This window comes from Allosphingosinicella sp., assembly GCF_036402135.1.
Classification (GTDB): domain Bacteria; phylum Pseudomonadota; class Alphaproteobacteria; order Sphingomonadales; family Sphingomonadaceae; genus Allosphingosinicella.
This window is the reverse complement of sequence record NZ_DASWTN010000010.1, coordinates 111583-168661: the sequence shown is the minus strand read 5'-3', so window position 1 is coordinate 168661 and position 57079 is coordinate 111583. Positions and strand designations below refer to the sequence as shown.

At 61.7% G+C, this 57079-nt stretch carries 53 protein-coding genes and 1 pseudogene (2 of these 54 running past the window's edge); 18 read left to right on the top strand and 36 right to left on the bottom strand.

The window, feature by feature from the left end:
• On the bottom strand, positions 1 to 930 hold the 5' end (the start) of the coding sequence (gene glf / locus VGD10_RS03585; protein ID WP_331039418.1) for a UDP-galactopyranose mutase. The gene continues 1308 nt to the left of window position 1, outside the view; 930 of the gene's 2238 nt are visible here — the first part of the coding sequence; its start codon is at positions 928 to 930; the stop codon falls past the left edge of the window.
• A gap of 331 nt (positions 931 to 1261) precedes the next feature.
• On the opposite strand from glf, the gene VGD10_RS03580 reads away from it, so the two are divergent.
• The gene (locus VGD10_RS03580) at positions 1262 to 3091 is read left to right on the top strand and encodes an alkaline phosphatase family protein (protein ID WP_331039417.1); all 1830 of its coding nucleotides are present in this window, start codon (positions 1262 to 1264) and stop codon (positions 3089 to 3091) included.
• Here VGD10_RS03580 and VGD10_RS03575 read toward each other — a convergent pair.
• Together VGD10_RS03575 and VGD10_RS03570 are read right to left on the bottom strand one after the other, a co-directional pair.
• The gene (locus tag VGD10_RS03575; RefSeq protein ID WP_331039416.1) at positions 3086 to 5143 is read right to left on the bottom strand and encodes an NAD(+) synthase; all 2058 of its coding nucleotides are present in this window, start codon (positions 5141 to 5143) and stop codon (positions 3086 to 3088) included. The two genes, VGD10_RS03580 and VGD10_RS03575, sit on opposite strands and share 6 nt — an antisense overlap.
• Positions 5143 to 5643, bottom strand: coding sequence for a CinA family protein (locus VGD10_RS03570; RefSeq protein WP_331039415.1), 501 nt, complete (start codon positions 5641 to 5643; stop codon positions 5143 to 5145). The genes VGD10_RS03575 and VGD10_RS03570 overlap by 1 nt, the downstream gene beginning before the upstream one ends.
• A gap of 79 nt (positions 5644 to 5722) precedes the next feature.
• Between VGD10_RS03570 and VGD10_RS03565 the strand changes: the two genes are divergently transcribed.
• Positions 5723 to 6229: a hemerythrin domain-containing protein gene (locus VGD10_RS03565; RefSeq protein WP_331039414.1), complete on the top strand. Its 507-nt coding sequence runs from the start codon at positions 5723 to 5725 to the stop codon at positions 6227 to 6229.
• Positions 6230 to 6232: 3 nt separating this feature from the next.
• Positions 6233 to 6529: a hypothetical protein gene (locus VGD10_RS03560; protein WP_331039413.1), complete on the top strand. Its 297-nt coding sequence runs from the start codon at positions 6233 to 6235 to the stop codon at positions 6527 to 6529.
• Here the strand turns inward: VGD10_RS03560 and VGD10_RS03555 are convergent.
• The 7 genes from VGD10_RS03555 to VGD10_RS03525 form a co-directional block, all read right to left on the bottom strand.
• On the bottom strand, positions 6526 to 7026 hold the full coding sequence (locus tag VGD10_RS03555; RefSeq protein ID WP_331039412.1) for a hypothetical protein: 501 nt from the start codon (positions 7024 to 7026) through the stop codon (positions 6526 to 6528). The genes VGD10_RS03560 and VGD10_RS03555 overlap by 4 nt on opposite strands.
• Positions 7023 to 8360, bottom strand: a complete 1338-nt coding sequence (locus tag VGD10_RS03550) for an FAD/NAD(P)-binding protein (RefSeq protein ID WP_331039411.1) — start codon at positions 8358 to 8360, stop codon at positions 7023 to 7025. Before VGD10_RS03550 ends, VGD10_RS03555 begins: the two co-directional genes overlap by 4 nt.
• The gene (locus VGD10_RS03545; protein WP_331039410.1) at positions 8357 to 8794 is read right to left on the bottom strand and encodes an Rrf2 family transcriptional regulator; all 438 of its coding nucleotides are present in this window, start codon (positions 8792 to 8794) and stop codon (positions 8357 to 8359) included. The genes VGD10_RS03550 and VGD10_RS03545 overlap by 4 nt, the downstream gene beginning before the upstream one ends.
• 282 nt (positions 8795 to 9076) lie before the next feature.
• Positions 9077 to 10090 (bottom strand): glucokinase, encoded by a 1014-nt coding sequence (gene glk, locus VGD10_RS03540; RefSeq protein WP_331039409.1) that lies wholly within the window; start codon positions 10088 to 10090, stop codon positions 9077 to 9079.
• Positions 10091 to 10166: 76 nt separating this feature from the next.
• Positions 10167 to 10628: a D-Ala-D-Ala carboxypeptidase family metallohydrolase gene (locus VGD10_RS03535; RefSeq protein ID WP_331039408.1), complete on the bottom strand. Its 462-nt coding sequence runs from the start codon at positions 10626 to 10628 to the stop codon at positions 10167 to 10169.
• A gap of 108 nt (positions 10629 to 10736) precedes the next feature.
• Positions 10737 to 11393 carry a PilZ domain-containing protein gene (locus VGD10_RS03530; protein WP_331039407.1) on the bottom strand — a complete coding sequence of 219 codons (657 nt, stop codon included), beginning with the start codon at positions 11391 to 11393 and terminating at the stop codon, positions 10737 to 10739.
• A complete protein-coding gene (locus VGD10_RS03525) occupies positions 11390 to 11737 on the bottom strand; it encodes a PilZ domain-containing protein (protein ID WP_331039406.1) in 348 nt (115 codons plus the stop codon). The genes VGD10_RS03530 and VGD10_RS03525 overlap by 4 nt, the downstream gene beginning before the upstream one ends.
• 225 nt (positions 11738 to 11962) lie before the next feature.
• Here VGD10_RS03525 and VGD10_RS03520 point away from each other — a divergent pair, with 225 nt between their 5' ends.
• Positions 11963 to 13585: a histidine kinase gene (locus tag VGD10_RS03520; RefSeq protein ID WP_331039405.1), complete on the top strand. Its 1623-nt coding sequence runs from the start codon at positions 11963 to 11965 to the stop codon at positions 13583 to 13585.
• A complete protein-coding gene (locus VGD10_RS03515; RefSeq protein WP_331039404.1) occupies positions 13585 to 14211 on the top strand; it encodes a response regulator transcription factor in 627 nt (208 codons plus the stop codon). Before VGD10_RS03520 ends, VGD10_RS03515 begins: the two co-directional genes overlap by 1 nt.
• Before the next feature lie 28 nt (positions 14212 to 14239).
• On the opposite strand, the gene VGD10_RS03510 is transcribed toward VGD10_RS03515, so the two are convergent.
• Positions 14240 to 14845, bottom strand: a complete 606-nt coding sequence (locus VGD10_RS03510; protein ID WP_331039447.1) for a response regulator transcription factor — start codon at positions 14843 to 14845, stop codon at positions 14240 to 14242.
• 174 nt (positions 14846 to 15019) lie between these two features.
• Between VGD10_RS03510 and VGD10_RS03505 the strand changes: the two genes are divergently transcribed.
• The gene (locus VGD10_RS03505) at positions 15020 to 16912 is read left to right on the top strand and encodes a PAS domain S-box protein (RefSeq protein ID WP_331039403.1); all 1893 of its coding nucleotides are present in this window, start codon (positions 15020 to 15022) and stop codon (positions 16910 to 16912) included.
• 29 nt (positions 16913 to 16941) lie between these two features.
• On the opposite strand, the gene VGD10_RS13335 is transcribed toward VGD10_RS03505, so the two are convergent.
• The 18 genes and pseudogenes from VGD10_RS13335 to VGD10_RS03420 form a co-directional block, all read right to left on the bottom strand.
• Positions 16942 to 17124, bottom strand: coding sequence for a DUF5818 domain-containing protein (locus tag VGD10_RS13335; protein WP_414639497.1), 183 nt, complete (start codon positions 17122 to 17124; stop codon positions 16942 to 16944).
• Positions 17125 to 17149: 25 nt separating this feature from the next.
• Positions 17150 to 17665, bottom strand: coding sequence for an A24 family peptidase (locus VGD10_RS03500; protein WP_331039402.1), 516 nt, complete (start codon positions 17663 to 17665; stop codon positions 17150 to 17152).
• Positions 17665 to 18336, bottom strand: coding sequence for a tetratricopeptide repeat protein (locus VGD10_RS03495; protein WP_331039401.1), 672 nt, complete (start codon positions 18334 to 18336; stop codon positions 17665 to 17667). The genes VGD10_RS03500 and VGD10_RS03495 overlap by 1 nt, the downstream gene beginning before the upstream one ends.
• Positions 18337 to 18467: 131 nt before the next feature.
• Positions 18468 to 19412, bottom strand: coding sequence for a LytR C-terminal domain-containing protein (locus tag VGD10_RS03490; protein ID WP_331039400.1), 945 nt, complete (start codon positions 19410 to 19412; stop codon positions 18468 to 18470).
• On the bottom strand, positions 19412 to 20383 hold the full coding sequence (locus VGD10_RS03485; RefSeq protein WP_331039399.1) for a type II secretion system F family protein: 972 nt from the start codon (positions 20381 to 20383) through the stop codon (positions 19412 to 19414). The genes VGD10_RS03490 and VGD10_RS03485 overlap by 1 nt, the downstream gene beginning before the upstream one ends.
• Position 20384: 1 nt before the next feature.
• Positions 20385 to 21386, bottom strand: a complete 1002-nt coding sequence (locus VGD10_RS03480) for a type II secretion system F family protein (protein ID WP_331039398.1) — start codon at positions 21384 to 21386, stop codon at positions 20385 to 20387.
• The gene (locus tag VGD10_RS03475) at positions 21386 to 22765 is read right to left on the bottom strand and encodes a CpaF family protein (protein WP_414639495.1); all 1380 of its coding nucleotides are present in this window, start codon (positions 22763 to 22765) and stop codon (positions 21386 to 21388) included. Before VGD10_RS03475 ends, VGD10_RS03480 begins: the two co-directional genes overlap by 1 nt.
• Positions 22765 to 23961, bottom strand: a complete 1197-nt coding sequence (locus VGD10_RS03470; RefSeq protein WP_331039397.1) for a pilus assembly protein CpaE — start codon at positions 23959 to 23961, stop codon at positions 22765 to 22767. The genes VGD10_RS03475 and VGD10_RS03470 overlap by 1 nt, the downstream gene beginning before the upstream one ends.
• Positions 23962 to 23977: 16 nt before the next feature.
• Positions 23978 to 24424 (bottom strand): pilus assembly protein, encoded by a 447-nt coding sequence (locus VGD10_RS03465; RefSeq protein ID WP_331039450.1) that lies wholly within the window; start codon positions 24422 to 24424, stop codon positions 23978 to 23980.
• Positions 24425 to 24577, bottom strand: a pseudogene (locus VGD10_RS03460) (TadE/TadG family type IV pilus assembly protein); the annotation flags it as partial. It lies immediately after the preceding gene.
• Positions 24574 to 25089, bottom strand: a complete 516-nt coding sequence (locus tag VGD10_RS03455) for a TadE/TadG family type IV pilus assembly protein (protein WP_331039396.1) — start codon at positions 25087 to 25089, stop codon at positions 24574 to 24576. The pseudogene VGD10_RS03460 and the gene VGD10_RS03455, both read right to left, overlap by 4 nt.
• Before the next feature lie 5 nt (positions 25090 to 25094).
• Positions 25095 to 26645, bottom strand: a complete 1551-nt coding sequence (locus VGD10_RS03450) for a Tad domain-containing protein (RefSeq protein ID WP_331039395.1) — start codon at positions 26643 to 26645, stop codon at positions 25095 to 25097.
• Between the two features lie 10 nt (positions 26646 to 26655).
• Positions 26656 to 26919, bottom strand: coding sequence for a hypothetical protein (locus tag VGD10_RS03445; protein WP_331039394.1), 264 nt, complete (start codon positions 26917 to 26919; stop codon positions 26656 to 26658).
• A gap of 5 nt (positions 26920 to 26924) precedes the next feature.
• On the bottom strand, positions 26925 to 28469 hold the full coding sequence (locus VGD10_RS03440) for a type II and III secretion system protein family protein (protein ID WP_331039393.1): 1545 nt from the start codon (positions 28467 to 28469) through the stop codon (positions 26925 to 26927).
• Positions 28441 to 29343 carry a Flp pilus assembly protein CpaB gene (cpaB, locus tag VGD10_RS03435; protein WP_331039392.1) on the bottom strand — a complete coding sequence of 301 codons (903 nt, stop codon included), beginning with the start codon at positions 29341 to 29343 and terminating at the stop codon, positions 28441 to 28443. Before cpaB ends, VGD10_RS03440 begins: the two co-directional genes overlap by 29 nt.
• 184 nt (positions 29344 to 29527) lie before the next feature.
• Entirely contained in the window at positions 29528 to 30613 is a 1086-nt protein-coding gene (locus VGD10_RS03430) for a phosphatase PAP2 family protein (RefSeq protein WP_331039391.1), read from the bottom strand.
• Positions 30614 to 30719: 106 nt separating this feature from the next.
• Complete coding sequence (locus tag VGD10_RS03425) at positions 30720 to 30926, bottom strand: Flp family type IVb pilin (protein WP_331039390.1); 207 nt, start codon at positions 30924 to 30926, stop codon at positions 30720 to 30722.
• A 265-nt stretch (positions 30927 to 31191) separates the two neighbouring features.
• A complete protein-coding gene (locus tag VGD10_RS03420; RefSeq protein ID WP_331039389.1) occupies positions 31192 to 31965 on the bottom strand; it encodes a DUF2569 domain-containing protein in 774 nt (257 codons plus the stop codon).
• Positions 31966 to 32326: 361 nt separating this feature from the next.
• Here VGD10_RS03420 and VGD10_RS03415 point away from each other — a divergent pair, with 361 nt between their 5' ends.
• A complete protein-coding gene (locus VGD10_RS03415) occupies positions 32327 to 33070 on the top strand; it encodes a transglutaminase-like cysteine peptidase (protein ID WP_331039388.1) in 744 nt (247 codons plus the stop codon).
• Positions 33071 to 33073: 3 nt separating this feature from the next.
• Here the strand turns inward: VGD10_RS03415 and VGD10_RS03410 are convergent, their stop codons facing one another.
• From VGD10_RS03410 to VGD10_RS03390, 5 genes are all read right to left on the bottom strand, one after another.
• Positions 33074 to 34408: an HlyD family type I secretion periplasmic adaptor subunit gene (locus VGD10_RS03410; RefSeq protein ID WP_331039387.1), complete on the bottom strand. Its 1335-nt coding sequence runs from the start codon at positions 34406 to 34408 to the stop codon at positions 33074 to 33076.
• 4 nt (positions 34409 to 34412) lie between these two features.
• Positions 34413 to 35423: a cell wall hydrolase gene (locus VGD10_RS03405; protein WP_331039386.1), complete on the bottom strand. Its 1011-nt coding sequence runs from the start codon at positions 35421 to 35423 to the stop codon at positions 34413 to 34415.
• Entirely contained in the window at positions 35420 to 37618 is a 2199-nt protein-coding gene (locus VGD10_RS03400) for a type I secretion system permease/ATPase (RefSeq protein ID WP_331039385.1), read from the bottom strand. Before VGD10_RS03400 ends, VGD10_RS03405 begins: the two co-directional genes overlap by 4 nt.
• Positions 37619 to 37626: 8 nt before the next feature.
• Positions 37627 to 38973 carry a TolC family protein gene (locus tag VGD10_RS03395; protein ID WP_331039384.1) on the bottom strand — a complete coding sequence of 449 codons (1347 nt, stop codon included), beginning with the start codon at positions 38971 to 38973 and terminating at the stop codon, positions 37627 to 37629.
• A 144-nt stretch (positions 38974 to 39117) separates the two neighbouring features.
• Positions 39118 to 46530, bottom strand: a complete 7413-nt coding sequence (locus VGD10_RS03390; protein WP_331039383.1) for an Ig-like domain-containing protein — start codon at positions 46528 to 46530, stop codon at positions 39118 to 39120.
• A gap of 647 nt (positions 46531 to 47177) precedes the next feature.
• Here VGD10_RS03390 and VGD10_RS03385 point away from each other — a divergent pair.
• Positions 47178 to 47900, top strand: coding sequence for a response regulator transcription factor (locus tag VGD10_RS03385; protein ID WP_331039382.1), 723 nt, complete (start codon positions 47178 to 47180; stop codon positions 47898 to 47900).
• A gap of 24 nt (positions 47901 to 47924) precedes the next feature.
• Positions 47925 to 48611 carry a response regulator transcription factor gene (locus VGD10_RS03380; protein ID WP_331039381.1) on the top strand — a complete coding sequence of 229 codons (687 nt, stop codon included), beginning with the start codon at positions 47925 to 47927 and terminating at the stop codon, positions 48609 to 48611.
• Positions 48612 to 48879: 268 nt separating this feature from the next.
• Here VGD10_RS03380 and VGD10_RS03375 read toward each other — a convergent pair whose 3' ends face one another.
• Positions 48880 to 51090, bottom strand: coding sequence for a xanthine dehydrogenase family protein molybdopterin-binding subunit (locus VGD10_RS03375; protein WP_331039380.1), 2211 nt, complete (start codon positions 51088 to 51090; stop codon positions 48880 to 48882).
• The gene (locus VGD10_RS03370) at positions 51083 to 51526 is read right to left on the bottom strand and encodes a (2Fe-2S)-binding protein (RefSeq protein ID WP_331039379.1); all 444 of its coding nucleotides are present in this window, start codon (positions 51524 to 51526) and stop codon (positions 51083 to 51085) included. The genes VGD10_RS03375 and VGD10_RS03370 overlap by 8 nt, the downstream gene beginning before the upstream one ends.
• 298 nt (positions 51527 to 51824) lie before the next feature.
• On the opposite strand from VGD10_RS03370, the gene VGD10_RS03365 reads away from it, so the two are divergent.
• The 9 genes in view from VGD10_RS03365 to glp are tightly spaced (each overlapping or abutting the next) and all read left to right on the top strand, a layout consistent with a single transcriptional unit that may run on beyond the window.
• Positions 51825 to 52775 carry an XdhC family protein gene (locus VGD10_RS03365; RefSeq protein ID WP_331039378.1) on the top strand — a complete coding sequence of 317 codons (951 nt, stop codon included), beginning with the start codon at positions 51825 to 51827 and terminating at the stop codon, positions 52773 to 52775.
• On the top strand, positions 52772 to 53362 hold the full coding sequence (locus VGD10_RS03360; RefSeq protein WP_331039377.1) for an NTP transferase domain-containing protein: 591 nt from the start codon (positions 52772 to 52774) through the stop codon (positions 53360 to 53362). Before VGD10_RS03365 ends, VGD10_RS03360 begins: the two co-directional genes overlap by 4 nt.
• Positions 53359 to 54123 carry a sulfite exporter TauE/SafE family protein gene (locus VGD10_RS03355; RefSeq protein ID WP_331039376.1) on the top strand — a complete coding sequence of 255 codons (765 nt, stop codon included), beginning with the start codon at positions 53359 to 53361 and terminating at the stop codon, positions 54121 to 54123. Before VGD10_RS03360 ends, VGD10_RS03355 begins: the two co-directional genes overlap by 4 nt.
• Positions 54120 to 55103, top strand: a complete 984-nt coding sequence (gene moaA, locus VGD10_RS03350) for a GTP 3',8-cyclase MoaA (protein WP_331039375.1) — start codon at positions 54120 to 54122, stop codon at positions 55101 to 55103. The genes VGD10_RS03355 and moaA overlap by 4 nt, the downstream gene beginning before the upstream one ends.
• A complete protein-coding gene (locus VGD10_RS03345; RefSeq protein ID WP_331039374.1) occupies positions 55103 to 55351 on the top strand; it encodes a MoaD/ThiS family protein in 249 nt (82 codons plus the stop codon). Before moaA ends, VGD10_RS03345 begins: the two co-directional genes overlap by 1 nt.
• Positions 55348 to 55821: a molybdenum cofactor biosynthesis protein MoaE gene (locus tag VGD10_RS03340; RefSeq protein WP_331039373.1), complete on the top strand. Its 474-nt coding sequence runs from the start codon at positions 55348 to 55350 to the stop codon at positions 55819 to 55821. Before VGD10_RS03345 ends, VGD10_RS03340 begins: the two co-directional genes overlap by 4 nt.
• The gene (gene moaB, locus VGD10_RS03335; RefSeq protein WP_331039372.1) at positions 55808 to 56344 is read left to right on the top strand and encodes a molybdenum cofactor biosynthesis protein B; all 537 of its coding nucleotides are present in this window, start codon (positions 55808 to 55810) and stop codon (positions 56342 to 56344) included. The genes VGD10_RS03340 and moaB overlap by 14 nt, the downstream gene beginning before the upstream one ends.
• A complete protein-coding gene (gene moaC, locus VGD10_RS03330) occupies positions 56341 to 56823 on the top strand; it encodes a cyclic pyranopterin monophosphate synthase MoaC (RefSeq protein WP_331039371.1) in 483 nt (160 codons plus the stop codon). Before moaB ends, moaC begins: the two co-directional genes overlap by 4 nt.
• A protein-coding gene (glp, locus tag VGD10_RS03325; protein ID WP_331039370.1) for a gephyrin-like molybdotransferase Glp crosses the window boundary here: on the top strand, positions 56823 to 57079 show its 5' portion. 952 nt of this gene lie beyond the right edge of the window; 257 of the gene's 1209 nt are visible here — the first part of the coding sequence; the start codon lies at positions 56823 to 56825; the stop codon falls past the right edge of the window. The genes moaC and glp overlap by 1 nt, the downstream gene beginning before the upstream one ends.

Here is a 57079-nt window from a genome sequence, read left to right as displayed (position 1 = left end):
CGCGAGCGCAAGCGCATCTTCGCAGGCGCGGGTGAAGGCGTCGGCGCCGTCGGCGATGAACACCCCGTCGAGATCGCTATAGTGGCGAATGACGTCGGTGATCGGCGTCGACACGACCGGGCGGCCGCCCGCCAGATATTCCGGCGTCTTCGTCGGCGAGATGAATTTCGTCGATTCATTGATCGCGAAGGGCATCAAAGCCACGTCCCAGCCGCCGAGATAGACGGGCAGTTCCTCATAGGATTTGCCGCCGAGGTAATGGATGTTCCGGCGCTGCGGCAGGTCGGCTGGATCGATCTTCACCACCGGCCCGACCATGACGATCGCCCATTCCGGATGCGCGTCCGCAACCTCGGCGATCATCTCAAGGTCCATGCGTTCGTCTATCACGCCGTAGAAGCCAAGCCGCGGGCGGGCGAGATAGGCCTGGTCGTCGGGCGCCGCGTCCATGGCGCGGGCCTGCGCGAAATGCGCGCGATCGACGCTCGACGGGAACGGGTGGATGTTGGGGTGCCGGTCCTTCTTCGCCTCGTAGAGACTGTAGCCGCCGGTGAAGACGACGTCGGCCGAGGCGAGCAGCTCGCGCTCGAGATCGAGCAACTGCGGCGGCGCGAAACGGAAATTGGCGAGTTCGTCCATGCAGTCATAGACGGTGCAGGCAGCGTCGAGATGCCGCGAGAAAGGCAGCATCATCGGCGTATAATACCAGCGGATGAACGGCCCCTTCTCGCCCGCCACGAAGGAGTCGAGCAGGCCGCGGAGCGTCTCGTCGCGCTGCTCCTCGCTGAGGCCTTCAGGAAGCGACGGGGTTACGACGGTGACGCCAGTTTCGGCGCAGACGCGAACGCCGAGCGCTGGCTCGCACTCCGGAAGCGCCGCTTCGGGCTCTTCCCAATAGACGACCCGCGTGTCCTTCGCGAAGCGGCTCATCAGGTGTTGAGGCCGCTGAAAAACGAAATTCCAGCGCAAATGGGAGAAGCAGATCAGAGTTTGATCCAGAGAAGATTGCGCAGACGCATTCGGCCCCTGCGAAGGGGCGGTGGAGAAGCTGATCAATGTAAACCCCTGATGAACGAAGGACTTAGAGTGCAACGTCAAAGAGGCGTAACGAGTTCCCTTACGCTTCTTCTTGAACACTGATGCAGATTAGATTCGTGCTGAATCTGCGACGAACCGAGGTTTGAACCGGGCAATTGCGGGAACGAAACTACATTGACCCGCGCGCGGGTCCGATGCTCTTCTCATTTACAGAGGAGAGTTCATGCGTCCTGCCTTTTTGCTGCCGCTGGCTGCCGCAGCCGCGTTTCTTGACGCCCCCGGTCATTCCGAGCCCATAATCGTCGTGACCCTCCACGGCGCCGATTTGAGGGAAATGGAGACGCTGAGGGCGCGCTCGATCCTTCCCGCAGACGGACCGTTGGCCGAAACCATTGCAAAGGGGCGACGCGCGCTCGTCGTTCCCATCGATCCGGCGCTCACCTCGACGGCACGGGTCACGATGCTGACGGGCACTTACCCTTCAAAGCACGGCATCGTCGGCAATTCTTTTCTGAAGGACGACCGGCCGGGCAGCGGTTTCGGAACGCCTTTTGCCGCCGAGACCTTGTGGGAGGCTGGACGCCGGCAGGGGCGGCGAATTGTGCGGATCGGCACCTTGTTCCCGCACGGGAGCGGGGAGCCGCAGGCCGGCGATTATGTGGTCGCCAGCGGACGCTGGCTGGGGGCCTCGCAGGTGCTCGAGCTTGCACCAAGGAGTCCCGCCGACGCGGCTCCGCAGAGCCAGAAGATAGAGTTTGCGGCTCGCATTGCGCCGGAAGGCGACGAGGCCATCCAGGTCGCCGGAAGAACAGGCGAAGCGCCGATCCGCCTGCGGGCGGTTGCCGTGGACACCCGCAAGGACGGACGCCGCGTCTTCGACGGCATCGTTCTGGATGATGACGACGATCGGGCGAATGGCTGGAAGGCCTTGCTGCGGCCGGGCGAATGGGCTCCCGTTGAGTTCACGGCGGGAGCGAGCCGCGCAGGACGGTGGCTGAAACTGTTGGCGGTAAACGCGGATAGCGGGCAGGCGCGCCTCTATGTGGGCGCCGCGCATGAGGGGCGCGGCTATCCGGCCGATTTCCTTGCCGCCGTCGAGCAGAAGGCCGGCTTCTTCCCCGGCTCTCCCGACTACGACCGGCTGCGCGACGGCAGCATCGACGAGCGCACATGGATTGAGCAGATGGAGCGCGAAAATCGCTATTTTGCGGACGCGGCCGTCGCGGCGTCCGGCATCGGCCGCTTCGATGCGATGATCCTGGAGCAGCCGGCGATCGACAATGCGGTGCACCAGTTTCTGCGGGTCGATCCGCGCCAGACCGCCTTCGACGATGCGGCGCGCCGGACCCGCTTCCAGAGCTATATCGCGCATGCCTATCGCCTGGTGGACGCGAATCTAAAGCGCGTGATCGAGGCGCAGCCGCGGCAGCCCAAGGTCGCGCTCGTTTCGGACTATTCGCTTCTGCCGGCGCACAGGCGCTACGACCTCAATGCCATTCTTCGTGGTGCCGGTTTCAGTGTCGAAGGCGACGCACCAGTAGTCCGTGTTCGGGTGAGCTCCACCTCCGCGCATCTTTACTTCGACAAGAGCAAAACCGCCGACGCAGCCGCTTCTATTGCGAAAGCGGCTGCCCTGCTCCGCTCCTTCCGCGACGTCGGTGGCGAGCCCGTCTTCGAAGATGTGCTGACGCCGGAGCAGCAAGTCTCACAAAACATCTTCTTCCCCGGCGCCTCAGGCGACCTTTGGGTGAGGGCGCGGCCCGGCTATACCCTCTCTGCGCGGCAGGACAGGCTCGACGTTCTATCGGACGAGCCGCTGCTGAGGGGCGAACATGGCTATAGAGCGTCCGGTAGGGCCGGGATGGGCATGGTGCTGCTTCGTGGCGGCAATGCCCGATCCACGAACGCGGGCTATGTCTGTGCGGTCGATGTGACGGCCCTGCTGTCCGATTTCATCGGGATGGATCCGCCCAGGGATTGGAAGGCGCCGCGATCGTCGGCTGAGACACTGACCGTGCAGGAAGCGGACGATTGCGCCCGGCGCGGCTTATGAATCGAACGCGCTCTTCAACTCCTCCAGCCAGGGCGCGGCGGTGCCGTCGGACGGGGCGCGCCAGTCCCCGCGGGGGCTGAGGCTTCCGCCGGCGGAGACCTTGGGCGAATTGGGCAGGGCCGAGCGCTTGAACTGGCTCGTCTGGAAGAAACGCCAGAGGAATTCCTCCAGCCACTTCCGTATCGTCGGCAGGTCGTAGGAGCGTTTTAGATGCTCCGGGAAGCCGATCGGCCAGAGCCCCTGCTCCTTATCCTTCCATGCCTGCCAGGCCATGAACGCGACCTTCGATGGCGGCTGGCCGGAGCGGAGGATGTGGAACAGGAAGAAGTCGTGCAGTTCGTAAGGGCCGATCTTGTCTTCGGTCGACTGCATGCCGGCTTCGTCCGCGGGCACTAGCTCCGGCGAGATTTTGGTGTCGAGAATGGCGGTGAGGATGCGGTCGGTCTCGGGGTCGAACTGGTCGGTCTTCACGGCCCAGCGGACCAGGTATTGGATCAGAGTTTTCGGAACGCCCGCATTGACGCCGTAATGGCTCATATGGTCGCCGACGCCGTAAGTGCACCAGCCGAGCGCCAGTTCGGACAGGTCGCCGGTGCCGACGACGAAGCCGGCCCTCTGGTTGGCGAGGCGGAAGAGATAGTCGGTGCGGAGCCCTGCCTGCACATTCTCGAACGTGATGTCGTAGACCGGCTCTCCGTTCGCGAACGGGTGGCCCATATCCTTCAGCATCTGCATGGCGGCAGGCTTGATGTCGATCTCCTCGCCGACGACGCCAAGCGCCTTCATCAGCGCCCAGGCATTGGACTTGGTGGTGTCCGATGTCGCGAAGCCCGGCATGGTGAAGCCGAGGATGGTCGAGCGCGGCAGCCCCAGATAATCGCACGCCTTGGCGGCGACGATCAGGGCGTGGGTGGAATCGAGCCCACCCGACACGCCGATGACGAGGTGCGTGCCCTTGGTGGAGGTGAAGCGCTTGGCGAGGCCCTGCACCTGAATGTTGAAGGCTTCGTAGCAATCCTGATCGAGCTGCTCGACGCGGTTCGGCACGTAGGGGAAGCGGCGATAGCGCCGCTCGAAGCCGATGGCGGCGAGCGCGGGCGCATGATCGAAATGGATGCGGCGCGCGCTCTTTTCCGGATGCCCGGCCGCGACCGCATTGTCGTTGAACGTCGGCATCCGCATCCGCTCGAGCCGGAGCCGCTGGACGTCGACGTCGGCGACGGCAAGCTCGGGCTCACGCGAGAAGCGGCCATTTTCGGCGACGAGCTCGCCCAGCTCGTAGATGGAGCCCTGCCCGTCCCAGGCAAGGTCGGTCGTGCTCTCGCCGGGACCTGAGGCAGCATAGATATAGGCGGCGCAGCAGCGCGAGCTTTGGCTGGCGCAGAGGAGCGCCCGTTCAGACGCTTTGCCGATCGTTATGTTGGAGGCCGAGAGGTTGCAGAGGATCAGCGCTCCCGCGAGTGCACCCACGGTCGAGGGCGGCTGCGGCGCCCAATAATCCTCGCAAATCTCGACATGGAAGATGAAGTCGTCGAGCCCTTCGCCGGCAAAGATGAGGTCGGTGCCGAACGGAACCGTCTGCCCCGCGACGGCAATGTCGATGCCGTTGAGGCCGAGGCCCGACACGAACCAGCGCTTCTCATAATATTCGCGGTAGTTGGGGAGGAAGCTCTTCGGCACCACGCCCAAAATGCGGCCGCGGGAAATCACGAGGGCGCAATTGTAGAGGCGGCCGTTCCGCCGAAGCGGCGCGCCGACGCACAACACCGGGTGAAGTTCGGCGGTGGCGGCGCAAAGATCGGCGATCCCCTGCTCCACCCGGTCGAGAAACGCCTCCTGAAGATGAAGATCGTCCACGGCGTAGGAGGAGATGTTGAGTTCCGGATAGACGACGAGATCGACACCCCGCTCGTGCGCCTCGTGGGCCAGGAGCAAAGTCTGTTCGACGTTGAAGGCAATGTCGCCGGACGAGGCGAGCGGCGTCGCCGCCGCGGTGCGGACATAACCGTGCCGATGGATGGCCTCGAAAGGCGGACGCTTTCCCTTTGCCATCACAGCATCTCGTTCATCATCTCAACCGCGACCCGCATGCATTCGATGCGTGTAGCACCTCTTCCGATGGCACCAAAATGTTCCTCCCTGTGGGCGGTGGTGCGACCGGCGCGGGCGCAGCCAAAATGGACGAGCCCGGGCTCGTCGCCCTTGTCGGCAAAGCCGGTGATGGACAGCGCGATATTGGCGCGCGAGCGCTGCAGCGCGCCTTCCGCCATGGCGACGGCCACTTCCTTCGACACCGCGCCTTTCTCGTCGATCAGCTTTAACGGGACGCCAAGCATCTCGTTCTTCGCCTCGTTCGTATAGGTGACGAAGCCGCGCTCGAAGGCATGGGCGACGCCCTGCACGTCGGTGAGGAGGGAGGCGAGCATTCCGCCCGTGCAGCTTTCCGCCGTCGCCAGCATCAGCTCTCGTTCGGACGCTTTCGACAGAAGCCGCCGCGTCGCCTCCTCGGTTTCATTGGAGAGCACCGGCGAAAGGGTTTCGGTATCGTTCAAATCGCGTCCTCGAACTGCATGTCGGCCACGGAACCGCGCCTTAGGGCCAATGGTTCCAGAGCCAGAACAGGAGGCATTCATGGCAAGCCAAGGCAAGCAGGACGCGACCAAGCTTCTCGCGGAGGATCACCGCAAGGTGGAGGAGCTTTTCGAGCAATTCGAGAAAGCGAGCGGCGACGGACGCAAGGAAAAGATCGCGAAGCAGATCTGCACCGAGCTCAAGATCCACGCGATGATCGAGGAGGAGATTTTCTATCCGGCGCTCCGCGGCAAGATTGAGGACGAGGACCTCAACGAAGCCTATGTGGAGCATGACGGGGCCAAGGTGCTGATCAACGAGATCGAGGCCGGCGGCCCGGATGAGCAATTCTACGAGGCCAAGGTGAAGGTGCTGCAGGAGCAGATCGAGCACCACGTGAAGGAAGAGGAAAAGCAGCAGGGCAATATGTTTACCCAGGCGCGGAAGGCAGATGTCGACCTCGAGGCGCTTGGTGAGCAGATGGCCGCGCGCAAGGCGGAGCTGATGCAGCAGGCGGAAAGCGAAGGTCTGCCGCCGGCGATGCCAGCGACTTTGGAGACGATGTAAGGCATGGAAAGAAAGACTGCGATCATCACCGGTATCGGCGCGGCCTGCGCGGCCGTTGCGGGTTATTTCCTCAGCCGCCGGTTCACGGGCGGGCGAAGCGGAAGCGGCAGGGATTCCCGTTTCGCTCCGGCGCTCTCCGGACGGCGTCCGCTGGGCCCCGTCGGCGATAGCGGCAATGCCCGGCCGGCCGGCCCCGAAGCAATGCGCGACCCGCCGAAGAATTGGAGCAAGGTAGACGAAGCGTCGGACGAGAGCTTCCCGGCGAGCGATCCGCCCGCCGTCAATTCGCGGGTGGACTAGCCGCCGGCGCATCCTTGTCGGGACCGTCCCATCGTTTCGCGCGCCTGCCGAAGCTCGCGCATCGACAGCGCCGTCGCCGCGCCCCAAACGAGGTGCGCGCCGATCATCAGCAGGTTGCGGCGGCGGGGGTGCTCGGTTGCGGGCTTCAGGATGCGCGCCGCGGGTATCCAGCCCATATAGCTGGCGAGCCAGATACCGACGCCCGCGAGTGCCCCTCCTGCGGGGCCGGTGCGCGGGCTGATCGCGCCCAGCAACGATCCGGAAGCGGCGCCGTAGGCGAAGTGGGCTGCTGTGGTGACGTCCTTCGTCGCCTCATCTGGCAAGGCTTCGCCGCCCGCTGAGTCGATGATTTCGCGCGGCGTCAGCGGATAACGCTCTTCCGCCGGCAGCTTCTGATGCATGCGCCGCATCGCCGCCGTCATGGCTAAGGTGCCGACGAAACCGGCGATGCCTCCGATCACGAGACGACTGCCGAGACCGAGTTTCGGTTTGCTCAAGCCGTTGCCCCCAATTTTTGCGAGGACAAGAAGCGGGCGAGCACGTCCGTCTGCACGCGCAGGTCCGGCACCGCGACGATCTCCCAAAGCGCGCCGCGCGTCATGGGGCCGATCGCGTAGAAACTAGCGGACGGCGTTCCATCGCGACTGATCACACGGCAGCCTTCATCCACGTCGATGCCGATGCGGCACGGATCGGGACGAACGCGGCCTTCGCTGACGAGACGGTCCAGCAGCGTCTCGCCCGACCGCTGGATGTTGGCTCGCGGGCCGGTACAATTAACGATGCGGGCGGCAGTGAAGGTCTCTTCCTCCTCCGCCCCTCGCGGACGCCAGCTTACGCGCGCGCCATCGTCGCTCCGCTCAATGGAAGAAAGCTTGCCCGCTGCGAAACGGAGCCGCCCTTCCCTCTCCATCCCAGCAATCCGGTTCGCGATTTCCGGGGCGATGCGGTGACGGTGCACGTCCCACCACGGCCGGAGATGACGAAGGAAGCGCCGCCGCTCCTCAACGGTCGCGCCTGCCCAAAGCGGCTGGGTGTGCGGCCGAAGCTGATCCACCGCCACCTGCCACCCAATTGCTTCTCCCGTTCTCCGGACCTGACCGAGCAGCTTACTGAGGTCGGCGGCGAGCGGCTCCTGCAAGTCCGGAACGGCATGAGGCGCACGGTCGTGCGAGCGGGGGGCAAGCCCGCGCCGTGACATGGCGAGAATGATCCCTTGGAAACCTGCAGCATCCAGCATCAGCGCGGCATCGACCGCGGTTAGGCCGGTGCCGATTAGCAGCACCTGATCGTCCCCCGTCAGGTCAGCCGCGATGTCGGCGCTCCATGGATCTTCGACATAGACGCTCGGAGGAAGGTCGGCCGGTATGGCACGCGGCCGTTCCGGCGGCAGATTGCCGATAGAGAGGATGACCGTATCTGCTTCAATCTCGTCGCCGCTCCTGAGCTTCACGCGCTCCGCGCCATCTGTGGCGACCACACCGACCGCTTCATCGCGGACGATCCGAAGCCGGTCGCCGGGCGCACTGGCAAGCAGCTCCTCCAGATAGGTGCCGTAGATGCGGCGCTCGGCGAAGCTCGCGCCATCGCCCTCGCCGCGCGCTTCCAGCCAGGCGGCGAAATGATCCGGCTGGTCGGGAAAGGCGCTCATCCGTCCGGCGCGGACGTTGAGAAGATGGTCGGCATGCGGCGTGCTGTAGGCGACGCCCCGCCCCGGCCGGTGCGCCCGCTCGATCAGAGTTACGCGGGCATCGCCATGGCGGAGGAGGTTCAGCGCCTGAAGCGCTCCGGAATAGCCGCCGCCGATGATGGCGACCTGGCGCGGCCTCACTCTTCAGGCCCCTGATGCATCTCCTGCGGCACGGGATCGGCGAGGCTGAGATTGTCCAGAATGCGCGCCGTTTCGTCCCGCACCATCAGCATTACGCGATGCAGCCGGCACTTGTCCTCGCTGATGCAATGCTTGCAGCTTTCATAGGCGTAGCGGCTTGCGCAGGGCAGAAGGCCGAGCGAGCCGCGCGTCAGGCGGACGATCTCGCCATAGCTGATCTGCTTCGGATGCTTGGCGAGCCAATAGCCGCCTTCCCGGCCCCGCATCGATTCCACCACGCCCGCGCGCCGCATCTGCGAGAGCATCACGGTGAGAAATTTCGGGGGGATGTTTTGCGCAGCGGCAATCTCGCTCAGCTGCACAGGGCCTTCGCCGTAGCGGTCGGCCAGGTGGAGGAGCGCCCGCATTGTGTACCGCGTGCGTTGAGAAAGCATAAGGCCTCATAAGCCGGGCGCCTTCAGAAGGCCAGAGGAGGAAGTCTGCGTAGGGTGCGTCGGCCAGTGGGGCGCGGCTGGTCCGCCAGCAGATCGACAGGACACCCTTAGTCTGGTCATTGGCGACAGCGCGATCTGTGTCGTCGACGGCACCGGCGTCAGTCATTCGAAGGTTGCCGAAGCCAAGTCCGACAACACCCTGTCCATGTATGACGTGAAGGTGCATGTGCTCGCTGAGGGCGACAGCTTCGACTTCAAAGAGAGGCGCCTCGTCCCGGCCGACTAGGCGATACACTTCGCGAAGGCAGCAGCCGCGCCGAACAGGCCGGGCTGCTCGTGCGTGAGGATCTTGACCGGCATCGTTTCCATCATGCTTTGGAAACGCCCTTTGGCGACAAAGCACCCGGCAAAGCCAGAGGAGCCCAGCCGGTCCGCCAGCCGCAGGCCAAGCCCGCCCGCAATTACCACCGCCTTCGCTCCCTGTACTAGCGCTACGTCGCCCGCGACCGAGCCGAGCGTAAAGAAGAATCTTTCTAAGGCCACCGATGCAAGCCTGTCGGAACTATTGAGCGCGGCAGCCCAGAGCGCTTTATCGTCAACAATGGCCGTACTCTGCCCCTCACGCTCTGCTAGAGCGTCGTGGATGTTGCGGAGCCCAGAGCCTGACGCCAGCCGCTCCACCGACACCCGCCCGAACCGCTTCCGAAGAAAGGCGAGTATCTCGTCGTCGATGCTGTCAATGGGCGCGAAATCGATGTGCCCGCCTTCCGTTTCGATGACCTCATAGCCCCGCGGGTGCCGACGGAGCATCGCCACCCCAAGCCCTGTGCCAGGGCCAACGATGCTGATGACGCCTTCATCCGGAAGCAGCGCTTCAGGCCCGCAGAGATGCCTGAAATGCTCTTCTCCAAGCTGCGCGACGGCATGCCCGACGGCGCCGAAGTCGTTGATCAGAAGAAGGCGCTCGACGCCGATTTCTTCTTTCAATCGATCGGGGCGAACGATCCAGCCGTTGTTAGTAAGCTTCAGCATCTCCCCCTGCACAGGCCCGGCAAAGGCAATCGCCGCCGCGCGCAGCAACGGCCGTCCCGCTTCGCGTGCAAAGACCCGCCAAGCGACTTCCAGGCTTTCATGCTCCGCCGTCTTCAGCGTGCAAGCAGCACCAAGCTGAAGAACCCGCCCTTCCCTCACCTCGGCGAGAGCAAATCGCGCATGGGTACCGCCGATATCGACGGCGACGACTTCCCCATGGGCCGATGCGCCGGCGACATGGCTTCTGATCACGAGGTCGGACATAACCGCATATAGAATGCGCCGTTCTGCCCGCGGTTCACCTGCTCATCAAGCCACGCTACACTCCACAAAGGGACTATTAGCGGCTGCCGGGAGCTCGAATGACCTTCCAGATGGTGGACTGCTCAGACTTCCCCTCGTCACGGCGTCGTGGCGTGCCGAAGGCGAAGTGGCTGTGGTCTCCTTCATCGAGAGATTCTACGAGGTGGTAGCCTGCCTGTCGGAATGCGGCTTCGATTTGCGAATGCCTGATGCCGCCGCGGCGCGCGATGTCGATTGCGCGGCCTGAGAGGTGGAAGCTGTTGGCAACGCCGCCGACAGCGCGGTTGCGCGCCGGTGTCCGTCTGGTGCTTGTGACGGTTCCCCACTTCCTGCCCAACGCAGCCGCGGAGGTGAGATCGAATGCAGCTTTGACAAAAGGCTCCTGTGCCAGTTGCTTTGACGGCTGCGGCGACACCCAGCCTGGGGCCGTGCGCACTCCGAAGTCGGTACCTTGGCCGGCAACGGCAAGCAGTAGTGCCATCAGAGCCGGATCGATCACGCTTATTGTTCCTCGAAATGGCTCGCGACCCCATGACGAGCTCAAGCCCTAAATAGTATCGAATTGCGGCGGGTTTTGAAAGACGAAGCGGAGTATGTTCTGCCCTGATTACTTCCCGACGACTCCCCGGAGCCGTCCTTCGAGAGCGGCCATGTCTATTTGGGTGATTGCCGCCTTTTTGTCGGCGGACGACATTATAAGAGATATATTTCGAAGCAGCCTCACGACGAAGTCCGCGTCTCGAATATAATTTTCCACCTTAGGTAGGAGGGGGAAGTCCTTCGAGAGCGGCTCAATGCTTCGTCCAAGAAGCGCCGATGCCAGAAGCAGTTCCTTCGAAAGCTCCATCTCAAGCATGCTGAGGGTGGGCTTGAGCCTTCGAACGGGTGCGTACCTGTCTTTCCCAGCGTCACCATCCTCCGGGCTGTAATTTACTTCCGAGGATCGGAGTTGGGCCCTGCCCAGCTTGAGCAAGCGCAGTTTCGCATGGCAAAGCGGTTCATCGAAGCGAAGACCAACCCTATGTTCCTCCACTCTGGCGACCGTCGCTTGAACTGCAACTTGCATCCGCCTCAAAGTGACAGCCGCACCCACTTGGATGGAACACGGCACATCCACCAGCGCACCGGTGGTGGATATATTTCTCAAGCGTATCGGGACTGCCGTGCCCTCCACATCGAGACAGGCGGATAGCAGGGCGTGAGAGCGGTTGCTGCGACGAAGGTCGAGGGTGTCGGCTCCCGAGTGCAGCCTTTCGTGCTTCATCGGGTTCGGCCCTCCTCTTGAGGGGCAAAATGCTTGGCCAAGTAGCAGGATGAGATCTGATGGAAGAATCTTGCTCCCAGCCGTCCCTGCAGGGCCCAAACCACCAGGGCTTCGACCGAACCGATCACCGGCAAGTGGATGCTTATGCAGCTGCCGATGCGGACGAAATTCGGGCACTCGCCCATGAAACCGCCGGAGGAAATATCCTTCAGGAGGACCGGCATGGGCAGTGAGTCTTCGGAGAAGATCGTCGTGCGAAGGTGTGTGTAGAAGCGATCAGACTCGTGCTCAGTCTCGCCGCCAACTGCGTCGACCTGCCTGCTTGCCCAGTTATAAGCGTTCATTCTGCACCTCGACCCGTAAGGTCTAGCGAAGACGGGTTTAGGAATTGTTAAGCTATAAATATAGGTCAACAATAGATTTATTATTAGATATTTATATAGTTCGAGCTACTTGTAGCTTGATTAAAAACCAACGTACTATGTAAAAGAAAACATAGAAAACTTGAACTGGGGCGTATAATCCTCCCGCAAATGGGGGCAGGGTTATTTCATAATCAATCAGGTCGAGTGCTGGCAGCGGGAAGAGGCCTGCTGGCGGGCTGCTTTTTGTTGGCGTTCTGGTTTGATGCCACCGAATTCACGAGCGGGCCGGCCGTCGCCTATGCGCTGTTAGGATGGTATGCGGCCTTGTCGGCAGCCTACCTTATCGCGACGTGGAACGACTGGTGGCTCGAGCGGCGGCTGGGAGGTCCAGCCCACGCCATGGACCTCATTGCCTTCGCTTCCCTTGTGGCTTTGACGAACGGCTATACCAGCCCCTTTTTCCCGTTCTCGATCTTCCTGATCCTGTCAGCGGCATTGCGCTGGGGTTGGCGAGAGGCCGCCCTCACCACGATACTCGTCGCTCTCCTTTATCTTCTGGCGAGCCTCTGGACCTGGATTTGGGCAGGTCAGAATTTCAGCCTTCCGCACTTCATCATCGGCGGTGCCTATCTCACCGTCTTCTCGGCGCTTATCCTGTGGTCGGACAGGCGTCAGAGGCAGCGGGAAACAGCACCTGCTCTTGCACCAGATAAGCTTTCCAACGCCGCGCTTGCCGAGCAGGCTGCAGCTTATGCGGCCGAGCAGTTAAATGCGCGTCGATGCATCTTCGCCTGGTGGGAGAGTGAAGAGCCCTGGATCAATGTTTCCGAATATGACGAAGGTCTATCTTCGCGCCGTCGTTTCAGCCCGAGAGAGATGCCTTGCATTCTTCATGCTTCCGCGCCTTCCAGGATATTCCTTTTCGACTGTCGTCGAGGGCGTTTGCTCGCTGCTTCGGGAGGCGTCAAAACGCTGCTGAGTCGGCAGACACCTTTCCACCAAGCCTTCGTCCAGCAATTTGCGATCGCTGAAGGACTGCGCATCCCGATAAATGCAAGCCAAGTTCAGGGCGAGCTGCTGGTCATGGGAGCGGCCACCTTATCATCGGACGCCCTGGAACTGGGCGAAAGCCTGGCCAGTTCGATCTCGGCTGCGTTCGAGCGCGGAGCCACGCTTATGCGGTCTAGCGAGGCGGCGGTCACCAGCGAGCGCCTCTTCCTTGCCCGCGACCTCCACGATAGCGTGACGCAATTCCTCGCAGGCGTTTCCATGCGCCTTGAAGGCATCCGGAAATCGGTACCGAACAATCCTGGGGTCGAAGAGGAACTCGACTCACTGCAGGAGGAGTTGAAGCGGGAGCAGAAAGACCTCCGAAACTTTATCATTGTCCTCCGCGGCGGCAGAGGCATCGCGCAGATGGGCAACCTGTCCCAGCATCTTGAGAGCCTTACGGCCCGTCTCGCCCATCAGTGGCATATCAACTGCATTTTTCGCGCCGAGCACCCAACCATCCAGGCCCCGGCTGCTCTCCGGAGAGCTGTGGATCTGCTTATACGCGAGGCGCTGTCGAATGCGGTGAGACACGGAAAGGCGAAGAACCTCTCCGTGAGGGCACAATTGTTGGACGAGCGCCTGCAGCTAGAGATTGCAGACGATGGACATGGTTTTCCAGTTCACGGCGATTTCAAGGACGCGGAACTTCGGGCGCAGCGGATAGGCCCGTGGTCGCTTCATGAGCGTGTACAGGAGAGCGGCGGTAATCTTCATCTCAAGTCAGGCGGAAAGGGATCCTGTCTTACGATCAGCCTACCCCTGAAAGCCGCCTGATGGTCCGCCTTCTCCTTGCCGACGACCATCCGATCATCCTTTCAGGTGTGCAGGCAGTACTGCGCGGCACCAACTATGAAGTCGTAGCGGCATTGCACGATGGAGCTGCGGTTCTCGATTTTTTGGAAACGGAAACTGCCGACCTGCTGCTGCTCGATGTGCGAATGCCCAAGCGGAGCGGCCTCGACATTCTTCGCATCTTGCGAAGCCGGAGGGTTCCCGCGCCCGTGGTGCTGTTGACGGCGAACGTGGAGGATAGCGACCTAATAGAAGCGATCCAGACGGGAGTGAACGGCATCGTCCTTAAAGAAAGCGCGCAAGAGTTGCTTCTGGAATGTCTTGAGAGGGTACTCGCCGGAGGCCGCTGGATCGACAAAAACCTTTTAGAGAGGGCACTTGATGCCGCTGTCACCGAACCTCCGAGGCCGAAAGGGGCAAGGCTATCAGCGAGAGAACAGCTAGTCATGAAGCTTGTCGCTGCGGGCCGCCGCAATCGCGAAATCGCAGACGAACTCAAGATCACTGAGGGAACGGTGAAGGTCTATCTTCACCGCCTTTATCAGCGCATGGGGGTGAGTAACCGGACAGAGCTTGCAATGCACGCACGTGATTTGGGAGTGAGCTGACGAGCTCGGCAGACCTCCTTGTACGACATCATTCCAAATGCAGTCCGGCGTGGAATGCGATCTGCAACGCCTCGGATGAATTTTTGACGTCGAGCTTCGCCATTAGATTAGCCCGGTGGATCTCGACTGTTCTCGGGCTGATGTTGAGACCATTGGCGATATTCTTGTTCGATTGTCCCTTGGACATCCCGATCAGGACCTGACGCTCCCGCGGAGTGAGAGCCATCAGCGCGGACTTTGCCCGGGCGGAAGAGTCAGGCTGCTCCAGAGACGATTTTTCTAGGTCGGAGAAAGCCTCCTCAAGTGCGCTGAGCAGTTTTGCTGCCTTGAACGGTTTCTCGATGAACTGAACGGCCCCCGCCTTCACCGCCGATACCGCTTGGCCAATGTCGCCGTGACCGCTGATGATGACGACCGGAAGATTGATGCCGTCGTCCCGCAGAGCTTTCTGCAATTCCAGTCCGCTCATTTCAGGCATGCGGATGTCGAGGAGCAAGCAGCCCGGCTGCAGGTCGGCACCCTTCTTCAGAAGTTCTGTGCCAAGTTTATATGTTAACACCTCATAACCCGCTGACGACAGCAGGGCAGAAACGGCATTACGAACAGCCTCGTCGTCATCGACGAGGTGAACCAGCTTCCCCGCGCACGCTCCGGCAGGGGACTGACTTGAACGTGATCGCGACGTCCTCAAAGTGAGTGTGTCGTATCATGAAAAGGCATTCAAGCCTAAATCAGTTTTAGTTCGCCACGACGACATAGTGTAAGTATCGAGTTTCGCATGAGTTAGAGCGCAAAGGAGCCTCGGCTGATGGACAGGAGGTGGCCTGTTGGGTCCGTTCTGGACAGGGTTCTGCCATTTGTCGCGGCGATTTCGCTGGTGGTGCTCGGCTATGTGCTTCGAAGCCTTTTGCAACCCGCACTGGGCGATCGCTCACAATTCATCCTGTTCGTTCCAGCGGTGCTCCTCAGCGCCATTTATCTTGGCCGTCAGCCGGCACTTCTAAGCGCCATTCTGTCGTTGTTCGCCGGTGTCAGCCTTTTCCCCGCAGCCGTCGTCAACACCACTCCCGCACAGGTCCAGGCGCTTCTGTTCATCATAGAAGCCTTCGGCGTCGTATGGTTGGCGGAGCATGTGGCAACGGCGCGACGAACCTCGGACCAACATAAGCAGGAGGCCGAAGAAGAGGCGCGTATTTCCCGTCAAGCGAGTGAGAGCTTTGACCTGCTGCTCCAGGGCGCGAGGGAATACGCGATCTTCATGGTGGATGAAGCGGGCAAGGTATCGCTTTGGAACAGCGGCGCGCAGCGCATGTACGGTTGGGAGGAAAAGCAGATTTTAGGGAAGCCCAGCACCACCTTCTATCCTGCGGAAGAAGCTGCAGCGGGAAAAGCCCATCAGGATCTCTTCTTGGCTCTGCAGCAGGGTTCTTATTCGACCGAACATCTCCAGGTGAGAGGAGACGGATCCCGGTTCCTCGGCGAAGTGACGATTACGCCGTTAAAAACCGGTAGCGGCCAATTGCGCGGTTTTGCAAAGCTCGTACGAGACATAACCGAACGGCGTGCCTTGGCGAGCGCGCTTGAGCGGCGGGAGCAGCATCTGCGCTCCATATTGTCGACTATTCCTGACGCAATGGTAGTGGTGGACAAGACAGGCTCGATCAGCTCCTTCAGCGCGGTTGCCGAACGTCTCTTCGGCTATGCGGAGGCCGATGTCGTCGGATCCAATGTGTCCATACTCTCGCCTCCGGAATATAGGGATTACAACCAAGCTCTCGTTTCGCACTATATCCAGACGGCCAACGAGGCCATCACCGCCGCTCCTCATTATCTAAGAGGCTGTCGAGCCGACGGTACGACCTTTCCGATGAAGCTTACGATTTGCGAGGTAGCGACGGAGGAGGAGCTCTTATTCACGGGCTTCGTAGAAGATCTCACCGAGAAAAGACGCTTCGAGAAAGAGGTCGAACGCCTCCAATCCGAATTGACGCACGCCGCTCGCCTGACGGCGATGGGCACCATGGCGTCGACGCTTGCCCACGAGCTGAACCAACCGCTGACCGCGATAGCGAGCTTTGCGGAGGCGGCGGAGTTGATGCTGGACAAGCCTGACGTCGATAAGAAGGCGGTGAAGCATCTTCTCCGCGATCTTTCCGCTCAATCATTTCGCGCGGGTCAGATCGTCAGGCGGTTGAGAGACTTCGTTAAGCGGGGGCATGTGAGGCGGTCGGACGTCAATTTGACATCTCTTATCGACGAGGCGGCTACCCTTGCCCTGATTGGAACACGAGAAAGAGGGATCGAAACGAGCTTCAGCTACGAACAAAAGCCGGTTCACGTTCTAGCGGACAAGGTCCAGATACAGCAGGTGCTGATCAACCTTATTCGAAACGCCATCGAAGCGATGGAGAACTCTGCCGTTCGAAAGCTCACAATCAATACCGCCAGCGCTGGGCGGGATATGGTTTGCGTGAGCGTGTCGGACACGGGGCGGGGTCTCGACAGCGAAGCCGCCGCACATCTCTTCACAGCCTTCGAAAGTTCTAAGCCGGATGGAATGGGGCTAGGTCTCTCGATCTGCCGCACGATCGTGGAAGCCCACGGGGGGCGGATCAACGTCTCCCCTGCGGATAGTCAAGGCACGAAGTTCGAGTTCACGCTGCCATTGTCGAAACGGTCACGGGACGCAGCTAAAATTTAGAAGCTTCGTTCTGACCGATATCCATACGGCTAATGCGCGGGTTCTTCTCTCACCGAAATCCTGAGAACTTCAAGCAGGTCTTGCTCGATGCGCAGGCCCTCCACAGATACGATCTTGCCGATAAGGTGATCCACGTCATCATGCAGCTGAAGCCGCCAGAGAGCGCCCTCCGCCACCTGCAAAATGGCTCCGCCCCTTTGGCGGAGCAGCATTCCGGATTGACGCTGAACTGCCCCTTCAGTCACTTCGGACCTCTGCCTCGATTGTTGGTATCGCGGTTGGAGAAGCGTAGCTCGTCGCTGCAAGCCAAATGGCGGCTGCGGCGATGGCGACGCCGTAAGGTACCGACGTTCGGCGAAGGGCGCGAAGGCTGGTCTCCTCGGTCGCCGTAGCCAACAGCCGTATCGTGACAGCAGCCATTGTCACCCCTGCACCAACGAGAGCTACCCCAAGGATAAAGGTTAGGAGCTGCCAAAGATCGAACCACAACGCCGCGGCCGCCAACAGCTTCACGTCCCCTCCGCCCAAAAGGCCTCTGGTGAAGAGCCATGTTCCCACGGCAAGCGTGAGCACGAATGACAAGATGTGCTGCCACCAATCCCCCACAGACATGTTCAGCAAGACGAAGAGGAGGGCAGCCAAAAAGGTACCTGCCGAGACAAAGTTCGATATTCGGAGCGTGAAAACGTCCTGTAGCGCACCGAGAAATAGGAGGGCGCAAAAGGCATAAAGCGGAAGGATAGACGCGTTCATTAGCGGTTTTCCACCAGCCGGAGATTGGCTTCAGCTTTGGCAAAGTGAACGTCACTGACCTTCAATGCCTCTACGAGCAGCGTCTTTGCCGCCGCAGGGTCGCCGTGCAGCCAGGCCGCATAGCCCGCATTGTTGAGGCGGCGCGCCCAATCGGCGGAACGTTCGCCTTGCCTTCGCTTGGGGGTAGCGCCTTTCAAGGCTTCCGCAATCTCAAGGTTGAGCGCAGCCTTCGATCTGACGCGCGCATCCGCAGATGCTCTTCCGAACGCGTCTGCGGCCTCCTCGTAACGCTGCTGGAGCAGGAGCGAATAACCATAATTGTTCCAGATCGCCCCAGAAGCTGAGATATGCAGGGCCCGCTTGTAGGCAGCCTCGCTCGCCGCCCAATCCTTCTTATGATCGAGACATATGCCAAGACCGTTCCAGGCTTTTGAGCCCGCATTCGCAAGCGATGTCGCGTGGCCAAGCCAGTGGCACGCATCCTCAAGCTTCGATAATTTCAAAGCGGCGAGACCGGCTCCGGTAGCGGTCCTCGCGTTTGACGGATCGTGCGCGGCAAGGGCGGTGTATCTAGCGAGAGCCTCTTGATAGGCGCCCTCTTGATAGAAGAGTTCCGCCCAAAGTAGCGGCAACCCAAGGGCTTCCCAGCCTTGTTCCGCCTTCTCCAACATTTTTCTGGCTTGTAGCAGCCGTCCCCCGGCGAGCGCCGCCTCAACCTGACGGAGATAGGTGCTGTTGTCGGCTGAGGCATGTGAAGGCGACGCCGGCACTAAAAGCGCTGCCATTAGGATGATGAGCCACCTCATCCCTTCTTTCCGGCTCCTAGCCGATCATCGAAAGCGGTCGAATTGCCGCCGAGAAGAAGGACGACCCGGCTTGCGAGCGGCGATGCCGATACTGTTGTTCGGAAAGGAAGCTGGCGTGCTAGCGCTTGGGCTGCTGCGCTGCTTCCCGCAGGATAAAGGATTATGCTTTGACTGCGCTGCCTGTCCGCATCGCCAATGGCGCTATTCCTCCATCCTTTGCCCGCCAGATAGGTTTGCATGCGGCGCGCCTGCCCGCGGCGGCCGACGGCGTTCATGATACGGATCGAAGCGGCATGCGCCCTCTGCTTTTGAGGGCTCGTCGCAGGACGCCGCACGGTCGGCGGCGCAGATTTCGTGTCGCTTACGATCATTTCTGGAGCCTCAACTGAAGATGCCGAGCGGCTATCATCAACTTGCGCGGTAGCTAGCTTGAGCGGAGGGGCAGGGGGCAGGCTGACCGTTACCGACTGCCCCTTCGGGCTGACGAACGTAGGCTTGGCTTCTGCATGAGCGAGACTTTGCTCCGCCCCGTCGAAGGCTCGCTCTTCCTGCTCGAAGGCCAGTGCTTGGTCGTGAAGACCCTGCATCCGCAGAGATACAGCGAAATTGTGACGGGTTTTCGGGTCGCCGGGTCCAAGTGCAAGCGCTTCTTCGTAATAGCGGCGGCTAAGATCGAAGCGACCCATGCGATCATATGAGGCCGCTATCCCGTTCAGCGCATCTATACTCTCAGGGGACTGGCGTGCTGCCTTTCTGAAATTTTCTAGCGCAAGCGCGATATTCCCCAATCTGAATTGCGCCTTGGCTTGGGCAAGGAAGCGGCTGGTTTCCTGCGGCTGCACGAAGGAAGTTCCGACTGGCCGTGGTTCGAATTTAGCCGTCGTGCAGGATGTCGCCAACAAGCCGAGACAGAGAGTCTTCGCCCAGAAGTTCGCGCGCATTATCCGCCCCCCATAGCCGGCATAAGCTGTCGGATGACCCGGATGATGGCAGGCAGCATCAGCACGCCAATCATCACTGGAAGCATACAGGCGACGAGCGGGATCGAAATTAGAACTGGCAAGCGGTGTGCCTTTTCCTCCGCCCGTAGTCGCCTTTGTTCCCGCATTTCTGAAGCGTAGATCCGCAGCGTTTGAGCAATGCTGGAGCCAAGCTTGCTCGACTGGATGAGGAGCGTAGTGAAGGCTCTGATCTCGTCCATCCCGGCGCGTTCGCTCATTCGGCGTAGCGCATCTTCGCGCGAACGACCTGCGCGCATCTCAAGAACTGCTGTGCCGAGTATCTCCGCAAGAAGCGGATGGGACCGCGTCATTTCGAGCCCAACGCGGCCGAAGGCTGCTTCCAGCCCCAGACCTGCCTCGACGCATACTAACATAAGGTCGAGCGCATCGGGAAAGCCGTTGAGGATTTCGCGCCGCCGCCGGTCGGCTTTGGCGGAGATGAAGAGGTTGGGGAGATAAAGTCCCAGAAGTGCGAGGCCGCTGCCGATAAGATACAGCTTCATCATCCCGGGCGTTTTGGCGCTCATATAACTCAAGACGACGAAGAAGGCTGGCAGCGCAACGGTCAGCACGAGCCTGATGAGGGTGAATATCCGCGGCGCGGAAGGAGCTGTATAGCCAGCCGCGATAAGCTTGGCGCGGAGCTGGTCGTCCTTCGTGTCGGCGAGAGAAAGTCCTTGCTTCTCAATCAGATTTACGAGCCTGGTCCAGGCGCTCTCAATCTCCTTGTTGCGGAGTGAGCCAGCCTGCACGACATGGCCCCTGCCAAGCTGCTCCTCTAGGCGACGGCGTACGGCAACACGCCCGCTTGCGATGGTCAAGGTCGCCAGAGCCCCCAACGCGACAAGCAGAAATACGGCGAGGAGCAGGAGAGGTTTCGTCACCCAAGGCAGAGAAGTCAAAACCGTCATGTCACACCTTCAGGTCCACCATGCGGCGGATGATGTAGAAGCCGATGCCGTAGAGAAGGAGAAGGCCTACAAAGCCCGGCATGAAGGCGGGATCGTCGGCGACATCCAGGTAGAAGCGCGGATTGAGGATGAAGAGGCCGGTGAAAGACAGAACTGGCAGGACAGTGAGCATGACGGCGGTCATTCGTCCTTCCGAGCTCAAGGCTCGAACCTTCATCATCATGCTCGCCCGCTCGCGAATAACCTTCGAAAGGTTTTCGAGGATTTCGGCCAGGTTACCGCCGGTCTCACCCTGAACTGAAAGCGACACGACGAACATCTGCATGTCATCGACGCCGCAGCGATCTGCCATGTTCTGGAGAGCGTCGCGAAGGTCCGCACCGTAGGTCATTTCGTCGACGACAAGACCGAATTCGCTGCCGATAGGGTCAGTCATTTCCTGCGTCAGCAGTTCGAGTGCCGCGGCGATCGGGTGCCCCGCCCGAAGACCGCGCACGAAGACATCTAGGGCGATCGGGAATTGCTCCGTCAGCTTCTTGCGGCGCCGGTCGGCTTTCCTCCCGAAGTAAATGAGGGGGAGGCCGAAGCCGATCGCCACGGCGAAGGTGCCGATCAGCAGAACTTTGCCGCTATTGAGCAGGATGCCGCTAAAATAGGCGACCACAAGAAGGAGAGCGAATAGCACCAAAGCCGACAGCATCAGCATCAGCAGAAGCTGCGATGCCGAAATAGTGAGCCCGGCACCGGCGAGGGTCTTTTCCAGCTTTCTCGCCATGCCGGCGAGCGGTGGCGGAAGGGAGATCGCCTGCTGAGGCTTCTCCCTCAGCAACTTTGATAGCACCTTTTCCCGGCTCATGCCGCGGGCGATCAGCTGCAGCCGCTCGTTTACCGCGCGGACCTGCTGTCTGTTGCGGACGAAGAAGCGGACCCCGAGCTCCGCGAGCAGGATCACGGATCCGAACATCGCGGCGAGGATGATGAGGCGGATCGCGGACGGGTCCATCAGCCGATCTTCCTGTCGGGCCGGAAGAGATCGGCGCCCAATTCCTGGCCGTGCCGCTGCAGCTCTTCAAGAAATTTCGGACGGATGCCGGTCGCTTCGAAGTGGCCGAGCACCATTCCATCATCGGTGCGGCCGGTTTGCCGAAAGCGGAAGATTTCCTGCATGGTAATGACCTCGCCTTCCATGCCGGTGATTTCCGCCACGCTGAGGAGGCGCCGACGCCCGTCGAAAAGCCGCCCCACCTGAATAATCACGTTGAGAGCCGACGCGATCTGCGCTCGCGCCGAACGCGGCGCGATGTCGATACCGCTCATGCCGATCATCTGTTCAACACGGGACAGGGCATCGCGGGGCGTGTTCGCGTGCACCGTGGTCATGGAGCCGTCATGGCCGGTGTTCATGGCCTGGAGCATATCAAATGCCTCGCCGGCCCGGACTTCGCCGACAATGATCCGGTCCGGCCGCATGCGAAGCGCGTTCTTGACCAGGTCTCGCTGCGTGACTTCGCCACTGCCTTCAATATTGGAGGGACGGGTTTCAAGCCGCACGACATGGTCTTGCTGAAGCTGGAGCTCGGCGGAATCTTCAATCGTGACGATACGCTCCCGACCGTCGATGAACGCCGACATCGCGTTGAGCAGCGTCGTCTTGCCGGAGCCGGTGCCGCCTGAGATAAGAACGTTGCGACGGGCAGCGACAATCGCGCGCAGCACTTCCGCGATTTCTGCAGGAACGCTTCCGATCTCGGTCAGGCGAGCCATGTCAATCGGCACGCGGGCGAATTTGCGGATCGAGAGCAACGAACCATCGACCGCAAGCGGCGGCACTACGGCGTTTACGCGAGAACCATCAGCGAGCCTTGCATCGACGAGTGGCGAAGACTCGTCCACCCGCCGGCCGACGGCGCTCACTATCTTCTGGATGATCCGTAGCAGGTGCTTCTCATCCTTGAAGCGGGCGGGGCTCTTTACCAGCACGCCATAACGCTCGACGTAGATGCGATTGTAGCCGTTCACGAGGATGTCGGTGATGGTTGCATCCTTGAGGAGCGGCTCTAATGGGCCCAGGCCGAGCAATTCGTCGAGGATGTCTTTAGTGAGTTGCTTGCGCTCACTCAGGTTCAGGGCGTGTTTGTGGAGCGCCAGTTGTTCGGCGATGATATCGCCAAGCTCGTCCTCGATCTGCTGACGGGACATATCCTCCAGCGCCGACAGATTGATGAGGTCAAGGAGACTTTGATGCAGCTCGACCTTAAGGTCTGTGTTGCGATCGAGGTCCTGGAACGCAGCCGCGTCTCCAATGGTCATCAACCTTGCGGTTTCGCGCTCTGCCCCCGTAGGCAGATCTTCAGGCGCGGGGCTTTTCTTGATCTGCCACATCACCCCGCCCTCCTCGTCGCGGTCTGAGACAAGGCGCCCGCAATCGCTCCGAGATCCTTGGCGATCCTGCTCCGCTTATTGATTGACGAGACGGTCACACCCCGGTCGAGCGCAGTGCTCATCGTCTCGAAGTCGTTCGTCACGGTGAACGCCACATCGCGGCCGAGCGCGCGCGCCGCATCGTTGAAGTCGATGGTGCGGAAGAGCCTCTTTTCGACGCGGTTCATGACGACGTGCAGCGGGATGTTTGAAAGTCCCTGTTGCTCGATCAGCTCGATCTGCCTGCGCGCCTGCCGGAGGCTCGCAATCGACAATTCGGACACCAGCAGGATCGCATCCGAACGAGCAAGCGCCGAGAAGGACCAGTTGGTCCAATTCGTCGGAAGATCGATGAAGACCGTATCGAATTCCCGCGTCGCGAGGTCGAGCAAAGCGATCATCTGATCGGACCCGACCGCCTCCATCGGCATCATTTCCTGCGGCGCGGCCACGAAATGAAGACCTGAGGAATGTTTCGCCGTCACTGAACGAAGAAGAGCGCCATCGGCGCGGCTGCCGGCGTCGAGAAGATCTTTCATACCAAGCGGCGGCAGCGCGCCAAGATAGAGAGAGGCGCTGCCGAGCTGGATGTCGAGATCGATGAGGCAGGTCTCGCGTCCGTCGCCCGCACCCGCTGCATGAATGGCGGCGATCTGCGTCAGGAGGGCAGTAGCACCGACGCCGCCGACGCTTTTCACGATCGATACCAGGCGGCCTCTGCTTCCCCCAGCCTCGCCACGCGCCTCGATGTCGGTTCTGAGCCGTTCGAGGGCTTCGACGAGATCGGTAGCGTTGAGAGGGAGGGGAACAACGTCCGTCACGCCAAGTCGCATGAGGTTTCGCATGTCGGCGAGCGATGGGCTGTGAACAGCCGCAATCACCGGAAGACCTGGTGCGTCCGCAATCAACTTGTTGAGCGCAGCCGATGATGCGCGGCTTTCCTTCTTGACCTCGACGATCACTGCCTGCGCCCCGGGCATAAGCTGCGATGCGATCGGCGCATTGTCGTCGAGAAGACTTGGACGGAGATCGAAGCCGTTCAGCTCCGGATCCGGCTGGTCGGAGGCGGCCATCCCATCGGCCGAGAGCAGGACGTCGACGAGCAGCCCCTTCTTGTGCGGGCGCCATATGGGCAGGCTCACGGGTGACGGGTTCATGTGTGTTTCCTGCGGCTCAATTTGCAAACGACCCATCGCCGTCTTCCAGCGTGAGAGCCGATCTGAAGTCGGGAAGGATGATTGTTCGTTGAAAAGCGATCAGCGTCAGCGGCTGAAAAGACAGATCCGTTAGGCTAACCGTCACGAGCGGCGCTACGTCCGGTCCATTCGGATCGCCGGCATAGCCAAGGCCGGAATAATCGTAATCCACCTGCACGTTTTCAGCTCCGATTTCGGGCATGAAGAGCTGCATGCGCGCAACGATATTGTTGAAGACCACCAGATTTTCATCCAAGGCCGGGCAGGTCGCCTTACACGTGCATCCTGCTGAGGTGCATGTGGCGCCGCCGAAGGCACTTTCAGGCACCGGCTCCCCTTGAACAAGGCCGCCGTCTGTGGCGAAGCTGTAGGTCGCAAGGCCGGCAGGAATCATATCGGTGGCGACGGCATAGCGGACGCCCATTTGTGTTGCCTTTTCGGCACGGTTAAACGTCCACATCGCCCGGCCGACATCGATAATGCCGAACAGAAAGATGAGCAGAAGCGGGAGGACCAGCGCGAACTCCGCACCCCCCCCTCCGGACCGGCACCGGAGCAGAAGGACCGCGATTTTCATATACCAGTTACCGCCGCCTGCGACTGTGCATTGAGCACCATGCCGCCTGTGTCGAGGCCGATGCTGCCCAGCAGAGGCATATAAGGCACTGATGCTGAAACCGTAACGACCGGCGCTCCGGCTGCATTGCCGGTGTAGATGCCGGTATAGCTGCCGCTAGTATCGCAAGCGACGCTCACAGCTATTGTTGCTGGATCGGTCCAATATCCGAGCCGAGCCGTGCCTCCATCGGCAATCTGTCCTGTCCGCGCAATGTTGCGGGCTTTTGTTTGGACATCGTTATCTACGGCGCAATTTCCGCCGCCATCAACGAAATCGCTGAATGATCTGCGTGCCGCATAGCGCGCACTGTCTCGAACTGCCTTGGCGACGACATGCTCGTCCATGAAGTATTTGCCCAACTCGAAAGCGCTTAGCATCAGGCCGAGGAGCAGAGGCGTCACCAGCGCCATTTCGGCAGCCGCGGCCCCGCGGCTGTCCCGAGCGAAAGCGAGAAGAGGTTTTAGCCCCATGACCATCACTCGATCAGATACGGCACGTCGCGCAGCGTGACTTGACCTACCGTACTGCCGGCCGCGCCGCTGGAAGTTTCACCTATGACTTCGACGTAGACGTCTTTATCCTCGGTAACCGTCGTGGTGCCGCGTTTGCGTGGGAATGAGGGCTCCACCAGAAAAAGATCGATCCACTTAAGAACGGGAACGCCTGGATCAGACCCGTTCAACCCTTCGGCTTCGCAATTCAAGACAGCAGCCGAGATTCTCCGTCGGTCTACGTTGACGCCGCCGGGCGTGATACCAGGGGGCGCGCAGACCGGAGCGCCATGTGCAGTCCGCGCACTTCCGCCCGATCCGATGGTCTTTGGAGTGTCAATATTGGTCGTGTTTTCAAGCTCCCACTCATATACCTCATAGCGTGTAGCATTGGCGGAAAGACCGGTATTTGACTGCCAGGTAGCAGCATTGTTCCAACCGTAGTTGGATCGGAAATAGGCGTCTCTATCCCAAACGCCGTCACCTATTTGCTTGCCTCCACAAACCCCGTCATTGCTTACCGAATGGCAGATATCTCTCGGATGGCCCATGACATCTGGTGTGATGGTGGAGGGGAGCGGTGCGTTCACGGTGGGCCGATACGGATTGGCCGACTCCTGCCATCCCTGTCCCCCAGTTGTGCCGCAGCTATTGCCTTTGACTAGGTCCTTCCGGACATTTCTTGACGGCGAACAGGTGCCACCGGCAGGACACGTATTTGCACCATTCGTGTAGAGATCGAAGCGGGTATTAAGGGCGTTCATCACCACCGCGTTCATCCCAGGCTTCGTCGTGACGCCGTCTACAGCCATGCAGTCGCCTGACGGCGTATTGTAGCCCAGAGCCGCGGCAAGATTGCTGGCGCCGCTGCCAAAGCCAGTCTCTAGAAATCCAAAATTTCCCGGCGCGGACGCGCTCCCAGTGATGAGCTTTAGGCCAACCCCCCGCAGAGCGTTACCATCGAACGGAAACGCCTTGTTCGTATTTCCTATAGGTTCAGCCGGGTTGCACAGCATCACGGGAGGAACCTTACAGATAGCAGAACCAAGTCCCGCATAAGCTGTCGCGCGGAGATCGCCCGAGCTAAGCAAAGAAACGATGGGCGTCAGCGCGAACTCTGCCGTGCGGCTATTAACCGTCACCTCAACGAAATTGGCGTTGCTGTCGTCATCGGCCGGTGTGGTCTTCGCCTTGTCTTGATAGAATCGGATCATCCCCTCCGCGTCGCAGTCAGGCTCCGACTCCACCGTGATGGCTACCCCGCCACCATCATTTGCTAAGAGTGTCTGATTAGCGACGAAGGACACTGCGGCCGCGCTTGCGCGGGCGCAGGCCCCTGCCTTGCCGTCTAGCTGGGTGGCCGCGGCAAGCGCGGACTGATCGGCTCCGTTCTGCAGCTCCGTGTCTAGGCCCGCCATCCGCGCATAATCGAACGCAATGCCGCCAGCTGCGATAAGCGCGACAAGGGATAGAGCAACAGTGGGCGCTACCGCCCCTCCATCATTTTCCCGAAGGCTGCCGAGAGTCCGCCGCACGCCATCACTCCTAATTTTGCTTTGGCTGTCCGCCGGAGGAGCTTGTGCCAAGGGTAGCCGGCTGCTTGACGGTGCCTTTATAATAACGGTCGACGGCATCGGCGGCATGTTCGCCGGAGCCACCCTCCATCTCCTCTCCTTCGTAGGAAGGGTCGGGATCGATCACCTGCTGGGCTAGGTCCCAACGGAGGGCCTCGCCGAAACCCCGATCGATCGGAGCGCAACCGGATAGCGTGACGAGCGCTGCCAATAGTGCTGAGCGGGTGTGCTGCATCTTCTTCACTCCACGATGTGGCCGTAATCGCCCTCGAACCCGGTTTTCTGCCGCTCCGCTCCGGTCAGCGGACGGGGCACTTCCCCGATCGGCGCGACTGTGCTGGAGCGAGGGACAGGGGCAGGAACCGAGATGGGATCAACGGCGCTATCCGTCCTGCCCATGAGGAACAGGTCCAGTTCCTCGGGGGGCTGCACACGGTCGGTCGGCAGCTTCATCGCGGCGGCCCTGACCGGCTTCACCAGCCGCGGCGTCACTATAATGACGAGCTCTGTGTCCTCCTTTCGAAAACCTGTTGAACGAAACAAACTGCCGATGATTGGGATAGAGCCGAGGATCGGGAACTGCTGTACGGTATCCTCAAAGTCCTTGCGCAGAAGTCCCGCCAAGGCGAAGGACTCCCCATCACGAAGCTCAACCGTAGTCTTTGCACGGCGGGTCTGGAGTCCAGGGATAACAAGGCCATTGATCTCGATTGAAGCCGAAGGATCGATCGAACTCACTTCCGGCGCCACGACCAGATTAATGATGCCATCTTCAAGGACGGTCGGGGTGAAGGCGAGGCTTACACCAAAGGGCTTGAACTGGACGGTGATATTGCGGCCACCGATGCCGTCATCATCGTCATCGTCATCGTCATCGCCTCCGCTGCCGCCGCCTCCGCGCAGGATGGGAACCGGGAACTCGCCTCCCGCGAGGAAAGACGCGGTCTCTCCCGACAAAGCGACCAACGTCGGCTCAGCAAGGGTTGTGACAACACCCTTTCTTTCCAACGCGTCCAGGATCCCCTGAACATTCAGGCCGCCGAGGGTAAAGGTTTTAGCAAGAATGCCGAAGCTATCGACAATTGCACCGAGGTCGAGCTGGCCCGACACAAGACTTGCCTCGTTGCCAGTTACGCCTTGAAAACTGCCGCTGTCATTCGAGAAGATGCTTCCGACGCCTATCTCCTTTCCAGTCTGCCGCTTTATCTCGGAAAAGCGAACCTCCAGCATCACTTGCTGCGAGGCGCCAACGGATAGCATGTTGACGACTTTACCAGGCGCATAAGTCTCGGCGATCTGGACTGCGCGCTGAACGATGGGAGCACTCGAGACCACACCCGTCAGCACCACCGCGTCGTTCGACATGCGGGCGCCGATCTCGTCCTTGGGCAGCAGCTCCGCAAGCTGGCGCTTCAGCGTGACCACGTCCGGGCCTACCGCGATGTCGACCACTGCAATCAGCGTCTTGTTACGATCGTAGAAGGTGAGGCTCGTCGTACCCACCTTCTTTCCGAGCACGTAAACGGACTCGTTGGTCAGCGGCAGGACGTCGGCCACCTCGGCATTGCCGATCAGCGCCTGCGAATAAGGCCGCTCCACCCGGACCACCTGACTCTTGTTGAGCGGTACGTCGAGCTGCCCGGCATGAATGCCGCCCTCTTGGCCTACGGCATAAACCGATTGGCCCAACGCCGGCACGGAAGGAATGGCGAGCGCAAGCGCTGCCGCTCCTGTCATCATCCCCAATCGCATGACCTTAATTCCCCCCATAACGGCCAACTTCATAATTGCTGCCGGCCGTTCCCCTGATGACTTCGACGTTGGAAGTGACAGGCCGCGGTGGGGCCATCGGCTGCGGCGCAGCCTGGCGGCGGATGATTGGCCTATTATATTGCGGTACGTATCCAGACGCCCGGCGATAGGCTCCGGCATAGGCGCCGTGCCGTAGATCCCCCGAATCTACGGTCTGGACGAGCCCGCCTCCCGGCTCCATCATCGCGGATCGGAGGGCGAGGCTCAGCTGACCCACCGTTTGGGCGAGCGCCAGCTTCTGCGCATCTACCTGCGTCACCTCAAGTGTTGCGGTCTTCGCGAGCATCGGCTTTTGCGCGGAATCGTTGGCGCTCTGATCGATCGCGATTACGCGCACATCCTGAAGCAGGATGTCCGTCACCTGCCGGCCGTTGTCGCCGCCGGCGGTCCGCGTCACAAGTACGTCGACCCGGTCACCGGGCAGCACGAAGCCGGCTACGCCTGCCACGTCAGTGATGCGGATAGCGGCGGCGCGCATTTCTGGTGGCAGCAGCGCCGACAGCGTGGCGCGCCCGCCTTCGCCAGACAATTTCGTCCGGAGGATCGGCTCGCCCACCTCAATGGGCCGGAGCGCCGTGTGGACCTTCCCCGCCGGAACGATCTGCCGAAGGGAGCTGAACGTGCCCGGCGGCATGCTGCTGCGCGGCCAATCGACGAACCGGATCTTGTCTGCGGTCACCGGCATTCCGAATTCGAGCGGCACGCGGGCAACGGCGACCTGGGCCGTCGGCACTTCCCGGGCCTTCTGCTGGTTTTCGGCACCCGTCAGATAGACGTTCGTCAGGTAGACGGCGATAAGGCCCAACAAAACGGCGACACCGAGGATGACCAGCGATTGTCTACGCATGACGGTTCCACTCCCCAAAACCCGACGATCTCTAGTTATTAACAAAAAGTACAGCATGCCTTTGGGTAACGTCAAATATTCATGCCACTTTGTGTCTAATAAAGAGAATGATAGTGACAAATAAGCTTTACGTCATATTTTGCGTATTACTTTGTTATGTTCTTTTTATTTTAAGAAGGCGTCGTCATCGCGCCAGTGCCGGTCCGAGCGGCGCGCCCGTCCGCCGCCCGTGCCGCTCACTACGACGCTCCGAGAAGCGAAGACACCAGCCGACCCCCTGCCAGATTGCGGCGGTGGCGATGATCGCTGCATAGCCGTCGACCGCATAATGATAGCCGAGATGCACCGACCCCAGCAGGATGAGGATCATGAAGGCGGTCAGTCCTACGCCCCAGCCCACCGAGATCCGCCAGCCCAGAACGGCGAACAGGCAGGCGATGCTGAGATGCATCGAGGGCATGGCCGTGATGCCGCGGCCCAGACCGTGGCTGCCGAGCGCCGCCCATTCGAGGAGTTGCTGCTGAACATCGAGCGCGGCGAGCGGATAGACCCTGTCGGCGTCCGCCAGATAGTTCATCAGCGGGCTGAAATAGTCGCTCCCGTAGAAGTCGTCGTAAAAGCATGGCCCAACGGAAGAAAAGCCGATGGCCGCAAGGCTGCCCACCAACGCCCAGCACAGCACGTAGCTGATTAGGAACTGCAGCCGGACTTCCGGTCGCTCAACCCAGCCTGCAACCAACAAGGCGCCTATGTAGAGCAGCAGGATCCAGAGGTGATAGGCGCCGTTCAGAAGAAAGCTGACGAAAGGATAGCCCACCAGCGGATGGATCAGGCGCCAGGGATCGGTACCGTGTATGGCGCGGTCCAGCGCAATGAACTGCGGATCGAAGCTGAAAGGCGAAAAGGCCGGAATCGCACTCTTCAGCGCGGAGAAGGCCGGCAGGAAGACGATCAGAGTAAGGACGGCGGGAGCAGCCAGAATGAGGCGCTCCCTGACCTTCCATGCCGTCACGCAATGACGGACAAAGGCAAAGGGGCTTTCCGGCCGCTCCTTAAGGAGGCGGTAAACGAAAGCCGGGCCGGCAACTCCGATGAAGGCGGCGATATAAAGGAAAACGTTGGACAGATAGGCCGAGGGCCTGAAGAAAGGCAGCCCCTTCCATAAAAAGACCGCCAATATGGTCAGCCAATAAAGCGCCGCGACTGTGACGAACGGGCGATTTGCCGTAATGGAGGCGGCGATATCCTGCCGCAGACTTTCCAATTTCATATCGCCGCTCCCCCAGGGACGATAATCGCAGGAGGGCAGAAGCCCGCCTCACCGGAAGAACGATGAGGCGGGCTCAAGCCGAAGCAGCCAGGCTGCTCTTTGGGAATTAACCGCCGGTGGAAGCGGTGGCGCAGGAGCCTTCTTGACCACCGGTCTCGATGCACGTCGTCGCATCGCTGAGAGCACCCGCAATAGCGTCACCCAGGCCGATCGCCGCCAAGGCGATTGCCGAGCCGACAATGGCAAGGATCAAAGCATATTCGGCGGCAGACGCGCCACACTCGTCCGCCCAAAGGCGCTTGAATACGTTCATGTGTTCTCTCCCCAATTCGAGTCGAGCCCCGTGACTCAACAGAAAGAGAGTTGCGCCAATAGTTACCAGGGAGTCAACCAAAGTGATATATACTTTGGTAATAGTGCCTATTAGAGCCACAATTACTAAGACGCTTATTATAGAATACTAATAGACTTTTTATACGTCAGCTCTTCGACACGCTCTTATCGAGGACGCGACGCCAGAAAGAGATGGCCGCGTCTCTCAAGGAGGCGAGGCTGAATGCTACAGACAGGTAAGAGGTTCAGGCGGGTATGCGGTGCCTGAAGGTGACGTTCACCCGCTTCGACAGCAGGAGATACGGCGTCCACAGCGCCATGCTGATCAGCACTTTTTTCACGTTACCCTCAAGGAGGTCGTGGAGGCCTGTGCCTACCACCGGCGGAAGGTCTGGAGCGCCGGCCATGATCTTGGCAACACCGACTTGCATGAGGAGATCGATGCCCCAGATCGCGGCCAGCAGGCGCGGAAACAATGGCACGCGCCGAAGTGCCGCCACGAAAGCGATCGCATAGAGGCTGGATAGCAGGACCACGTCGGCGAGCATCAGCGTGAAGAGCAGGCTGAACCAAGATGGAGCAGCGCCGCTGAACGCGGGGATGGCCGTCAGAAATTCGAGGGTCCGCACCGGAACGTTGAGCAGCATACCCACCAGAAGGGAGGCCATCAAACCGCTGACACCGTAAAACGGAAGGCGCCTCGCCGCCGTCGGGTCGAGCTGCTTCCAGCGCCCGATACGAGCCAGCCGGTGCGTCGGCTGGGGAAGCCGGTCACCGCGGCGAAACCACCGAAGTGCAAGGATCAGCGACGCGATCGGCGCTCCCACTACCAATATATACGGAAGCAGCCCGGTAAGTTGCCGATCTAACGGCAAACCCCAAACCGCAAGCGAAAGCCTCAATGCGCAGGCAAGACCGGCCGCGATCGCCCAACAGACGAGAATCTTTGGAATGCCGTTCTGCAGCTGATCCACGAGAACGATGCTGCGGGCGTGAAGGTTCGACGCAACTCGGTTCATGACTTTCCTTCCCCGCAGGGCCGCTCGTTTAACTGGAGCGATCCTGCACCGGGGGTGGTTACCAATCCCCTAAACCGACGAGCCTCAGCCGTCGTTCCGCGGCGGATTTCCGCCATGTATTAAGCTTTATAACAAGAGTATTTGAATTTTCCTAAAGCCGCGATAACCATGGTTCGACAACAAACCTTATTCATCGGGGGTCCAGACTGCCTCTCTTGCAACAAGGGATGGCGACATGGGTGCATCGGTTCGTCGGAGAATCTTGGCAGCGTTACTGCTCGGGGCCGCGACATCTGTGGGTGCAGCGGCGGCGGAAGTGCCGTCCCCCATTTCCAGCAAGAACGAAGCAATTTTGGGCGGAATGTCCGCGCTCGAAAGGATCGCGGCTGAGCAGGCAGGGCTTGCCGCTGCTCCAGTCATTGCGGATGCTTTGCCCACGGCGTTGCCGGTGCCGGGAGCACGCTCCTTCCTGCCGCAGCCCCAACAGGGGACCGCCTTTATTCCGCCTGCAGATCCCGTGGCTGAGGATCGCCCGAACATCTTTGGCTCGGTAGCCCTGGCTGTTTCGCGGACCCCGCTCGACGCGCAGTGGCGACGGGCAGGTTCGGCGGCTCTGACGGGAGCGGGGCCTTGGAAGACATTAGTGGCTTCGCTGCGCACGCTTGCGCCGGAGAAGCGGCTCGAGGCAGCGAATATTTGGGTCAACCGCAACATCAATTTTGTTGAAGACCGCGATCAATATGGACGCAACGACCTTTGGGTCGAAGGCGCCCAGTCCTTGCGCCGCGGCCGCGGCGACTGTGAGGATTATGCGCTCGCCAAGATGCAGCTGCTGCGCGCCGCGGGTATTCCCGCCCATGACATGTATCTCGCGATCGTGAAGGACCTCGTCCGCCGTGCCGATCATGCGGTGCTGATTGTCCGCACTAACGGACGTTTCCTGGTGCTGGACAACAACACCGACCGCCTCGTCGATGCGAACGCTACCCAGGATTACCGGCCCATCTTCACTTATGGAGCCGCCGGATCCTGGACGCATGGCTATACGAGAACCGCAGACGCACCAAGAAACGGCGGCGGCCCCAGTCTGGCCGCAGCCCGCTAGACCTCAGCGTTCGCGCAAGGCTTCGCTGCGGGCCTTCAGCACCGGCTTCAGCAGATAGCTGAGGACGCTTTTGCGGCCGGTGATGATCTCGACATCGCATATCATGCCGGGGGTGATCGGCAATTGCCGGCCACCCGAGGCGAGGTGGGACCGATCGGTTTCCACGACGACGGTGAAATAGGCTTCACGGGCCTGTTCGTCATAGATGCTGTCCGCCGAGACCTGGACCACGCGGCCCTGCAGCCCTCCGTAGACGGAGAAGTCGTAGGCGGTCACTTTGACCAAAGCCTTGTCGCCGACCTTAATGAAGGCGATGTCGCTCGGTTTCACGCGGGTCTCTACGAGCAGCTTTTCGCCCATCGGCACTACTTCCATGATCTTCTGTCCCGCGTTGAGGAAGCCGCCGACGGTAGTGACCTGGACGTCGTTGACGACCCCCTGCACCGGTGAGCGGATTTCCATGCGTTGAAGCCGCCCGGCGGCGCCGCGGAGAGATTCCTGATTCACGGCCATTTTCGTCGTGATCTGGGCGCGTTCGGTGAGCGCTTCCTGCCGGAACTGAAAATTGGCTTCCGTTGCCTGCGCCTGCGCCTCCCGAACACCCGCGCTGGCGCGGGACACGCCCTGCTGCGCGGCGGCGAGCCTGCCCTGAAGGTCGACCAGTTCGCGGCGCGCGCTCAGCAGCTCCGTTTGAGGGACGATGTTCTTTGCCGCAAGCGGCTCCAGCATTTCGACCTGGCGTTGGGCAAGGCTGATGCTGCCTCGGAGGCTGTCCACGGTTGCCTGTGCTTCGCCTAACTCACGGCGGCGCTGCTCGATGGCCGCGCCCATTCCAGTAAGACGGCTCCGAAGAGCAGAGGCGCGTACCGATTGAAGAGCGAATTCATCCGCGCAGGCTGCCGGCACGCGGCCGTCGGGGCCCGGGGGGCAGCCGCCACCTTGTCCTTGACCTTCACGCGCAAGCCGCGCGGCGCGTGCCGCGAGAGAGTCATTCTCCGCTGCGATTTGGCCAAGCGCCGCCGACGATTCCGTATCGTCTAGCCTGACAAGGATCTGCCCCCTGCTGACCTGCTGGCCGGAGCGGACGAGGATTTCATCGATGCTGGCGGGCTCGGAACTCTGGATCACCTGCACCTTGCTCGAAGGAATGACCTGTCCCTGTCCGCGCGTGACCTCATCAACCTCAGCAAGCGAAGCCCAGATCAGAAAAAGGAGGAAGCCGATCGCGCTCACGGCGATAATCAGGCGCGGACCGTCCAAATCGTGGACGCGCCGCCCCCCCCCCCGCCGCGACTTCGCGCGCCGCACCTGCTCCGCCTGATCGGTATAATGAAACATACGCTTACTGCCCCCCCTCGGGCCGTTCCGCTGCCGCCAGTCGCACTGACGCCGTACTTTCTTGCGCCGACGAGATGCTGGCGAGGCTGCCTCTGGTCTCGGTCGGCATGGGTATGCTCAGGGTCCAGCCCTTCGAGACGTCGAGCCTGCCGCCGACATCGTTTTCGGCACGCCGCTCGTCCAGCGCGAGCGGGAGGCTCGCCGGCGGCGCGCCTCCCGCGTCGGCCCCCGCGACCGCCGTGGGGGTGGCCACCGCAGAGCCAGTCATCATGGGCTCGCTTCCAGCATAACGATCGGAAAAGGCGCGCCGCAGGCCCCAGCTGCCAGGCCAGCGATAAAAAATGTGTGTGCCGATCTGCGCTATCTTGCTGAGCCGCGGCGCCCAATAAGGTGCAACATAATCGGCGTGATAATGGGTGGCGTGGCCCACGGCCGAGGCCACCTGGCCGCTGAGCGCGGCCCGTGCAACCGCCGCGGCGGCTTCCCATGCGCCCTTGGCCGGCTGACGGTACAGAGAGCCGTCGCAGGTGAAGCTGAATTGACAACCGGGCCTCGTGGAACCCTGATAGACGACGCCGCAGACTGAATTGGGATAAGCAGGATGACGGACCCTGTTGAGGATCACCTGGGCGACTGCCCGGCGACCTTCCATGGGCTCGAAGCCGGCCTCATAATATACGGCCTGTGTGAGGCAATGAAGCGCACGCGCGCCGTCCGACGGCGAAGCGGCCTGCAGAAGAAAGGGATGCGCCGCTTCTGCGGGAAGGCCGAGGAAAGGCAGAGCAGCATTAACGCGCCGCGCCTCCTCCGGATCTTCTTCTCCAGCGACAATCGCCTGCGAGGCCAGGGCCGCGAGCTCCAACGGCATCGCATCAGGCAGGCGAATGCTTTTGACGGACGCATTGGCATGGGCCTCCAATGCGGGCCGGTCCCAGGTTAGGCCGACCAACGCCAAGCCGCAGGCGATGAGAAGTAGGGCGCCGAACAGGCGGCTGAAAGGCAATGTGCGGATCACTTCCTGTCTCCGGCAGGAGCATTGGTGAGCGCTCGCATGACGTCGTCCTTCAGACCGTCAGCGATGATCCGCCCCTGATCGATCACGATAAGGCGGTCGACAATGTCGAGCATGGCATTGCGGTGCGTCGAAACAACGAGCGTCTGGTCTGCTGCAAGACCCGTTTTAAGATGATCAATGAACCAGCGCTCCGACTGCGTGTCCATCGCCCCGGTTGGCTCGTCGAGGAAAAGGAGCTTGCAAGGTTCAACGAGGGCGCGGGCGAGCACAAGGAAGCTCCTTTGGCCGCCGGAGAGTCGCGAGCCCTTTTCACCGACTAGAAGATCAAAGCCCGCAGCGTCGCGCGAAAGGAAGATGTCGGCGCCGGAACGCTTCACGGCATCGATCAGTCGCTCTTCGTCCGCATCTGCGGATCCCAAAAGCAGATTGTCTCGAACCGTGCCGCTGAACAGTTCGGCATCCTGACCGACATAGCGGAAAGCGGTCCGGATTTGGTGGGGGTGATGCTGTCTACTGTCGAGATCGTCGATCAGCAGCACGCCTTCCGATGGCGGATAAAGGCCGCACAGGAGACGCCCAAAAGTCGACTTGCCGGACGCGACGCGGCCGATCACGCCGATCCGTTCGCCGGGACGAATGGCAAGCGAGATGTCGCTGAGCGATGCCCGGCTCGCACCGGGATAGGTGAAGTCGACATGCTGGAATTCAATGTCGCCCCGGCTGATTGCGGGAAGGACGCTGCGCGCGGCCATAGCCCGTTCGTCCGGCGCTTCGGCTAGCGTCTGGAGCGACCGCATAGTCAGTATGGCTTGTTTGGCGCGTGTCATCAGGAATGCGAACTGCCCGATGGGCGACAGCGCACGCCCGGCAAGCATCACCACGGCGATGATCGCGCCCATGGAGATTGTGCCGGCATTGAAGAGGTAGAAACCTCCGATGATAAGGCCGACGCTGATCATTTGCTGGCAGAGCGAAGCGAGATTGATCGCGATTGCGGAAAGCCCGCGCAGCTTCTTCTGCGTGCTGGCGCTCATCTCGGCATAGCGGCGCCAGCGCCCCAGCATCCGGCCCTCGGCACGCGCAGCCTTCAGCGTTTCCTGTCCGCTGATCGATTCCACGAGGATGCCGTGCTGCAGGCTCGAGTCCGTCTGCGCATCGAGCGAGACTTGGCTCATCGCCTTCTGGAGCGCAATGCCGAGCACCAGCATCACCACGATGCCAGTTACAGGAACCATCACCAGCCATCCAGCGACGATGGCGATCACTGCCAGGAAGACGAAGAGGAACAGCATGTCCACGACGAGGACGACCGTGGTGGAGGCGAAGAAGTCGCGAACGGCTTCATAGTCGGAGACCCGTCGAGCGAGTGCGCCCGTGCTGCCTTCCTTGGAAAGGAGCGGCATGTTCATGACTTTCTCGAAAAGCTTTTGCGACAGGCGGGCGTCGAGCTCGCCGCCTACGTCGTCCACCACGCGGGCGCGAGCGAGACGAAGCGTGAATTCGAGGGCGAGTGCGAGCAGCACGCCGGCCGCCAGCACCCATAGGCTGGAGACGGTCTTGTTCGGGATGATCCGGTCATAGACATTCATCGTGAAGAGCGGCAGCGCGAGCGCCAGCAGGTTCACGATCGCGGCGGCGAGCGCCACGTGCAGGAAAGAGCGCCTTACCTTGCGGAACTCGCTCCAGAACCAGTGGGTGCGTGCAGCCTTCTGCCACGGCCGTTCCCGTTCCCGTTCCCGGGCAGGATCCGCTTCGACGAGGATCGCCGCGCCAGAATAGAGCGGCGTCACCCGCTCAGCCGGCACCCATATAGGTTCGCTCGCGCCCGGCAGGAAAAGCAGGAAATCACGGTCTCTGACCTCGAGCAGGACAGCTGCCTGATCGTCGTCAAGCTGGAGGAGAGCCGGCAGCTGGGCGCGCCGGAGCTTCCGAAGGGAGATAGACCTCGGAATACCCCGCATGCCGATCTGTTCCAGCGCCGACTCCGCCTGATGGAACGGCAGCCAGCCCCGCATGTCGAGGGCGAGCCCCGCGCGCAAGATTACGGATGACGACGGCCGGTCATATTGCCGCGCCAGGAAGGCGAGGCATTCCAGCACCGGGTCGATGCCGGCGGAAGAAGCCGCTTGCGCGTCCTCGCCCGCCGCCGTTCCGGCGACGCCATCAGCGGCCGGTGATTTCTTGCCCAGATACAAAGTTCACCTCAGTTCGAAGCAGTATAAGGTTGCCGCGGCTCCAGGAGGTTCGGAGGCGTGTTGACCTTGAAACGGGCACGCGTATCCGCCGCTGCCTGCACTGGCGGAGTGACACCGAGAGCTTCGAGAAGCAGGTTCGATGCCGCCAGCACCCGATATTGGGCATAAAGCTGCGCCAGCCGTGCGGTCTCCGTCTGCACCTGAACGTTGTACCGCGTATTCTGCGCGTCCAGCACGTCGAGAAGCGAGCGGCGGCCGACGTTGAACTGTTCCCGGTAGGAAATCAGGAGATCGTCGGAGACGCGGCTCTGCTGCTCCAGTTCGCCGACGAGTCGGCCCTGGTTTTGAAGGCGGGTCCAGGCGGTGCGGACGTCCGCCTCGGCCTGGCGTCCGACTTCATGTACGCGGAAGCGAGCTTCGGACTCGCGCCGGTCCATTTCCTTGACCTTGTTGTGGTTGACGTAACTGTCGAAGATGTTCCAGCGGAGCACGACACGGCCGAGATAATCCTCGGTCCGGCCGCGAAAGCCATCTATGTCGTCGCCCAGCCTTACCCGGCCTTCGAGGCTGACCTTTGGCGCCAGATCGGCGCGCGCGAGGTTCGTCTCGGCATTGGCCGCGTCGACATCGGCAATCGCTTCGAGGACCCGCGGGTTCTGCGCGCGTGCGGTGTCGACAGCCTCGTCTACGGTGGCGGGAAGGTTGGCAGTGAGCTGCGGCGGCATCGTGGCTTGACCGATCGGCACGCCGGTCAGCTGATGAAACGCGATGCCGGCATTTTCGAGCTCCTCACGCGCCTCGGTGAGCTTGGTGCGGGCAGCCTGGAGCCGCTCTTCGGCCTGCTGCTGGTCCGCGATGCTGATTGATCCGCGGGCGACGCCTTCGCGAAGGTCACCCACCAGACGCTCGTGGAAGGTCAGATTGTCCTGCGCCGCGGCGACGATGCGCTGCTGGAGGAGGTAGTCGATATAGTGACGCGATACGTTAAGCGCGACGAACTCCGACCGCTCTTCGATGCGGAGGGCGGCGCCGTCGGTTCGGGCAGCCTGGCGCCGCACTTCCGAGCGGACCGAGCCGAAGTCGAGCAGGGTCTGCTCCGCGATGAAGTCGGCCTCCAGCGGATAAAGCGTATCGTCGGCGATGCCCAGGTTGCGCCGGGTGGCGTTTTCGAGGCGCCGCACACCCGCCGAGGTCTCAACCGAGAAACGGGGACCATAAAGGCCCTGCGCCTGCTTCCGCTCAAAATCGATTGCTTCGCGGTTCGAAACCGCCTGCCGGATTTCGGGATTGGTCGCGATCGCCGTCTGCACGGCCTCGCGAAGATCGATCGCCTGCGCCTGACCCGAAAAGATCATGCTGAGAATCAGAGTGGCCGGAAGCGCGGCGGCCCTGCTTTTCCTGCTTCTGGATTGCATCTTTCTACCCCCCATAGATTGCGGGCCGAGCAGCCCGAGTTTCACGGACCGGCGGCAGCGCACGTCCTGCCGCCGGTCCGCCGGTCACGCTTGTCCCGCTGCCGCCATGTCCTGGATCATGGCGAAATCCATCTGCATGCCTATGACGTGGGCAGCGAAGCCCTGTTCGATGCCAGGCCCAGCTCCTAGCGACTGGATCGGAAGACCTTCGCCCCCGCCGAGCGTATCAAGAACCGCCTGGATGTCCGGTCCAGATGAGCCGCCATCGAGCGAGTCCGCCAGCACCGTTGCGAGAGCCTCTCCGCCTTCGACGGGAGCCTGCGAAACTGCCGGCTCCAATGATTTGCCGTCGATGACCGGCATGGCAGCCATTTCCACCGTCACTTCCACATGCTCGATTGTGTCGGCGGCAACTTCGCTATTCTGGAGCAACTCGCTTGCTTCCACATCTTCGGCAGCGTCGCCATCCGCATCCGAATGGGAAGACACGTCATCAGCCTTGCCGTTGCTCGACGCCGGCTGACCCCGCGCCCCGGAGCTTTCATCCTCCTCGACGAGTTCCTTGCTTTCATTTTCCGACGTGCGGATTTCCCACTCTGGATTAGTGGTCGAAGGTTCGGCTACCGCAACGCTGACATCCGATGTTGACGCATCGCTGTCGGACGCTGCCGCTATCTCCGTTCCTGCGATCGTCACGAGGCCTGCAGCCAATAGTGCGCTATTTAACCCCGCCGTCGTTTGGCTGAGCTTCTGGCTCTCGACCGCGAGGCTAGTCGGTACGGGCGCACCTCCCTGGAAGGTGAGGTCGATCGTCGTCCCCGGCGTGCTGCTCGACACGACGTCTCCGTCATTGTCGGTCACGGTGACGCCGAACGAGATGACTTGGTTGTCCGGGATCAGCTGCTCGGTGACCACGAAATTCTCGACGCGCGCGGCGCCATTACCCGAATAATCGAACCGGACGATCATCTGGTCCCAGATCACGTCGCCTGGCGGGTCCAGAGTGACGGTATTGACCCCGTCCGCTTCCTTGTTGACGACGATCGGAGCCACGTTGACCCAGGTCGTGCCGTTGAAATAGGCGTAGCTGATGGTGACCTGATTGGTGTTCGGCTGGAAGTTCACGTCGAACGTCAGGGCCGAAGAGTCGTTGTTCGTGAACAGGAACCCTTCGTTGTCGTTCACCAGATTGTTGGCGACACCGAACCCATTGCCCGACGGGTTGATGGTTGAGCCATCATTGGTGAATTGCGACGGGAGCGTGGTCCCGGCGCCGAAAGACACACCATCGAAAATCGCATCGCCGACGGTGATGGTCGTGTAATTTCCTGGCGCAATGGCGGCGATGTTGAGCGGCGAGTTCACCACCGGCCGGGTGGAAACCACATCGACAGTATATTCGCCTGTTTCCTGGTTGACGGTAATCGTAAAATAGGGATTGCCGTTGACCGAAGCCGTGATCGTTCCCGTGCCGTTACCCGTATAGGTGATGCCTGGGATCGAGGTGAGCGCAGTCAGCGTGATCGCGCCGCCGTCGGCGCCATATTCGAAGCCGATGTCGCCGCTATGGCTCGCCACCTGGTTCGGAATGGACAGGTCCTCGGCGGATGACAGCGTCGGTGCATCGTCGCCAATCTGGATCTGGAAGGTCGCGCTGGCGTCGTCGGCTGGGTTGCCGTCGCTGTCCGCCACGGTCACGGTGAAGCTTTCGTACGGCGTCCCGTCGGTGTCGTGATCGACGTTCTCCGTCAACGTGTAGCTGTAGCTGATGACGTTGCCGACGATCCCGGTGACGGTAAGCGTGCCATAGTCGCCCGTCACCGTTGCGCCAACGGTTACCGTGACGCCATTGATCTTGACGGTCGAGATGCCGTCGCCGTTGGTGTAGCTGATCTGACCAGTCGTGGTTTCGACATTCGACGGCTCGTTCGTGCCTTCAGGCTCCAAGCCGCGCGCCGGAAGGCCCGCCTCGCTGACCGATGTGCCCGGCCCGCCCGCGGTCGGCACCGTTACCGTCGGCGTATCGTTCGTGCCGGTAATTGTGATCGTCAGCGTCGCAGGGCGGACATCGCCGTCCGCGTCTCGCATCGTGTAGTTGAACGTCTCCGTCAGCGTTGCGCCCGCGGGCAGCGCCTGCACAAGCGGATTGCCGTTATCGAGCGTATAGCTGTAGGTGCCGTTTCCCGTGTCGGTGAAGGTGCCGTAGCTCGCGGCCGTGCTGTCCCAGCCGACGAAGCTGGTGGGGGTGTCGGCGCCGGGCTGGCCGTTCGGGTGAAGGTCGTTGGTCAAGACATTGCCTGTGACCGGCGTGACCGTATCTTCGGCGATACTGTTGCTGTCATTTACCGCGTTCGGAACGTCGTCCACGATTTCGATGACGATGCTTGCCGGCGCCGATGACGCGGTTCCGTCCGAAACGCTTAGGGTGAAGGTGTTGGATTCAACTCCCATGACGTCCGTCGTGGGGGACGTCAGCTGATAGCTGTAGGTCGCAACGCCGGTTACCGCATTGTAGGCGGTAACCGTCAGGGTCCCGTTCGGTCCGACAAAGCTGGAGCCGGCAAGACTGCCGATCGCCACCGTGATGCCATTGATCGTGACGCTTTGAATGTCGTCGAGACCGTCGGCGTCGGTTATCGTGAAGGTGCCGGTCGCGAACTCGCTATTGGAGGCGGCGTTGGAACCGCTCGCAAGGCCGGCCTCGAACACCTGATCGTTGGCGCCGCCATTGCCGGGATCGGCCGTGATGGTCGGCGTGTCGTTCGAGCCGGTGATGGTGATGGTCAGCGTCGCCGGGCGCACGTCGCCATCAGCGTCCTGCATCGTGTAGCCGAACGTTTCCGTCAGTGTCTGGCCGGTGTCGAGCCCCTGAACCGCGGGGCTGCCGCTGTTCAGCGTATAGCTGTAGGTGCCGTCCGCGTTCGCTGTGAACGTACCGTGGGCTGCAGTCGTGTTCAGCCAGCCGACGAAGCTGATCGGCGTATCGGCGCCTGGCTGCCCATTCGGATGAAGATCGTTGGCGAGCACGTCGCCGGTGACCGGAGCAACCGTGTCCTCCGTAAGGCTGTTGCTGTCGTCCACGGCGTTCGGAACATCATCGACGATTTCGATGACGATACTCGCCGGAGTGGAGGAAGCGGTGCCATCCGACACAGTCAGGGTAAACGTGTTGGATTCGTTTCCGGCCAGATCCGCCGTCGGCGACGTCAGTTCATAGCTGTAGGTGGCGACGCCCGTCGCCGCGTCATAGGCGTTGATTGTCAGCGTGCCGTTCGGCGCGTTGAACGTGGAGCCCACAAGGCTGCCAATCGACACCGTGATGCCATTGATCGTTACGCTCTGAATGTCGTCCAGACCATCCGGATCCGACAGGGTGAAGGTACCGGTCGCGAACTCACTGCTGGAGGCCGCGGCGGAGCCGGTTGCCAAACCCGCCTCGGACACCTGATCGTTGGCGCCCTGATTACCAGGATCCGCCGTGATCGTTGGCGTGTCATTCGTGCCGGTGATGGTGATGGTCAGAGTCGCCTGGCGAATGTCGCCGTCGGCATCCTCCATCGTATAGTCGAACGTCTCCGTTAGCGTTTGGCCGGCGTCGAGCGCCTGCACGGCAGGATCGCTATTATCCAACGTGTAGCTGTAGGCGCCGTTACCGGTATCGGTGAACGTGCCGTAGCTCGCGGTCGTGCTGTCCCAGCCGATGAAGCTGGTCGGCGTATCCGCGCCAGTCTGGCCGTTCGGGTGCAGATCGTTGGTCAGGACATTGCCGGTGACCGGGGCGACAGTATCTTCGGCGATACTGTTGCTGTCATCCACTCCATTGGGAACGTCGTCCACGATTTCGATGAAGATGCTCGCAGGGCTGGAAGAAGAAGTGCCGTCTGACACGGTCAAGGTGAAGGTGTTGGATTCGACTCCAACCAGATCTGTCGTCGGCGACGTCAGCTCGTAGCTGTAGGTCGCTACCCCAGTGGCCGCATCATAAGCGGTGATGGTCAGGGAGCCGTTCGGGCCGTTGAAGGTGGAGCCCGCGAGGCTGCCGATCGCGACCGTCACGCCGTTGATCGTGACGCTGTCGATATCGCTCAGTCCGTCTCCATCCGAAAGCGTGAAGGTGCCGGTCGCGAATTCGCTATTGGAAGCTGCATCGGACCCGGTTGCGAGACCCGCCTCGAACACTTGGTCGTTGGCGCCTTCGTTGCCCGGGTCGACTGTGATCGTCGGCCGGTCATTGGTGCCGATGATGGTGATGGTCAGCGTCGCCACTGAGGTGTCGCCATCGGCGTCCTGCATCGTATAGCTGAACGTCTCCGTCAGCGTTGCGCCCGCGGCCAGCGCCTGCACCAGCGGATTGCCGTTATCGAGCGTGTAGCTGTAGGTGCCGTTGCCGGTGTCGGTGAAGGTACCGTAGCTCGCGGCCGTGCTGTCCCAGCCGACGAAGCTGGTCGGCGTATCGGCGCCGGGCTGACCATTGGGATGCAGATCATTCGCGAGCACGTCGCCCGTGCTCGGCGAAACGGCGCCCTCCTCCACGCTGTTGCTGTCGTCTTCCGCATTGGGAAGATCGTCGACGATCCCGATGACGATGCTCGCCGGAACTGAAGAGGTCGTGCCGTCCGATACGCTCAGTGTGAAAGTATCGGCTTCGACACCAGAGCCGTCCGTCGTCGGCGACGTGAGCACGTAGCTGTAGGTCGCGACGCCCGTTGCCGCATTGTAGGCGGTCACGGTCAGGGTGCCGTTGGCGCCTGAGAAGACGGAGCCGACCAGGCTACCGATCGCGACCGTCGTGCCGTTAATGGTGACGCTCTGCAGATCGTCCAGACCGTCCGCATCCGACACGGTGAAGGTGCCGCCCGCAGAGATGCTTCCGGAGCCCGCATCGGAACCCGTGGCGAGGCCTGCCTCGAACACGAGATCGTTGCCGCCCTCGTTGCCGGGATCGGCTGTGATGGTCGGCGTATCGTTCGTGCCGTTGATGGTGATCGTCAGGGTCGCGACGGAGGTGTCCCCGTCGGCGTCCTGCATCGTATAGCTGAAGGTTTCCGTCAGCGTCTGACCGGCATCGAGCGCCTGGACCGCGGGATTGCCGCTGTCGAGCGTATAGCTGTAGGTGCCGTTGCCGGTATCCGTGAACGTCCCGTAGCTTGCGGCCGTGCTGTTCCAACCGACGAAGCTGGTCGGCGTGTCGGCGCCCGGCTGACCGTTCGGGTGCAGGTCGTTCGCGAGCACGTCGCCAGCGATTGGGGCGACTGCATCTTCGGCAATGCTGTTGCTGTCATCTTCAGCATTGGGCACGTCGTCCACGATGTCGATGACCAGCGTGTCGCTCGCTTGACTGCCGTCGCTGTCGGTCACGGTCACGAGGAAAGTGTCCTCGGCTCCATCCCCCGACGTCGGGTCGGTCAGCGTATAGCTGTAGCCGTACACGCCGCCGGAAAGCGTCACCGTAAGAATGCCCGTCGCGGTCGTGACCGTGCCGCCGCCCGTAACGTTCTGCCCGTTGATGACCAGCGAGGCGATGCTGTCGTTGCCCGTGCTGATGGCGAAGCTGCCGCTTGCAGTTTCGCTGTTCGACGCGGCGTCGGATCCTTGCGGGAGCCCGGCCTCGAAGACTTCTCGAGCGGCTCCGACGTCGATCTGCGGTTCGGAGTCCGCAGCAAGCGTGATGGTCACCGTAGCGGTGGAAACGTCGCCATCGGCATCCCTGATCGTATAAGTGAAGCTGTCCTGCCCCTCTTCGCCTGGCGTGGGCGTGTAGGTAAAGGTTCCGTCACCATTATAGACGACGGCTCCGCGCATCGGGCTGGTGCCGAGCGTGACGCCGGTCGCGAGGTTGACGCCATCGGCGCCCGACGTGTCGTTGGCGAGAACGTTGATGACCATCGGAGCATCTTCCGCGGGCGAGGCGCTGTCGTCGCGTGCCGTCGGAGTATCGTCCACTATGGTGATCGTCAGAGTATCGGTGGCCGTGTCGCCGTCGGCGTCCGTAACCGTCACATCGAGATCTATCGTCGCCGGGTCGGTCGATGCATTGTCGGTAAGGGTGAAGGTATAGCCGATCGCGCCCGGCGTGATGCTGGTGATCGTCAGCGTTCCGCCCGGAACGGTAATTACTTGGCCCACGGTCGTGATCGTCACGCCTTCGACAGTTACCACTGCGGGACCGTCCGGAGCCGTGTAGGTGATCGTGCCGGCCGTGGTCTCAACGTTCGTTTCGGACTCCGAACCTGGGGGCTCGATGCCCCGAGGCGGAAGTCCCGATTCATCGACCACCGTGCCCTCGCCTACGGTCGGAACGATTACGACCGCGGAGCTGTCCCCGATCGCGATGGTGAGCGTCGCTGTCGACGTGTCGCCGTCGCCGTCGGTCAGTTGATAGCTGAAGAGGTCGCTGACACCGCCGGGCGTGCCCGCATTGCGGACATAGCTGTAGCTGCCGTCAGCGTTGATCGTGAGAACGCCATACTGCCCGATGATGGTTGTAGCACCGGAAACCGAGGTGAATGCTGCGGTGGACCCGGCGCGCGCGCCGCTGACGACAACGCCATCGGCTCCCGCCGTGTCCGCGCCCGCTGTGCCGCTGGTGGTTCCAGATCCGGTAACCACATTGCCCGTGGCCGGCCCGTATGAACCCGCGGCTACCCCATCGGTATCCGCACGCGCCGTCGGCGCGTCGTCCACGATCGCGATGACGAGCGTGGCCTGTGCCGTCTGCCCATCGGTGTCGGTGATTACGACCGTGAAGTTGTCGCTCGTGGCGTTGCCCAACGTATTGTCGGCGAGTGTGTAGGTATAGCCGATCACGCTGGGAGAAATGCTCGTGATAGTCATCGTGCCGAGCGGCGTCGCGATGGTTTGTCCGACGGAGCTGATGATAACGCCGTTAACGCTGACGGAGCTCACGGCGACGGTGATCGGCTGATCTCCGGAAGTAATAACGATCGTACCGGTCGTGGTTTCGGAGTTGCCGGCGGAATTGGAGCCCGGCGGCTCGCTGCCGCGCGCGGGTAGCCCGGCTTCATTGACGACCGTTGAGGCCGCGACCGCGCCAAGAGGCGTCTCAGGCGTGACGATGATGACACCCGGATCTTCATCATCCTCTTCGCGATAGAGAATTTCCTCATATTCCGGCTGGCCGAAGAGCAGCGCGGTGGGTGGAAGAAGATCGCCAAGATCCGTGCCGGGATCCAACTCGGGCACGGCGACGGCGAAATTGCCGCCAGAGCTGCGGGGAGCGCCCGCTGCTGGCTCGGGCTCTTGGCCGATGAGGAGCGCGGCGAGGTTGATCGCCGGCACTTCGACATTGCCGATGACGAGCTGAGGCACGAATATTGCGCCGTCGGCGATCACCATCTGCGACCCGTCGGGCAATGTGATCACCAGGTCACGTCCGGAAACTTTGATGTCGTCCAGCGAAACACCGGCTGGCAGGTTCACCACTCCGCCCGGCGCGGGGATGAGCTGGGCCGCCTGAAGCGCCGCAGCGACAGCCACAATAGAGGGCGCCTGCTGGGGTGATGCTTGAAGGGCTGTTTCCTGCAGCTCAGAAGAGGCTGCGCCGGTTTCCGCACTGAGATTGGAAGAGAAATCCGAAGTCATGATGACACCTCATGATTGACCGCCGAGCCTCGACGCGGGCGTTCCGCCGGAACGAGGATCGCGGGGTGCATCAAGGGAGGGGCGTCGCCCGCGGAAAACCGGCCGGCAATGGCGACGCAGGTGCGTGAAGATTGCTTCATCATGCCACCCCCTTGAGCGCGGCGACCGGACCATCCGGCGCTCGCATCGGTCCGGCAGTCATGTGCGAAGACGCTTCACACGACTCGACCGAGAGGATGGTTATTAAAGATTTAACAGGTGCGAGTCATCAGTAACGCAATAGTATTGTTCTAAATTCGCCGCCTTATCTTCGGATGTCTCACAATAGTATCAAACATTTCATATGTTGATTATGCAACTCTTATATAAAATCTATGAAATAATCGTCAGCTCCATTTTCTATAAATATCTTATAATTATAGGCAGGGCGATGGTATGCTGCTGGATGCTCTCCTGCCAAAAGTCTAGGTAGTACTACTTAATGGTAATCGCCTTATTAAAGGTTTAGATGACGGCTCTGGGGTTACTGTGGGGGAACCGTCATGGAAGCTATTGCAATGGAACGCTCTGCACGGGTGGCTTATCACCCGCTGCAGAGGTCAGGGCCGTCCGAGGCTCGTGTGCTGGTCGTCACTACTGACGATATCACCACCTTCAAAAGGGCTCTTTCAGCCGAGCCTTGGTTGCTTGCCCAGGCTCGGTCCTCGGCGGAGGCGTCAGGGCAGATCGCCGCAGATCATTTCGACGTCATATTGCTCGATGCGGCGCTGTACCGGAGCGACGACTGGTCTTGGCTATCGTCGGCGACCACACCCACAATACTGATATCTCCGCCAGCAACTCAGCATGAATTCGGGACCATTCTAGCCGCACGGCCGGCAGACTTCCTTTTCAAGCCGTTTCATGCGCCGGAATTGGTGGTGAGGATCAAGAAGGTTCTCGGCCGGGTGCCGGCTGGTTCCAGCTTCTTTCAATCGCCGAACCTGTCGCTTGATGCGGAGCAACGTCAGTGCCGTATTCTGGGCAAGAACATTCGCCTCACCGCGCACGAGACGGGGTTCCTGTCGGCTCTTCTGAATGCGCCGCGCCATTTCTGCACTTACGAACAGCTGATCGAAAAAATCTGGGGCAGGCCCGGTGCGGTGGAAACGCAGAACCTGCGCGTACTTGCGGTCCAGCTGCGGAAGAAGGTCGAGCCGCGGCCCGAGGAGCCAGCCATTCTGGTCACCGTGACCGGCGTTGGTTACCGAATCCAACTGCCCTAGAACCGCGGTGGCGGGGGCATTCCGGTGAGCGTGCAGAACGCCGTCCGTCTCCTTCTCATCGAGACGACGGGCGGTCGCGTCGACACGCTCGCCGCTGCCTTTCCGGACGAGACGCTCGAGATCGAACATGTCACGTCCGTGGAAGCCGCAAGGGCGCTCCTCCAGTCACGGGATTTTTCTGCAGTCCTGCTCGAAGGCTCCCTAGCCGGGCCAGAAGGTTTTTCGTTCATCCGCGAGATTGACGCGCCCGTGCTGCTCGCTTCGCTGCCCGCAAATTACGAACTCATCATGTCGGCTTATGTCGCGGGAGCGGCCGACTTCATATGCGGAGCTGCCTCGGACATAGAATTGGCAGCGCGCCTCAGGTATCTCCTCGAACGGCGCCACGATACCGCGGCGCGGCGCCGCTACAGAATAGGGCCCTACGAACTTGACGTCGAGCTCCGCCACTGGGGGCTGGACGGCACCGGCACTCACCTCACGCATCACGAAACTCAATTTCTCGCGGCGCTCGCGGAATCACCCAAACATTTCTGCACCTATGCCGATCTGATCACCCGCGTCTGGGGATCGCCTACAGCGGTAGAAACCCAAAACCTCCGCGTCCTCGCCGGCCACGTCCGAAAGAAAATCGCCCTTGCGTCCCAGCAGCCAGACCTGCTGAGAACTGTCACTGGGGTAGGTTACAAATTGTCGCTAGACGATCAGTAAACAGGCAAATGCGGAGCGGTGGAAGACATATCTTCCGGGCGATCACATGTTCTTCACGCACCCCCGCTATTTTGGGACTCGAGACGAAGAGATGGGGACATTTGGCCACCCTTCGCTGAACCCCTCGATCTCTACAATGAACGACGAGGCGCCCCTTCCGCCAAACGCCAATCTTGACCAAGATAAAATGCTGTTTTCCTGGTGAATTCAGAGTGGCCTATGCTCTGAGGTCTCGTAACTCACTGGCGAGAGCAGCTCTTACGATTAGTCACGCGCTTCGAAAGTTCGCCTTGGTAAGCGGCAATTGGCGCACCCTAGTGCCGGTTGCGGCAAAGAGCGCATTGCAGAGGGCCGGGGCGATCGGTGGAACTGGCGCCTCGCCGACCCCGCCCAGCCTTTCACCGGGGCTTTCGAGCAGGACGATCTCTATGTTGGGGCTATTGGCCATCTTGATGATGGGGTAGTCACGAAAGGTCGACTGTTCGACCTGCCCGTTGGCGATCGTGATTTCTTGGAATAGAGCCGCGCTCAATCCATAGATGATGCCGCCTTCGATCTGGGCGCGCACCTGATCGGGATTGACGATGGTGCCGGCGTCCAGCGCACAGGTGATCTTGTGGATGGTGATCTCCTTGAGAGGCGAGACTGAAAGCTCGACGATCTGGGCGCAATATGTCCGCCAGAGTCCGCCGCTTAGCGCAACGCCCCGGTGTCGACCTGCCGCCGGCGCGGTGCGCCAGCCCGCCGCATCCGCCGCGGCGTCGAGCGTCCGAACCATCCTGGGCTGCTTGGTGAGCAGCGATCGGCGATAGTCGATCGGATCGGCCGAGGCGGCCGCGGCAAGCTCGTCGATGAAGCTTTCGAGAAAGAAGGTGTTGTAGGTGTGCGAAATGGCGCGCCAGGATCCGATTGGGATGCCCGGATTCCATCGTTTTTCCATGCCGATCGCCGGCCCCAGATCATAGGGGTGCATGGTCATGTCGCCGCCGCTCGAATAGGGCTCCATTGATGCAAGCCGCATCCGAACGCCTTCCGGCTTGCCATCGGCATCGAGCGCCGCCTCCATCTGGGCGGCTGCCGCGGCGCGATAAAAGCCGTGCTTGGTATCCTCCTGCCGACTCCAGATCAGCTTCACCGGTGCTCCGATGGCCTTCGAGATCAACGCGGCCTGCACACCGTAATCGGTCGCCAGCCGCCGCCCAAAGCTGCCGCCGACCTGGGTCGTGTGAACCGTGACCTTTTCGACCGGCATGCCGATTGCCCGGGCAATAGCCTCGCGGACCGGCGACTGAACCTGGGTGGAGAGCCAGACCTCCGCACTATCCTCCTTCACCCAGGCGGTGCCGTTCATCGGCTCCAACGGCGATTGCGACAGCAACGGCACTTCGTAGCTCGCCTCAACACGCCGAGTGGCCTTTGCCAGCCTTTCGTGCACCTGCCGGCGAAGCTCGACTTCATTCACCTCGCGTCCCAGCGAGGCTTCCGCCGCTTCTGCCACCGCCAGCCTGAGCCCCTTGCTGATGTCGGCTGAGGATGTTTTCCCGAGAGCGCCGAAGTCCCAACGGGGGCGAAGCGCGCGCAAGCCTTTGGTGGCAGGCCAATAGCCGTCGGCAACGACAACGACCGCATCGGTAAGCGGGTCGGTCTGCTCGACCAGCGCACCTTGGGTTCCTCGTTCCTCGACGGACTTGATGCGACCGCCATTCAGTTCGAGCACCCGCTTCACGCCGCGAACAGCCAGAGCGGGGGCCGGATCGACTCCAACGAGACGCCCGCCAAATACCGGGCATTGCAGGATCGTGGCGACGAGGAGACCTGGCATCCGCACATCGACGCCATAGATGTTGGTGCCGTCGACGATCGGTTTCAGCCCAAGCCTTTCCATCGGCTTGCCGATATAGCGCCACTCCGACCGTTCCTTGAGCGGAGGTTTCTCCGGAACCGGAAGAGCCGCCGCTTCCTCGGCAAGCTCTCCATAGGAAAGGCTTTTGCCAGAGGCGGCATGGAAGACGCGACCGTTGCGAGCCAGGCACTCACCGTCAGGCACGCCCCAGCGAGCTGCCGCGGCTGCGGTCAGCATAGAACGAGCCGCCGCGCCGGCCCGCCGCAATTTGTCGAAATTGGTTCGAATGGCGACCGAGCCGCCAGTGGAATAGATGCCGAAGACGTTGAAGTAGCTGCGTTCCACGGGGGCCTGCTCCACGCTCACTTTCGACCATTCGACGTCAAGTTCGTCGGCAACGATCTGGGCGAAGCCGGTTTGGGCGCCCTGTCCCATTTCGATGATGTTGACGAGCACGCTCACCGCTCCGTCGTTGCCGATCCGAAGCCAGCTGTCGAAGAGCGGAGCGGCTGCCCCCTTCTGAGCGGCGACCGCGGCGGAAGAGAGGCCGAGCTTCATGCCGAGAAGGAGGCCGCCGCCCTTCATCGCGCCGCCGAGCAAGTCGCGACGGCTAATGTCGAATACGGCCTTATCCATTTGCGGCGACCTTTATGGCGCGGCGCACGCGATTGTAGGTTCCGCACCTGCAAAGGTTTTGGATGGCTTCATCGATGTCCGCGTCGGTGGGCTTCGGTTTTTCCTTGAGGAGCGCCGCCGCGGCCATGATCATGCCAGCTTGGCAGTAGCCGCATTGGGGGACCCGCTCCGCGATCCAGGCGCGCTGGAGAGGATGCGTGGCATCGGGTGAGAGCCCTTCGATGGTCGTGACCGGCCGCCCACCGACTTCATCGATCCTGAGCATGCAGCTGGTGACCGGCTCGCCGTCCACATGGACCGTACAGGCCCCGCAAAAGCCGACCCCACAGCCGAACTTGGATCCGTTGAGACCCAACGTGTCTCGGAGCACCCAAAGGAGAGGAGTGTCGGGGTCCACATCCACCTCGTGAAACTTGCCGTTGACCTGCAGCCGCATCTTCACCTTGCTCCGTTCGCGATCACGTGGGCAGTCCTATACCGCGCCAGTCCCGAACCAATCGGACTGGGACGAAAGCGCCTCCAGAGGGATGAATGGCGAAGGATGGCGCACCCCCAAGCATCGTCTAGCTTCAGAACTAGCTGCCGATTGCCCTGAGACATCCTTCATTCGTCCCAAACCCGCTCTTTTCGTCACCAAAGATTGGATTCTCTCCCCGAGGAACGCTCTAGAGAAGCAATGGAAACTTCGTCCTATCGCCACTCTGCTCATTGCCTATTCTGCGCCCGAATTTGACATGCAACGACAGTCCGGGGCGCAGTCCGTACGACAGATTTTCAGCTTTCTTCGCGATGCACAGGCGAAGGAGGTGCCGGCGACGCTGGTCACGGTCGTCGGTCTCAGCGGCTCGTCAACGCGCGCATTGGGAACGCACATGGCAGTGGCTGGGAACGGAAGCTACGCAGGATCCTTCTCCGGCGGCTGTATCGAGGCTGCAGTCGTCGCGGAAGCGCTCGACGCTATCGCCGAAGGCAAGGACCGGACCGTTCGATTCGGCGCCGGCTCCCCCTTCATCGACGTTCGGCTGCCCTGTGGCGGGGGAGTCGACCTCCTTATTCAGCCGCAACTGCCAGCCGCGCTCATCGCCGATTGCATGGACCGTCTGAATCGGCGCGAGCCGCTCAAGCTCCTGCTGCGACCGTCGCAGCCCCGCCTTCACATCCTCCCGCCGGAGAGGGAGGAGACCGGCCCCCGAGCCGACGATTTTCTCGTCTGGCACGCCCCAGACATGAAGCTTGTCATTGCCGGGAATGGCGAGGAAAGCCTTTCGCTCGCGCAGCTCGCCTCGGTTTTCGGGGCGGATATCCTGCTGCTTTCGCCGGACGAGCAAGTGATCGATGAAGCGCGCGTCTCAGGCTTCGAATGTATGAGGCTCACCACGCCTTCTGCGGTCGATTTTCAGGCGGACCCCTGGACCGCAATCATCCTCCTTTTCCACGATCACGACTGGGAGCCGCACCTGCTCGAACGAGCGCTCCATCAGCCCGTTTTCTATATCGGCGCGATGGGGAGCAAGGTGACCCATGAAGCCCGCCTGCAATTGCTCAGCGAGCGCGGGCTGGATGAAGCCTGGCTCGCTCGCATCCGGGGGCCGATCGGCCTGATACCCGCCGCTCGTGACCCCTCGATGCTGGCCTTGTCGGCACTTGCCGAGATTGCCGCTGAATATCGAAAGGTGGCGAGATGATCCCGGTCGAGAACATCGCCGCGATCCTCCTTTGCGCCGGCTCGTCCAGACGTCATCCCAGCGGATGCAAGCTGATGCGCTTCCTCGATGGGCGTCCGCTCGTCGCCCATGCAGCCACTTTGCTCGCCGAGCTCCCATTCAAAAATCTTGTCGCCGTCGTGCCGCCGGAGCCGGTCAATGAGCCGCTCCACCGCCTCCTTGGCGAACTGGGCTTCGCGCTCGCGATCAACGAGCGGCCCGAACAAGGCCAGGATAGCTCTGTCCGCATCGGCCTCGCTGCAGCGAGGCACAGCGATCCCGACGCGTTTCTCATCTGCCTCGGCGACATGCCGCATATCGAGTCAGCCCACCTTCATGCGCTCGCGACTGCCGCGACTGCGGAGCGTCCCACCGCGAGCGGCGGCGACAATTGGCTATCGCCCCCTGTGCTGTTCCCGCGCGGCTATTACACGACGCTTGTTGGCGAAGATCGCTCACCGCGCGATATTCTCGCCCGCGACGTAGCGGTGGTGGCGGCAGCGCCTCGCCTGCTCACCGACTTCGATCTGCCGACCGACTTCGAAGCCGTTGGGGAGAAAGCGGCATGATCGGCCTCGCCGCCCTCTTCCTTGGTGTCGCCTTGCTCTACGCCATGGTCGGCTTCGGCGGGGGCTCGACCTACAATGCCCTCCTCGTGCTCGTCGAAGCCGACTACCGGGCGATCCCGACCATTTCGCTCCTCTGCAACATCGTCGTGGTCAGCGTCGGCACTTGGCGCTTCTGGAAGGACCGCCATGTCCAGTGGCGGCGTATCTGGCCGCTCTTTGCATTATCCGTGCCGATGGCCTGGTTCGGTGGCCGCATCGAGGTGGCCGAGGAGGTATTCGTCGGCGCGCTCGCCCTGACGCTCTTCGTCGCGGGGCTGGCACTCCTTTGGCAGCCCGAGCATTCCGGAACGGAAAGGGAGGCGCGCCCCTCGCTGCTTGAGCCGCTCGTCGGCGGCGTTCTGGGCTTCCTTTCCGGCCTGGTCGGGATCGGCGGCGGCATCTTCCTTGCCCCTGTCCTTCATTTTCTCCGCTGGGACAGGTCGAAGGTGATCGCCGGCACGTGCGCGGCCTTCATCCTCATCAATTCGATCGCCGGCCTCGCCGGCCAGCTGGGAAAGACCGACGGCTATGATCGGCTTGGCGCGATCGAGGCGCACTGGCTCCTCTTCCCGGCCGTGGTGATCGGCGGCTATATCGGGTCGCGGCTCGGCAGCTCGATCCTGCACCCCAAATATGTGCGGATCGCGACCGCCCTCCTCATCCTTTTCGTGTCGGTCAATCTGGGGATTCGCTTCAACGATATGGTAGGGGGTCCGCTATGATCGACCCGTTCGGCCGCGCCATCACCTATCTCCGCCTCTCGGTGACGGACCGGTGCGATCTTCGCTGCACCTATTGCATGCCGCAGCGCATGACCTTCCTCCCGAAGAAGGAGTTGCTGACGCTCGAGGAATTGGACCGCCTCAGCGCGGCCTTCATTCGGCGCGGAATTCGGAAGCTCCGGCTGACCGGCGGCGAACCGCTCGTCCGCCGCGACATCATGTGGCTGGTGGAGCGGCTTTCGCGCTTCCTCGGCACCGGCGAGCTGGACGAGCTCACGCTCACCACCAACGGCACGCGCCTCGCTCATCATGCTGCCGATCTTGCGCGGCTCGGGGTCCGTCGCATCAACGTCTCGCTCGATAGCCTGGAGCCCGAAACCTACGCCCGCATCACCCGCGGCGGCACGCTGGCCGAGACCGTCCGCGGCATCGATGCAGCGCTGGACGCGGGCATCGAGGTGAAGATCAACACGGTCGCGCTTCGGGAGGACAATCTGGAGCAGGCGGTCGGCCTCGCCGAATGGGCGCACAGCCGGGGCGCGGGCATCACCTTCATCGAGGTGATGCCGATGGGCTCTGTCGAAGCCGACAGGCTCGACCAGTTCGTGCCGCTCACCGAAGTGCGCCGCCGCCTGGAAGAGCGCTGGACGCTGACCGATACGACGCTCCGCACCGGCGGACCGGCACGCTACGCCCGAACGGACCAAGGCGGCACAATCGGCTTCATCACCCCGCTCAGCCATAATTTCTGCGGCTCCTGCAATCGAATCCGGGTGACCTGCACCGGGCAGCTCTTCATGTGCCTCGGCCAGACCGCCGACGCCGATCTCAGAACGCCGCTCCGTGCGTGGGCCGACGATGCGCCGCTGGAAGCCGCCATCGCCGCCGCGATCGAGCGGAAGCCGAAAGGTCATGATTTCGCCATTCGCCGGAGCGCACCGCCGGCCGTCGAACGGCACATGTCCGTGACGGGCGGCTAATGGCCAGCGTCCGCCTCCTCTATTTCGGTTATCTCGCCGATGCCGCCGGCACCCGCGGAGGCTCGGTCGATCTGCCCGCCCACATTGGCGACACCGACCAGTTGCTCGATTGGCTTGAGCCCAGCCTTGCGGAGGAACTCAGGCGCCCATCGGTGCGGATCGTCATCAATAACGAGATCAAGGCAGGCACCGTGCCGATCCACCCGGGCGACGAGATCGGCTTCATCCCGCCGATGAGCGGCGGATGATCCGGGTTCAGGAAGAGCCGTTCGATCCAGCCGCCGAAACCGCTTCGCTTGCCCTGCGGAGCGGCAATGCCGGCGCCGTGGCGACCTTCATCGGCATCGTCCGCGGCGCCAATGAGGAAGCTGCCGTAACGCGGCTCCACCTCGATCATTATCCTGGCTTCACCGAAAGCGTGATCGGCCGGATGGCAGCCGAAGCCGAAGCGCGTTTTCCGCTGCTCGCGCTGGCCGTCGTCCATCGCTACGGCGACCTCGGGCCCGGCGAGCCGATCGTCTTCGTCGGTGCCGCCGCCGAGCATCGCCGCGCTGCTCTCGAAGCGGTCGATTATCTGATGGACCGCTTGAAGACGGAGGCGCCTTTCTGGAAGAGAGAGGACGGGCCCACCGGCTTCCGCTGGATCGAGCCGCGGGAGGCCGACCACGCGGACCGGGCGCGATGGACGAGCGAAGGGAGCGAGGATGCACGGGATTGACGAGAGGCGGCGCTTCGTGCCGGTGCGGGTAGCCGTGCTCACCGTGTCGGACACGCGCACGCTCGACACCGATACGTCGGGCAAGATCCTCGCAGACCGCATCGAGGCTGCGGGTCACGAGCTTGCCGACCGCGCCATCGCTCCGGACGACGTGGAGGTGATCCGTGGAAAGGTCGACGCATGGATCAAGGATCCCGCGGTCGACGTGGTGATCTCGACCGGTGGCACGGGCCTCGCCGGCCGAGACGTGACGCCCGAAGCGGTGCTGCCCCTGCTGGACAAGGTGATCGACGGCTTTTCGGTGATCTTCCACCAGGTGAGCTATCAATCGGTCGGGCTCTCCACCATTCAGTCGCGCGCCTTTGCGGGTCTAGCGAACGGCACCTTCATCTTCTGCCTGCCGGGCTCGAACGGCGCGGTGAAGGACGGATGGGACCAGGTGATTGCGGCGCAGCTCGACGCGCGCCACCGTCCCTGCAACCTCGTCGAGCTGATGCCGCGGCTGATGGAAGGGGAAGCATGACCGAGCTCACCCATTTCGATGCCGACGGGCGGCCGCATATGGTCGATGTGGGCGGCAAGGCGGCAACGGAGCGGGCGGCGATCGCGCGCGGTCTGGTGCGGGTCGACGCTGCCGTGCTCGAGCTGGTCCGCGCCCGGCGAGCGGCGAAGGGCGACGTCCTGCAGGTGGCGGAGCTCGCCGGCATCATGGGCGCCAAGCGGACGAGCGACCTCATCCCGCTTTGCCATCCGCTGCCGATCTCCTCTGTGAAGATCGAGGTGACGATCGACGACGTGCTTCCCGGCCTTTGCGTCGTCGCCGAGGTCAAGACGACGGGCCGCACGGGTGTTGAGATGGAAGCGCTCACTGCCGTCGCCACCGCCTGCCTGACCATCTACGACATGCTAAAAGGCGCGACGCGCGACCTCATGGTCGAAAAGGTCGAATTGCTCGAAAAGCGCGGCGGCCGCTCCGGCCTCTGGCAGAAGCCAGAGAATTGATGCTGAGTCTTCAGGAGGCGCGTGCGAAGCTGCTGCACGGGCTAGCTGCAATGCCGGCCGAAACCATATCGATCGAACAATGCGGCGGGCGTATTCTCGCGGAGGACGTCATCGCTGCCCGCAGCCAGCCACCAAGCCCCCTCTCTGCCATGGATGGCTATGCAGCGCGGGCGGAAGACGCAGCGGCCGGCGCAGTGCTGCGTCTAGTCGGCGAAGCGCCAGCCGGAGCTCCGTTCGACCGGGCGATTGAGGCGGG

Bases quoted from the DNA above. Each gene is read 5' to 3' on its own strand.
- VGD10_RS03580 (WP_331039417.1), top strand. From the start codon at position 1,262: ATGCGTCCTGCCTTTTTGCTGCCGCTGGCTGCCGCAGCCGCGTTTCTT.
- VGD10_RS03575 (WP_331039416.1), bottom strand. From the start codon at position 5,143: ATGGCAAAGGGAAAGCGTCCGCCTTTCGAGGCCATCCATCGGCACGGT.
- VGD10_RS03565 (WP_331039414.1), top strand. From the start codon at position 5,723: ATGGCAAGCCAAGGCAAGCAGGACGCGACCAAGCTTCTCGCGGAGGAT.
- VGD10_RS03560 (WP_331039413.1), top strand. From the start codon at position 6,233: ATGGAAAGAAAGACTGCGATCATCACCGGTATCGGCGCGGCCTGCGCG.
- VGD10_RS03545 (WP_331039410.1), bottom strand. From the start codon at position 8,794: ATGCTTTCTCAACGCACGCGGTACACAATGCGGGCGCTCCTCCACCTG.
- glk (WP_331039409.1), bottom strand. From the start codon at position 10,090: ATGTCCGACCTCGTGATCAGAAGCCATGTCGCCGGCGCATCGGCCCAT.
- VGD10_RS03530 (WP_331039407.1), bottom strand. From the start codon at position 11,393: ATGAAGCACGAAAGGCTGCACTCGGGAGCCGACACCCTCGACCTTCGT.
- VGD10_RS03525 (WP_331039406.1), bottom strand. From the start codon at position 11,737: ATGAACGCTTATAACTGGGCAAGCAGGCAGGTCGACGCAGTTGGCGGC.
- VGD10_RS03515 (WP_331039404.1), top strand. From the start codon at position 13,585: ATGGTCCGCCTTCTCCTTGCCGACGACCATCCGATCATCCTTTCAGGT.
- VGD10_RS03505 (WP_331039403.1), top strand. From the start codon at position 15,020: ATGGACAGGAGGTGGCCTGTTGGGTCCGTTCTGGACAGGGTTCTGCCA.
- VGD10_RS13335 (WP_414639497.1), bottom strand. From the start codon at position 17,124: ATGCTGCTCCGCCAAAGGGGCGGAGCCATTTTGCAGGTGGCGGAGGGC.
- VGD10_RS03500 (WP_331039402.1), bottom strand. From the start codon at position 17,665: ATGAACGCGTCTATCCTTCCGCTTTATGCCTTTTGCGCCCTCCTATTT.
- VGD10_RS03495 (WP_331039401.1), bottom strand. From the start codon at position 18,336: ATGTTGGAGAAGGCGGAACAAGGCTGGGAAGCCCTTGGGTTGCCGCTA.
- VGD10_RS03490 (WP_331039400.1), bottom strand. From the start codon at position 19,412: ATGCGCGCGAACTTCTGGGCGAAGACTCTCTGTCTCGGCTTGTTGGCG.
- VGD10_RS03485 (WP_331039399.1), bottom strand. From the start codon at position 20,383: ATGACGGTTTTGACTTCTCTGCCTTGGGTGACGAAACCTCTCCTGCTC.
- VGD10_RS03480 (WP_331039398.1), bottom strand. From the start codon at position 21,386: ATGGACCCGTCCGCGATCCGCCTCATCATCCTCGCCGCGATGTTCGGA.
- VGD10_RS03475 (WP_414639495.1), bottom strand. From the start codon at position 22,765: ATGTGGCAGATCAAGAAAAGCCCCGCGCCTGAAGATCTGCCTACGGGG.
- VGD10_RS03470 (WP_331039397.1), bottom strand. From the start codon at position 23,961: ATGAACCCGTCACCCGTGAGCCTGCCCATATGGCGCCCGCACAAGAAG.
- VGD10_RS03465 (WP_331039450.1), bottom strand. From the start codon at position 24,424: ATGGGCGTCCGCTATGCCGTCGCCACCGATATGATTCCTGCCGGCCTT.
- VGD10_RS03455 (WP_331039396.1), bottom strand. From the start codon at position 25,089: ATGGGGCTAAAACCTCTTCTCGCTTTCGCTCGGGACAGCCGCGGGGCC.
- VGD10_RS03445 (WP_331039394.1), bottom strand. From the start codon at position 26,919: ATGCAGCACACCCGCTCAGCACTATTGGCAGCGCTCGTCACGCTATCC.
- VGD10_RS03440 (WP_331039393.1), bottom strand. From the start codon at position 28,469: ATGAAGTTGGCCGTTATGGGGGGAATTAAGGTCATGCGATTGGGGATG.
- cpaB (WP_331039392.1), bottom strand. From the start codon at position 29,343: ATGCGTAGACAATCGCTGGTCATCCTCGGTGTCGCCGTTTTGTTGGGC.
- VGD10_RS03430 (WP_331039391.1), bottom strand. From the start codon at position 30,613: ATGAAATTGGAAAGTCTGCGGCAGGATATCGCCGCCTCCATTACGGCA.
- VGD10_RS03425 (WP_331039390.1), bottom strand. From the start codon at position 30,926: ATGAACGTATTCAAGCGCCTTTGGGCGGACGAGTGTGGCGCGTCTGCC.
- VGD10_RS03420 (WP_331039389.1), bottom strand. From the start codon at position 31,965: ATGAACCGAGTTGCGTCGAACCTTCACGCCCGCAGCATCGTTCTCGTG.
- VGD10_RS03415 (WP_331039388.1), top strand. From the start codon at position 32,327: ATGTCCGCGCTCGAAAGGATCGCGGCTGAGCAGGCAGGGCTTGCCGCT.
- VGD10_RS03410 (WP_331039387.1), bottom strand. From the start codon at position 34,408: ATGTTTCATTATACCGATCAGGCGGAGCAGGTGCGGCGCGCGAAGTCG.
- VGD10_RS03395 (WP_331039384.1), bottom strand. From the start codon at position 38,973: ATGATCTTTTCGGGTCAGGCGCAGGCGATCGATCTTCGCGAGGCCGTG.
- VGD10_RS03385 (WP_331039382.1), top strand. From the start codon at position 47,178: ATGGAAGCTATTGCAATGGAACGCTCTGCACGGGTGGCTTATCACCCG.
- VGD10_RS03375 (WP_331039380.1), bottom strand. From the start codon at position 51,090: ATGGATAAGGCCGTATTCGACATTAGCCGTCGCGACTTGCTCGGCGGC.
- VGD10_RS03370 (WP_331039379.1), bottom strand. From the start codon at position 51,526: ATGCGGCTGCAGGTCAACGGCAAGTTTCACGAGGTGGATGTGGACCCC.
- VGD10_RS03365 (WP_331039378.1), top strand. From the start codon at position 51,825: ATGCAACGACAGTCCGGGGCGCAGTCCGTACGACAGATTTTCAGCTTT.
- VGD10_RS03360 (WP_331039377.1), top strand. From the start codon at position 52,772: ATGATCCCGGTCGAGAACATCGCCGCGATCCTCCTTTGCGCCGGCTCG.
- VGD10_RS03355 (WP_331039376.1), top strand. From the start codon at position 53,359: ATGATCGGCCTCGCCGCCCTCTTCCTTGGTGTCGCCTTGCTCTACGCC.
- moaA (WP_331039375.1), top strand. From the start codon at position 54,120: ATGATCGACCCGTTCGGCCGCGCCATCACCTATCTCCGCCTCTCGGTG.
- VGD10_RS03345 (WP_331039374.1), top strand. From the start codon at position 55,103: ATGGCCAGCGTCCGCCTCCTCTATTTCGGTTATCTCGCCGATGCCGCC.
- VGD10_RS03340 (WP_331039373.1), top strand. From the start codon at position 55,348: ATGATCCGGGTTCAGGAAGAGCCGTTCGATCCAGCCGCCGAAACCGCT.
- moaB (WP_331039372.1), top strand. From the start codon at position 55,808: ATGCACGGGATTGACGAGAGGCGGCGCTTCGTGCCGGTGCGGGTAGCC.
- moaC (WP_331039371.1), top strand. From the start codon at position 56,341: ATGACCGAGCTCACCCATTTCGATGCCGACGGGCGGCCGCATATGGTC.